We start from the raw sequence: 57,671 nt of genomic DNA, 5'->3' as shown, positions 1-57,671 counted from the left end.
CTTTGATCTTATTCTAACTCTTATCTGCTCATCCTCTTCTACAAAAAATACCCACGTCATAAGCCCTTCCACATCTGAAAAAACGTTAACAAACTGAGAAGATTCATTTGCTGTCACTTGAAAATCTTGTAATGTTTCTTTTGTTATTTTCATGACACCAACACATTCTTCAATAACATGAAAATGTTGAAGGATATAGCCTTCAAGTCGTAGCATACGGATATCCTTCTTATGAAGCTGTGCATAAAATTCGTTGCGATCAAAAGGCTGCTCTAAAAGGACACTCGTTCTTCTTAACGTTTCTGCAGTTGTGTTATCGTAACGGAATCTTCCTGTATCACCAACAATTCCTGCGTAAAACAGACGAGCAATTTCTGGATCAAACTTCCAATTACAATCGATCATCAATTGAACAAGCATTTCACAAGTCGAACTAAACGTAGGATCAACCCAATACACGTCCCCATACGGTTCGTCGTTCGGATGATGATCAATTTTAACTAAACAAGCCCCTTGCTCATATCGTTGATCTGATATTCGTTCTTTATTAGCTGTATCACAGACAATGACAAGGGCACCATCATACATTTGCTCATTTACTTCGTCCATTTCACCTAAAAAACGTAACGAATCCTCTTGTTCACCAACTGCATAGACCTTCTTATTTGTGTATTGCTTTTGAATCGCTTTAAGCAAACCGAGCTGTGACCCTAATGCATCAGGATCAGGACGTACGTGTCGGTGTATGACAATCTTGTCGAACTGTTCTATTTTCCTTATGATTTCATTTATCATTTAAATGAACTCCTCTCTTTACGTTCATGATTCCTTCACTAGCATCTTTTACTCAATGACGGTACAATAGACTGCATAAGTGAACATATTAAAATGTAGGTGAATGATATGGAAAAACTATTTATTATCATCATTATTTTGTCAGCTATCTTTTTTCTTTATAATAGGGTTAAAGCATGGCGCCAAGCTGAGCCTCTTTTAAAACGTATTTATGAGTCGAAATCAACGCTAATGCTCGGTATATTTTTGACTGTTTTTGGAGTAAACTTATTAGTCTCACCTCGACATGCTGTTGATTGGATCGTTGGAATTACCTTCCTCGTATTTGGGGTCGCTAACCTTATCTTTGGCTTTAAGGCACATCGCCATTACTTAGCACAACTGCCATAAAAAATCGGAAAACTTTTTTAGAAGCACTGAGCTGGACCTTACAAAAATAATAGCTAAGCCAGTGCTCCTCCCCAATTTAACATCCATCTACTTTGGTTCTTCCTAATCATTGCACCGGTTAATGTTTCTTTGAATATGTAGAGATATTATGCTTACTTTATATTACCGCCATTGTCGTTCCAACCTGTACTCACATCTATTTTCTAATCAATAAGTTGAGCCATCATTAATGCTTTGCCGACAATCTGTGCATCATGGTAAAGCTCAACATCAATTTTACCGTGCTTTCGACCAATCTCTAATACTTTTGGCTCAATTGTTAGCACACTTTCCATTTGAACAGGCTTAATAAAATATAACGTAATATTTTCTACAACTAAATCACCTTTCTTATAAGTTCTTAACACCTTGCGACCTATTTCTGTAACTAAAATAGTAAATACACCATATGAAATGGATCCTAATTGATTCGTCATCTGAGGGGTAACCTCACAGGTGAATTGAAATTGTTCTTCTGTCGAGCAATCTTGCAAACGACTTGTTACAATTTCTTCAATCGTCTCACCGACATGCGGCTGGCGTTGAACCATTTGCAATGCCTTTAAAACATCCTGCCTACTCACTACCCCTATTAGCTTTTTCACCTGATCAATAACAGGCAATAATTCAATCCCTTCCCATACTAGTAAATGAGCAACTGTAGCGATTGACGTTCGTTCATTTACTGTAATTGGTTCTGTTGTCATCACTTTTTCAATCTTCGTATGAGAGGCAACCCCAACCACATCCTTTGCCGCGATCATCCCTCTTACTTTCATTGATTCATCAATAACAGGATAGCGACTATGTCCCGTTTCTTTATTTAACTGATCCCATCGTTGTACAGTATCCCCTGTTGTTAAATAATACGTATTAGCAAGTGGAATTAAAATATCGTCTACGAGCACAATTTCCTTCTTAATTAATTGATCGTAAATCGCACGGTTAATCATAGCAGCAACCGTAAACGTATCATAGCTCGTTGAAATAATCGGTAATTCTAGTTCATCGGCTAGACGAATCACTTCTTCACTTGTTGAAAAGCCTCCTGTAATTAAAACTGCTGTTCCCGATTGAATACCAACTTTATGAATTTCCTCACGATTGCCTACAATTAAGAGATTCCCAACTTCCATATAACGCATCATTGCATTTAGCTTCATTGCACCGATGACAAACCGATTTAACGTTTTATGTAGACCTCTTCTTCCACCTAGAACTTGGCCTTCAACAATATTAACCACTTCAGCATAAGTTAATTTTTCAATATTTTCTTTACGTTTCTTTTCAATCCTAATTGTTCCAACTCGTTCAATTGTACTTACAAGACCCTGATTCTCGGCTTCCTTTATAGCTCGATACGCTGTCCCTTCACTAACATTTAGTGCTTTTGCGATTGAACGGACAGATATTTTTTCTCCTACTTGTAATCTCGTTATATAGTTTATAATTTGTTCGTGCTTTGTAGCCACTTTTTTCCTCCAACTATGACCGACCTATAACAAATCACTTTAAGTATACGTGTTCCCTTCCTTGCGAGCAAGAAAGGGAAATGATATAAAAAGCAACATATGACCATTTTTAAGAAACCTTGATAAAAAAAGCACCTTGAAAGGAATATTTCTCTTTCAAGACGCCTTTAGCTTCAAAAGGATTGAACTATAATTCAATTGCTTCCCCTATTTGAAGGACAAGTCCTTTCTTACCAGATAACCCTTCTGCATAAGCAACAGGATCCTGCACAATCACTGGGAATGTGTTGTAATGAATCGGAACAACTCGTTTTGCTTGTAGCCATTCAGCTGCTACTGTAGCGTCCTCTGGTCCCATTGTAAAGTTATCTCCAATAGGTAAGAATGCTAAATCAATCGAATTTCGTTCTCCAATCAGCTTCATATCACTAAATAAAGCCGTATCTCCGGCATGAAAAATTGTTTTTTCCTCTGCCGTAAATAGAATTCCTGCAGGCATTCCTGTATAGACAATGTTTTGATTCTCTTCTTCAGTGTATGAGGACCCATGAAAAGCTTGTGTTAATTTTACAGTACCAAATTCAAAGCCATGAGCTCCACCAATATGCATTGGGTGACAACGAACACCTTTCCATTCTAAATAAGTAGCTAATTCAAACGGTGCTACAACGAGGGCGTCATTTCGCTTCGCTAACTCAATCGTATCCCCTACATGATCGTTATGACCATGTGTGAGCAAAATAACATCTAATTCTAATTTGTTTGCATCAAGATCGGTTTGTTCATTCCCTGTTATAAAAGGATCAATGATGATTTTTGTCCCTTTTGTTTCAATGAAAACAACAGAATGTCCATGATAGCTAACGTTCATCTTTACACACTCCTTCTAGTAGTCTTTCATTACAAATTTCAATATTAATCATTACAATTCCTTTTATATTTTAATATAATTTTAATAGCAACTAGCCTTACAGTTCATCCATTTCTACTTTGAAAAAAAGTAGCTTTTTTTACCCCAGCTGTTTCCGTAACAAACGAAGCTTCAAGAACCGCACCTGGATCTACACTTAAAACAAGCTCTTTCAAGCGTGGGTACATAAAACGATTTGTTATACAATAAATAATCAATCGTTCATCACCAGTATAGCCACCTTGTCCGTAAAGGTACGTTATCGAAACATCTAACTCCTTTAATAACTGCTCGCCTACTTTATGTGGATGATCAGAAATAATCATCACTGACTTTGCTTGATTTAATCCATCCATGATAAAATCAATCATTTTCGAAACAATATAAAAAACAGCAACACTAAACATCGCTTGTTCTAATGTAAAAACAAAAGCAGCTCCTGTTAAAATGACGGCGTTAATGGCTAATAAGAACGTGCTGATTGGAATATGGAATTTACGGTTTAGCCATATTGCGATCATCTCAGTACCATCAACAGCTCCTCCTGCCTTGACAACTAAACCTACTCCTAAACCAAGCATTAAGCCACCATAAAGTACAATTAATACTTCTGAAGAGGTGATAGCAGCAAAAGGGGCTAACCACCAAAGGGAAACAGCAGTAATAACATTTGCAAATAATGTGCGAACAACAAACTTTCGACCCATATACCTTCCGGCAAACATTAAAGTCGGGATATTTAAACCGATAAACACGATCCAAATTGGAATTGAAAATATCGTATTGGCCATGATCGCTAGTGCTGTAACGCCACCATCGACCAATCCATTTGGAGCTAATATTAACTCAAGACCAACTGCTACACAAACTGAACCTAAAGTTAGAAAAATATAATCAATCAATGTACGCATAAAACCGCTCCTTTTCCCACTATGATCATTTTACCACAAAATGAAACAGTAGCGGGAAAAGGGACATTTCAATGCCCTTAAAGGGACATACCTTTAAGGGCGATAGTAAATCTATAATCATGGTACTATTCACCTTGTGGCCATACCCATGTGAATAGTTCACCTTCTTTGTTCATATAACGAATATCTAATTTTGACATTTGCGGGAACTTCTCTTTCATTTTTTCAACATACTGCTCAATCGAACGTTTTTCAGTAATTTGCAATTGAGAAACGATGGCTTCGACTTGTTCTTTCGCCTCTTTGCCTTTCATCACAGAAGAACCTTTTTCAAATTCATATTTCCCCGGACTATCATACTCCCATTCGTATTCTTGACCATCAGAAATCATCGTTATTCGAACAGAATAAGCACTCATCAACTCTGTCCCACTAGCAGCAACGTGTGTACTACTAATGAAGCAAAAAAGATTATGAGACATATCACACATTTCTTCATATCATCACCTCATTATTAGGATGAGGCAGTTTTTGGTATATTATACATTAGGTATACGATATAGTCGCCTTATCAATCTCTTCAGTATCACTAGCAACATATTCTCTACCTTTTTCCTTTAGTACCATAATACTATATATTACATATTATATTTAAATTACCACCTGTATACATGTTTAAGTGATTTTTAAGTGGTTTTCAGTACTATAAACCTAATGACATCACGAAATAGGCTATATCTCCCACAAAAAGAAGGTGCAACAAAATGCTCTATATTTGCTTAATGGTAACATGGTGTATTCTCTTCTTCACTATTTCTTTTCGTAAAAAAACACGTACTATAGCAAAGAATAAAAAGAAGCTTAGTACGCGACTGCATGATTCAATTAAACATAATTACTAAAGAAGGGGTTGGGAAACTATTGATCGTTGCCAACATAAGAACTAGCTTAGCATTATTATGCAAGAAGGTTTGCCTTAAGATGCTAATTTAGGACTAAGAAATTTAGACACACCATTAGGTCTAAGTAATCGCTTAATTTCAGGTCAAATATTTCGTTCAATAAAATACTCGTTTCAATAAAAAACTGTATCGAAGCAAAAGCCAGAGTACTCGATACAAAAATATCAGAACAACAACTGAACTTTAACTTAAAAGAATTCAAGGCGAGCATCTTAAACTCACCTTGAATTCTTTTCTACTTCTTCATCTTTTCATATTGGTGCTGCATCTCATCTAGATGTCTTTGCTCATAAGTGCCATTACTATACGAATCAAGCAACAATTGACGTACTTCTTGCTCACCTTGTTGATCGTACGAACCGTTTGTTAATTTATGCTCCTTCTTCATTAGTGCATTAGCCTCCTTATAGACTTTTACATTCAAATCTAGTATGAGGCAAACAATCACTATTTATGTGAGGGTACTAAAAGTTCCTTCGCTTTCTCTAATGACACTCTCACTTGCTCAAATCCAGTTCCGCCAGCACTGTTTCTTCTTTCTACAACGGTCTTTGGATTTAGAACTTCATAAATATCTTCGTCAAACAAATCACTCGCTTCTTGATAATCGGAAAATGGCAAATCAAGGAGGAACACACCTTTTTGAATGGCAACTAAAACAAGCTTTCCAACCACTTCGTGTGCTTGACGGAATGGCATTCCTTTAGTCGCTAAATAATCAGCTAGCTCTGTCGCATTTGAGAAATCATTATGAACTGCTTTTTCCATTCTTTCTACATTAACGGTCATCGTTTCAATCATGCCGGCAAAAATATTTAAAGATCCCTTCACTGTTTCAACTGTATCAAACATACCTTCTTTATCTTCTTGCATATCTTTATTATACGCTAGAGGTAATCCTTTTAATGTCGTTAATAAAGAGAACAAATGACCATATACTCGACCTGTTTTTCCACGAATTAACTCGGCCATATCTGGATTTTTCTTTTGAGGCATTATACTGCTGCCAGTTGCAAATGAATCATCCATTTCTATGAACTGAAACTCTTGTGTTGACCATAAGATAAGCTCTTCACAAAGACGTGATAAATGCATCATGATCATGGAGGATGCACTTAAAAATTCAACAATAAAATCTCGGTCACTTACTGCATCTAAGCTATTATAGTAAATATCATCGAACCCTAACAGCTCAGCAGAATAATGGCGATTAATCGGGAAAGTTGTACCGGCAAGTGCACCAGCACCTAATGGAGAAACATTGACACGCTTAAAGCTATCCTCTAATCGTCCATAATCTCTTTCTAACATCCAAAAATAAGCTAATAAATGGTGAGCAAAAGAAACCGGCTGTGCCCGTTGTAGATGAGTATATCCTGGGATCAGTGTCTCAACATGCTCACTTGCTTGTAATACAAGAGCTTGCTGAAGCTTCTTTAATCCAGCCATTATTTCTTTCGTTTGATTACGCAAATAGAGATGCATATCTGTCGCTACTTGATCATTACGACTTCTGCCCGTATGTAATTTTCCTCCAACGGGGCCTATCTCATCAATTAAATGCTTCTCTAAATTAAGATGGATATCTTCCTGTTGCACAGAAAATTCCAGTTCTCCTTTAGCCGCTTTTTCACGTAGGACGAGTAGACCGTTCTTAATTTGTTCAACCTCATCCTTTGGAAGAACGCCACACTTACCAAGCATTGTTACATGGGCAATACTTCCTTCTATGTCTTCATTCACTAATGCTTGATCGAAGCCGATCGATGCCCCAAAGGCATCGACCCACTCTTCAGCCGTTTTTGTAAAGCGTCCACCCCAAAGCTTTGACACTATTGATTAACCTCCTTCTTTTCCTTGTTGACTTTACTATTGACTTTCGTTGATAATCCCCACAATGAAATAAAGCCAACAGCTGCACTATGATCAAACTCATCATCCGTTGAATACGTTGCAAGCTTTTCATTGTATAGAGAATATGGTGATTTACGTCCTTCTACAATCGCATGCCCTTTAAATAGCTTAACACGTACAACGCCTGTTACTGTTTTTTGTGTTTCTTGTAAAAATGCTTGAAGTGCATCTCGAATTGGCGAGAACCAAAGTCCATTATAAATAACTTCAGATAACTTTTGTGATACGATCGGTTTGAAATGTGCCACTTCTTTCGTTAATGTAATATCTTCAAGCTCTTTATGTGCCTTAATCAATGTCATCGCACCAGGCACTCATACACTTCACGTGATTTAATACCAACTAGACGGTTCTCAACATGATCAATACGTCCGACACCATGCTTACCAGCAATTTGATTCAATTGAAGAATTAAATCATCTAATTCATACTTCTTACCATTAACTGAAACTGGAACTCCTTGTTCAAAAGCAATTTCAATATATTCTGGCTCATCAGGTGTTTGTTCAATTGGAGCAGTCAGCTCGTATGCCCCTTCTGGCGGTGTCGCCCAAGGGTCTTCTAAAATTCCACATTCATTGGCACGACCCCATAAATTTTGGTCAACAGAATATGGATTATCAAGATCAATCGGAATCGGAACATTATTCTTCTTTGCATATTCAATCTCCTCATCACGAGACCAACCCCATTCACGAACTGGAGCCAATACTTTCAAATCAGGATTTAATGCTTGAATCGAAACTTCAAAACGCACTTGGTCGTTTCCTTTCCCAGTACAACCATGAGCAACGGCAGTAGCACCTGCTTTTTCAGCAATTTCTACTAACTTTTTTGAAATAAGTGGACGAGATAAAGCTGATACGAGTGGATACTTATCTTCATACATCGTATGTGCTTGTAAAGCAGGTAAAACAAAATCCTCAGCAAATTCCTTTTTCGCATCAATCGAGTATGATTCAATCGCACCTACATCAAGTGCTTTTTGTTTTACAAAATCTAGATCCTTTCCTTCCCCAACATCTAATCCAACTGCAATAACATCATAGCCTTGATCAGCCAACCATTTAATCGCTACAGATGTATCCAAACCACCAGAATAAGCTAAAACTACTTTTTCCTTACTCATCTTCTCATTCCCCCAATGAATATTAATACTCAATATATTATTTTTATACATTTGTATTCAAAAAAAGGAGCGCTTGAATCAAACGCAAAAGTCATGCATAAACCTATCGATAAATCTTATTAATATTCATTACTTTAACAGGCAACGTTCATTTTGGCAAGTATTTATTGTATCTTTTTTGAATGAATTTATTTGCTATAATAGGATTCAACGCTATCATATACATATGAGGTGATAAAGTTGTCTGTCCAATTTATATACGATCGCCGTTTAGGTATAGAGCTTCCCCTTTTTGAACAAAGCTGGGACGCACTCGATTATAAGATAAAAGATGTTACATTAAAGAAATGGGAAGAAATACGTGGAACCATTCCAGATCGTGTGAAAGAATTTGAGGAAAAAATACGAATTGTCCATCTTCAGCTATCCGACGAAGAGGATTTTGAAACATGTTGTCGATTAAATGAAGAAATGGCTGAGCTAGCATCGATTATTAATGATTTGTGGATATGGTTTAGACAGTCTCCTGCCATATGAAAGCTACATTATATAATCAATATGAAATTTGAAAGAGCACTGGCCTTGCTTTATTTTCATTCGAAAAATAACCGCTCCGCATAGTGCTCCTAAATTTCACTCTCATTCTAGAAGTCTTCTTTTTGTATAAAAATGTTTCGCCACTTCAATTACTTGCTTTGTAAAAAGATAATTCGAACCAGCTCCTATTACAATCCCTAACAAAGGAACGCTTTGAACCGTCTTTTTTCTCATAAATGCAATAAGAAATCCCTTCGCTAATTGAGTTGTAAGCTGCTGTAACCACCCTTCATGGAAAATTGCATCATCCCCCTCATAAAAGATTGCTTGCTGATGTAGCTGACAATCTTCAATAAGCTTGTCCCATTCTGCTCGTTGATAATGTTTCGGCACAGTTGCAACATGTAGTAACTTCAACATAAGCATTTGTTCCATCGGATGACGAGGGTCATAACCGTAGATAAAAGCTAATTGCTGCAGTGAACGAAGCTGGATCGCCATTAACGCAGGTAAATCAGCAGCTAGTAGGACGAATCCACCTAGTCCAGTAACACCTCCTTGTCCTAAAGACAGAAGGCGCTGCTTTGCCATAGCTTGCTCAGCCAAATAGTTTGTTTGTTCAAGGGACAGTTGTTTCATTTCTTCTGCAGTTGAGAGAGTAGGTTTGAAAATACGAGCTTGCGTAATAATACGTTGCACCACATCTTCAAACGAACGATTATGCAAAAGTGCAGAATGTAAATGAACGATACCGCTTTCTACTAATACAAGAAATTGACGTTTTCTTTTGTCATTCAATTTACTCAACCAGTTTTCTTGCCAAACGTCATATAACATAACTAGTTCAGATTGGTTTCCTTCAAAAAAGCACTGTTCCCAACGCTCTAGCTCATCCCATTGCTGTTTCAATGTTCATCTACTCCTTTTCCTTTTTCGTAAACAATCTCCTTTTTAACATTGGCGAATACACCCATCTCTCAGAAGATTGCTCTTGGGTCATTGACACATTATTTAGCTGTGTATTCATTTGTTTTAAAGACGAAAAGAAAATCGCTTCTGCTGTTTTTGGTGAAGCTGTACTTCCATATCCTTGACTGACTTCACCAAATTGACTAGCAATACAATGCTTTACAGCCATAAGTTCGAAAATATTTAGATCAAGATTAGCACGGCAAGCAGCCTCTGTTATCATTTCTAGACTAAGTGATACATAACCAAAGAATTCACCCTCATCTGTTAATTCCGGAGCTGTCGCATCTAAAAATGCTTTCGTCTTACCTATATCATGTAACAAACATGTCGTAATAACAATATCTTTATTGAGATGAGGATAAACCTGCAATAATTGCCAAGCACTTCTCGCTAATTGAACAACTTGTTCAAGCAAACCCGCATAATAAGCATGATGGTACATCTTTGCAGCTGGAATTGTTGTAAACCGGTCTCTAAATGATTTATGTCCAAAAATTTCTTTAATTATTTTCCTTAAAACGTCTGATTCAATCTCTTCCATATATAATCTTAACTCATGCCATAACTCTTCTCGATCAACACCATCACGAGACAATAAATCGGCAACTCTGATTTGGTCTTCTTTCGTAGCTAAACGCATCCGCTGAATCGAAAGCTGTTTCTGACCACGATAAAAACCAACCGTTGCTTCTACTTTTACGACCGCATGGCGTTCAAACTGCTTTGCCTGCTCATTTGTTAAATCCCATAAAATTGCAGGAATACGTTGTAAGTTACGCTCTAATTGAAAAGTAGCATAATCACTCCCATTAGATGCTTGCTTGATTTCACGTTCGCGGATATAAAAGAAATCAACAATGATCTCTCCTTCACTCCATGCTGACATCATTCCTTACTCCCCCTCAAATGTGATTTGAGTACTATGTTCTATTGTATGTAAAAATGAGCAAAGAAAGAAGAGGTTATATGAAGAGCGTGAATTGACTCTTCATATAACCTCTCCTATACAAAAGATTATTTTGCTAACCGTACTGTATCACGTGCAATCATAACCTCTTCATTAGTTGGAATAATTAACACTTTTACAGGTGAATGTGGGTAATTAATGAAAGCTTCTTGACCTCTAACTTGATTTAAGGCAGGATCCCAATATACTCCCATAAATTCTAGGCCTTTTAATACTTGAGCTCGAATAACGTCACTATTTTCACCAATACCTGCTGTAAAAATAATTGCATCAACTCCGCTCATTCGTGCTGCATATGAACCAATATATTTATGAATACGTGACGTAAAAACGTCTAAGGCCAATTGTGCACGTGCATTACCTTCCTCAGCTTTATTAACAATATCACGTAAATCACTTGAAAAACCCGATACTCCTAACAAGCCACTACGTTTATTTAATGTTTCTAATACTTGATTGGCATCTTGATTCGTCTTATCCATAATGTAAGGAATGAGTGCCGGATCAATATTTCCTGATCGTGTCCCCATCGTTACCCCAGCAAGTGGGGTAAAACCCATTGACGTATCAATTGACTTTCCGCCTTCTATCGCAGCAATACTAGCCCCATTACCTAAGTGACATGATAATAATCTCAATTGTTCAATAGGTCGCCCTAAAAGCTCAGCTGCTCTCTCTGATACATATTTATGAGAAGTGCCGTGGAATCCATATTTCCGTATTCCATACTTTTTGTAATAGTCATAAGGCAAGCTATATAAGTAAGAGGATTCAGGCATTGTTTGATGAAATGCTGTATCAAATACGGCTACCGCTGGGACATTTGGCAGCACCTCTTTAAAAGCATTAATTCCTACAATATTTGCTGGATTATGAAGAGGTGCAAGTTCTGAGACATCTTCAATCCCTTGCAGACTTCATCAGTAATTAGTACTGAATCGTTAAACTTTTCTCCACCGTGAACGACACGATGTCCAATTCCGTCTATTTCATCTAAGGATTCAATAATTCCAAGTGACGTTAATTTATCAAGTAAAATTTTGACCGCCTCAGCATGGTCAGGAATATTTAATGTGTCCGAATGCTTTTTTCCATTCACTTCAATCGTAAAGACACCTTGATCAAGTCCAATACGCTCGACTAACCCTTTTGTTACAACTTCCTCTTCAGGCATCGTTAAAAGTTGAAATTTTAAAGAAGAGCTTCCTGCATTAATTGCTAAAATATTTGACATTCTTATTAACCGCTCCTTTGTAAATAGGTCATATTCATTTAAGCACCGAGTAAGGCTTATTTCAAGTAAAAACGGCCATTCTCTCTCATATTCGAACAATTCAGAAATGAATACTCTTACAAATTAATATTTCTTTACATTGTATCCCTTTTCATTTATTACAAAAAACCTAGCTTAAAAAAAGCTAGGCTTTAACAATTATATAATTCCCAATTCTTCTGCAAACCATTTATTGATTCTTTGAACCATATCGGCTAACGCCTCTTGTTTCGAAAAAGAAGGCAATTCAGCTAGTAAAGCTTGACGAGGCGAAGTCGTTTTCTCACCTATTTTTTGAATAATAAAGATACTCTTCGCAAATTGTTCTGACGAAAACATTGATTGTGGCAACTGAAGTAAGGCTAAAATATGGGCTTGTTTCTTTAAATAATCATGTAATGATTTTGACTGATCATTTTCAAATAAGAAATTCGGTACTAAAAATAGAAGGTATCCTCCTTCTTTTACATGCTTCAATCCTTGTTCAATCATCAAATGATGAATATAAGAATGTCCTTCCTCAGCACGCAACGAATATGTTTTCGCGATATCATCCTTTGGATAATAACCAATTGGTAAATCTGTTATAACAATATCCACTTTAGGTATTGATAGAGGTTCAACACTGTCTTGATGGAAAAGACTTACTTCATTCTTTTGCAAATTAGCTCCAACATAGGCGAGTTTTAATAACGTTTCATCAACTTCAAATGCATGAGCATTTATTTGTATTTTCGAATGGTTGATAACTGTATAAAGCAGGTTTCCAGATCCGGTAGCTAAATCAAGTATTGATGCTTGTTTTTTTCCACCGAGTAACTTATTAAACAAATAGTGAATGAACAAGCTGACTGCTTCGGGAGTCATTGAATGGTGCGGTTGTACTGCACCTTTCATTCCTTTGAGTATAACTAATTGTAACGCTTTTCTCATATCTTCAGAATTATATACAAGCTCATTTACACCTTTTAATAACCGTTGCAATTCAAATTTATCCTCATCGGAAAGCTCTTGCACTATTTGATTCTGAAACAAATTTTCTCCAGCTTCTGCTATACCTTCTAAATATGTAAAAGAGGATTTTTCTGTTAAATGTTGTGCACTTTTGTCGAAATAACTATATAATTGTTCAATTATCATATCATTCATATATATTCTTTCCCTTTCAAACTAGAAGGATGCCTCTAATGAGACACCCTTCTTTGCTTTTTAAATCTTTTTACTTAGCTGATTTAGCTGCTTCGATAGCCGCTTCATAATTCGGATGGTTCGTAGCTTCTGAAACATATTCTACGTACACAATTGTATCGGATGAATCAATTACGAACACCGCTCTTGCTAACAGGCGAAGCTCTTCAATTGCTACACCGTATGCATGTCCAAAAGAAAGATCGCGATGATCAGATAACGTTTGTACATTTTCAATTCCTGCTGCTGCACACCAACGCTTTTGGGCAAATGGAAGGTCAACACTTACCGTTAATACTTGTACATTATCTAATGATGCTGCGTCTTCATTAAACGTCCGTGTTTGCTGATCACACACACCCGTATCAATTGATGGGATTACACTTATTAATCGTACAGATCCTTTTGAATCAGCTAACGTGATTTCAGATAGGTCGTTTGCCAATACTTTGAAATCCGGAGCCTTCTCCCCAACCTTCACTTCCGTACCAAGCAGTGTGACCGGATTATTTTTAAACGTAATTTCTGCCATCCTTCATCCTCCTCATCGTTTATGTATCTTCAATGCTATTGTACATGACCACCCTTAATATGGCAACGTATAAGACAGCCTCTTTCTCTGATTCACAGAAAAGACTATTCCCGTGAAAAATAAAAAGTTGTTATAAAAAGTCTAATTTTGACCTTTTATAACAACCGTTAGCCTATCCGTTTACATAGTTGTATTCGGGGGAGGTGTAGTTGTCGTACTTGTAGTCGTACTCATAGTTGAAGTACCTGAAGATTGATTAGACTGTCCCATCATTTCTTGAATTTTTTCAACTACCTGTGGAGCAAAATCAAGGAGCTTCTCATATAAATGTGTATTGCTATCAAGATGAACCATCTTAACCCCTTTACCATTTACAACGAGGAAAGCGATTGGTGTAATGGATACACCACCACCACTACCTCCTCCAAACGGATGTTATATTCTTCATCATTCTTATGATCAAGAATAAACTCACTACCGCCTGCAGCAAATCCAAAGCCCACTTTTGAAATAGGCATGATGACACTCCCATCTGGAGTTTCAACAGGATCTCCTACAATCGTGTTGACATCAACCATTTCTTTCAAATTTTCCATTGCCGTTTTCATTAAACCTTGAATCGGATGATCTCCCAACATCATAACCTCCCTGTTTAAATATTTTCCTCAACCGACGGTGCCTGATGTACTGTCGGCTTTTTTCGCCAATGCTTAATTACCATTAGGCCTGCAAAAATAGCTTGCCCGAGCCGAAACGAAATCATGCACGAAAATTTAGAATAAGAATAAAGCATTTGATAGCGTGGCTCAACAGATACTTTTGGGACATCTTGAAGGCGCGTGTAATGAGAGATGAGTCCAATGATCACACTTTTTAATGACCAAACGACTCCTGCTAATTGAGCTGTATGTGCTGCATCTTCAATGCCCACGGATGAATGCCAATTCAATTGTTTAATACGGACTTTTTTAAGAAACCGTTGAACAATAGTATGTAAACCGATTACATGCTGTATGAAATCTCTAATCGTCCGCAAAGCATCGATGAGATCTTGTGGAGTAATAATTCCTTTTTTCTTTGATTTTTTTAACGCTGTTTTTTGCTTTTCTTCTACTTCTAATGAGAGTGTCTCTTTGTTAAATTTAATAAGAGGAGCCGACATCTTATATACCTTCATTGCCCAAATGTAAACAGTTAATTCAAATAGATCGTCATCCATCTCATGACGGTATTGAATACTAATATTTATTTTCAAAACGAATAAAAGTAAACATAAAACAATTAATCCTCCTATAACATACAACCAAATCATTTCATGCCCTCTTCCTTTCCTTATTTTGTAAACTAGTGTCCCCTTAAAGTAGGATTTGTAAACATTTGTGATTCATAAGTTAATCCTTTAAACTAAAGACATGAAAAACAAATAAGGAGAAATATTCATGACTAATATTTATCTTTTTTACAAAAGAACAGCTGAAATGGATACATATGCGGAGATGTTTCGTTCTAAAGCAAAACAATATGGGATTACGATTGTAGACAATGTTCATGAAACGAATGTCATTGCTAGTATTGGTGGTGATAACGCTTTTCTACAAGCAGTTCAAAAAACAAACTTCAGCCTAATCATACCTATATTGGCGTAACACCTGACACGGAAACTGGATTTTATACAGATTTCACAATGAATGAATTGGACAAGGTATTTAAAATGCTTGTCACCCAGCAGCATTCCGTTCGAAAAAACCCAATTTTACAAGTCGTGATTGATCATGAAACACCATTTTACTGTTTAAATGAATGTACGATTCGTTCTAATGTGATTAAATCGTTTGTAGTTGATCTATATATTGACCAATTTCACTTCGAAACATTTCGAGGTGACGGAATTATCATTTCTACTCCGTCTGGAAGTACGGGCTATAATAAATCCGTAAGAGGGGCCATTATTGATCCTACCTTGCCGTCAATTCAAGTTAGTGAAATTGCCTCATTAAATAACAATCATTATCGTACCCTCGGTACATCGTTTGTCCTGCATCCTGATCGAACGTTAGTATTAAAGGTCATCCAAGATGGAAACGATCATCCAATCATTGGCGTCGATAATGAAGCACTAAGCATACGGAATGCGAAGGAAGTCACCCTTTCCTTAGCTGAAAATGAGATACAAATTATGCAAAAGGAAGGTTATCACTTTTGGAGAAACGTTCAAAAAACGTTTTTCTAATCATAAGTGCTAATTATCTCTTTAAATAATAAAGGACTAAAACGGCTAAAGTTCCTACCGTTTTAGTCCTATTCAATCTTTTTGTTCACTATAGCGATACATGACTGTATTATCAACGACAGTCATAAGCACCTTTGTTGCTAATAGCTCATCTGGTTCAATTTGGCATAGATCTTGATCAAAAATAGTAAAATCCGCTATGTATCCCTGATCGATAAATCCTCTACTTTGCTCCTTACTGATTGCAAAGGCACTACCCTTAGTAAAAAGTTGTATTGCTTCAAACGGTGTAAGCTTCTCATTAGGAAGGTATCCTTCATGATCTTCACCCTTTTTTCGTCTAGTTACTGCTGCGTGAATACCGAGCAATGGATCTACAGGCTCAATCGGTGCATCAGATCCACCAGCACAAATTAGTCCAGCATCCAGCAATGTATTCCATGCAAACGAATAATCCATTCTTTCTTCTCCAAGCCGTTCCATTACCCATGGAAAATCGGAAACAACGAAACGAGGCTGAATATCTAATATAACGGGTAATGATTTCATTCGTTCAATTAATTGTTTATTGGCGACTTGAACATGGATAAGTCGATCTCTCCCTTTTTCCAACGGATACTGCTCAAGTGCATCTAATGCCATTTTTAATGCACCATCACCAATTGTATGAATGGCTACAGGTTGCGAATATTCCCTTGCCCTCTGTATGATGCTCTTTAATGATTGTTCAGAATGAATAGCTACTCCAGACGTTGATGGATCGTCGGAATACGGCTCGCTTAACAATGCTGTACGCCCACCTAATGCTCCATCTGCAAATAATTTTATCGCCCCTAATTCAATAAAAGGGGTAAGCTCTCCAAATGAATATCCCTGCTCTTGCATTTCATCTAATGCCTCATGATGAACGAGCAAATGGGCACGAAACTTCTTTTTGTGACCATCAATCACATGCGTAAATTGTTTTAATGTCCTGACAAAGCCACCGTAATAGGCTAAATCCTCTGTATGTGCACCTACTATCCCTTTCTGCAATAAATCATTTACTGCTAGCTCTAATGCTTGATGTATGTATGATTCACTTACATTAGGGATAACATTCTTAACGATGTCTGTCGCTGAGTCTAATAAATATCCTGTAGGTTCACCTTGATGATCACGAACAATAACACCTCCTTTTGGATTAGGTGTATGGCGATCAATCCCAGATAATTTAAGGGCCTGACTATTTACTAATGCAGCATGACGACAAATCCTTGTTAAATATAGAGGGTGATGTGGACATATTTCATCTAGCTCAGCTCGATTTAATATTGTACGCTCTGCAAAATGATTTTCATTCCACCCTTCAGCTAATAACCAATCTCCTTTTGCTAAAGTCTTTACTTTTTCCTTGAGCTTTCTCTTCAATTCCTCTACAGATGTTACATTAGATAAATCTAAGCGTACCATCGTTTCACCATGTCCTATCATATGTAAATGGCTATCCACAAAGCCTGGATAAACATAACCACCTTCAACATCCTCCACATTTTCTATTTGATTTTTATATTTATGAAGAAGCGTTTCTCTCCTACCTAGAGCTACTATTTCTCCATTTTCTACATAGACCGATTCAACCGCTTCGCCTTCTTTTCTCATCGTAAAAAATGTCCCGTTGCACCACAAAGTACCCATGCTATCACTCCTTTACCCCTTTATCTTGACAGAGGATGTAATGAAATTCAATAACTATGATTTTAGCTATTATCAATGCCTCATCACAAACAAAAGAGGCGCCCTTTAAGACTAGTCTTAAAGTAGCAACCTCTTAATCCATTATTTATTTAATTATTGTTGAGTACCACCCATTTGTTGTTCAGCCATTTGAACAAGACGCTTAGTGATCTCTCCACCTACAGAACCGTTCGCACGAGAAGTCGCATCTGGTCCAAGTTGAACACCAAATTCAGAAGCGATTTCTACTTTCATTTGATCTAGTGCTTGTTGCACACCAGGTACTAACAGTTGGTTTGAGTTGTTGCTGTTGTTGTTTGCCATGTCTCTCACCTCCTTTGTACTATATAGAATGAGTCGAAAGAGAGAAAAACATGCAAAAACATTATTGGTAATTGTTGTGAGTGTTCCTACTACTCACTTAAAAGAGTGATTGATACTCCTTGTGATTTGTTTTTTCGCTAATAACTATTTTCTCGGTTCGTTTTACTGCATCATCAACGTAAAAATCTATATCAACATATTGCTCAAACTTATGAGCTTGATCTCGTCTCGGCTTAGTTTTAGGATCAGCAGGCAAAAAAATGGTACAGCAATCCTCATAAGGTAATATTGAAATCTCATATGACCCAATCTCTTTTGCAATATCCATTACTTCAAGCTTATCCATTGTGATTAATGGTCTTAATACAGGAAGATTTGTTACTTCGTTAATCGTATGAATACTATGAAGCGTTTGACTAGCCACTTGACCTAAACTCTCACCTGTTGCAATGGCTAATATTTGTTCTTGATTAGCAATTTGTTCACTAATACGAAGCATCATCCGCCGCATAATCGTCATTTGAAAATTACTTGGTACTTCAGCACGAATATGCTTTTGTACATCAGTAAAAGGGACCAAATGAACGGTAATGTCACCACCGTATTTTGTTAAAACCCGAGCAAGATCTAATACCTTTTGTTTTGCACGTTCATTCGTAAAAGGAGGACTATGAAAATGAATGGCTTCAAGCTTCGCACCACGCTTCATCGCTAAGTATCCGGCAACAGGACTATCAATTCCGCCAGATAACATCATTAATACTTTTCCACTTGTTCCAACAGGCAATCCACCGACTCCGGGGTATGAACCTGCTGTAATATACGTCCCATGTTCTCGTACTTCAACACGAATATTCAAATCAGGATGATGAACATCTACCTTTACGTTTTCAGTTTGAGAAAGAACGTATCCACCAATTTTGTGATTTAACTCTTGAGAAGAGACAGGAAACGACTTGTATGCACGTCTCGCAGAAATTTTAAATGTTTTCGTTTTCTGTTGATGCTCGGACAATACACGGAGAGCACCTTCCTGCATCGCTTTAAGCTCATTTTCAACCTTTAATGCTAAACTAAATGAATGAATGCCAAATATTCCTTTTAATTTTTCCATAATCGGCTCATGTGGCTGATCATTTAATTGAACGATGATTCGTCCAAATGTTCGTTTTACTTTTACTTCCTTAAATTCAGAAATACTTGAGCGAATATTTTGAAGTAACTGTTTTTCAAACGATGAACGGTTTTTCCCTCTTAAAGCTAATTCACCAAACCTTACTAAAATATGATCATAAATCATGACTTTGCAACCTCCATCAAACTGGGAATTAACTTGCGAAATTCCTCTAAAAAGATTTTCATTTCCTCTTTAGTCGTTTCATACGATAAGCTTACGCGAATCGCACTTATTGTTCTTTCTCTTGATAGCCCCATGGATCGTAAGACGTGACTCGGTTCACTTTCTTTTGAAGAGCATGCCGATTTTGTTGATACATATATTTCTTTTTCGGCTAATGCTTGAACGATGACCTCTGGTTTTATTGTTGGTACAGAAAAATTTATAATATGCGGTGCGCCACCTTTTGGACTATTAATAATAACGCCATCTATTCTTTCTAGCTCAGCTAGAGCATACTCTTTTATTTCATCAAGACTTTTCACGTTAAACTGCTCTTCACTAAGACGTAGTGCTTTTGCAAAAGCAACTGCTCCTGCGACGTTTTCTGTCCCCGTTCTAAGATTAAATTCTTGGCTTCCTCCGTGTTGAAGAGCCGAAAGCTTCGTACCTTGCCGGATATAAAGAAAGCCAGTTCCTTTTAAACCGTGAACTTTGTGAGCTGATCCTGTACAAAGGTCAATATGTGCTGCATGTAAATCAAGGGGAACCTTTGAAAGACCTTGAACATGGTCAACATGAAACGTGACATTTGGATGTCTGACTAGTTGTTTTCCAATTTCTTCAATAGGTTGAATAGCACCAGTTTCATTATTAACATGATGTATAGATACAAGGATTGTATCTGAACGAATGGCTGATAAAACATCATCAACTACAACATGCCCGCTTGAATTTAAATCAATATACGTAACATCAAATCCATTTTCCCCTAACTGCTGACATGTTGCCAGAACAGAAGCATGCTCAGCTGAAGTCGTCACAATATGCTTACCACGTTTTTTTCTTGCATCAGCGACACCTTTAATAGCTAAATTATTCCCCTCTGTTCCACCTGAGGTAAAGATGACCTCATTAGCTTTTACCTGTAAGGAAGTTGCTACACGCTTTCTCGCCTCAGTTAATAAGCGTTCAGCCTCAAGTCCTAATGTGTGAAGCGAAGAAGGATTGCCAAAAAGCTTAACGCTGACTTCATGTATGTCTCAACAACAGCCGGATTAGGCCTAGTTGTTGCACTATTATCTAAATAAATCATTTTTACCACCTCATTAAAGCTGTCGACATCTCATAATATTAGCATACGTTACAATCATTAGACTAGAATAATTCCCTCCTACATTCTAAGAAGCACTTTATTGGTTAGTATTAGAAAGGGGTGAAACTAGGTCTTCCTCTCGAATCACCTCATAAATCACATGCCATTTCATCAATTTCTAAGAAAAATCCCTTTATATAAAAAATGCCCACCAACAAATGTGGGCATTTTATCATATTAATTAAGCTGAAATATATTCTTCAACAATCGCAACAACATTCGGTTCAAAGCTTTCGACTGCTTTAACAGCACAGTCTAACGCTTCCTTATATAGATACTGCCTAAACAAATCCTCTGCTTCATTTAGTTGTTCATTGATTTCCGTTGAACGGTTCCTAAAGCGATTACCATATTGGATAACACGTTCACTTAACTGAGCAAGATGCACGATCTCTTCAATGTCGTTATGTGTTTCGTTGATTAATTCATTTGCTTCGGACACAAGCTGATTCACATTTTCCAGTTCAAGTGGAACTGACGCTAATAAAGAAAACGATTCTTTCAGTTTATGTTCAGCTAACGTTAGTTTTTCTAAATAAACTGTAGGCAACCCAGGGAGATTACTTCTTTGAACTATTTGTTTTGTATTAAAAAGGATGCCACGTAGCGTCGTTAAATCTTGCTTTGCTTGTCGCTCCTCTTCTCTCATCGAGAACATCGCTTCTTTCTCTGCAATAATCTTAGACAACACTTCTTCCATATCCTTTAACCAATCTGTAATGAGTTCTCGTATAGAAGTAAAATTTTGCTTTTTATGCTCAATATAATCAACAATCACGGCAAGCTGATTAGATAAGCTCTCAACCTTCCTTTTCATGTCCTTTTGCTGGTCCAGTCTGTCAGACGTAATCAAATAGCTTTCCTGAATGGCAAGCGTTTCATCTAACAATGCACCAACTTCTTTTTCTCCTTTATGAAGAAACTCCTCTAATTCAGACATCTTTTTAAACACAATCGTCTTCGATTCCACTTCGTGTTCCAAAATAGAATAAAGATCCTCCAACTTTTTAGCTTCTTTAGTCACTTCCTCTTCAACACCATCAAAGTGTAATGTGACAACCTGTTCCCTTAATGTTTTTATTCTCTCTTCAATTGCTGTTAATTGTTCATGTAGAGCAAAGGACTCTAATTGATAGCCATCCTTAGTCATATCTTCAATTCCCTTGCGAATTTCTTTTACTTCACCTGGTAATACGACATCAACCTGAACAAATTTCTCAGGGAACACTTCTAATAATCCTTCAAATGTTTTGCTAGCATCTTTTGCCTTCTTTAAATGTTCCCGAGCTTCTAAATAGCTTCCATTTTCAGTAGCTTCTTCAAATGTGTTAAGCTCGACTTTTATTTCCTCTAAACGCTTTTGAAAAAGGGGATAGCTTCTGCTAACGTACCTCGTTTTTCAATTAGCATTTCTTCTAATGAGGTATACTTTTCTAGAATCTCCGAAATTTCTGAACGATTTTTTTCTTCACTTTCAACCAATTTCTTAATATCATCTAACATGATTTTCAATTGCTCTTCAATTCCATTTAATCGGCTTTCTGTCATCGTTAACAATTGCTTAGCTTTCGTATAGCGGTTTTTCGCCGCATATTCTTCAATATCAAATAATTTCTCTTCAATATCCGGCAAGATAACCCCGACAATATCATCCCACTCTGTTCGCCACGTTTCAAATTTTTCTTCCGTTTGACCGGCCATTGTCAGCTTTTTTATTTTACCTATTTCCTCAGGGATTGTCCGATTAAGAATGTCATTTTTCCATTCTTCCATCCTGTCCACTTGGTTATAAATTCGCCTTTTCATATATGAACTGAGAGCAAATAAAAGAGCTAAAATAATAAGAGCCAAATAAACAAATCTCATAAAAGACTCCCTTCCGTTATGTATGGCGACATTCGTGTAATTTATAAATATCGCTCTATTTTTTAATATTTAAAAATTCACTAAAGAATTCTCCTCATTTTACTTCCATTATGATACCATGAAATTGTTAGATTTGTCCTACTATTTTAAACGTTTACTTTTAAGAGAGGTTGAAATTGATGAACATACATGACGGACATGTCCATACACCATATTGTCCTCACGGCACGTTAGACTCACTAGCAGCCTATTGCGAAAAAGCGATTCAACTTGGTCGTTCTGGAATAACGTTTACAGAGCATGCACCATTACCAGCAAATTTTAACGATCCTACCCCAAAACAGGATAGTGCCATGAAACACACAGAGCTTACTTCCTATATTGATGATATTAACGTATTAAAAAAGGAATATAGTCAACAATTAACGATCTTTACTGGCTTAGAAATCGATTTTATTGTGGGATATGAAGAAGAAACGGAGGCTTTGTTAGCAGAGTTCGGACCTTTTTTAGATGATAGTATCTTATCCGTTCATTTTCTAAAAATAAAAGATAACTACCTCTGTCTAGATTATAGTCCTGAAGTTTTTGCAGAGGCAGTTAATCGAGTTGGGTCTGTTGATAGACTACATCAACTTTATTATGAGACTGTCCTAAAATCGGTTACTTCTCATTTAGGAACGTACAAACCAAAACGTATCGGTCATATGACTTTAGTTCAAAAATTCTCTAAACGATTTCCTACAGAAATGTCACATTTACAAATCATCAAGTCGATATTAAATGAAATGAAAACAAGAGGTTACTCGTTAGATTACAACGGTGCTGGTGTGATAAAGCCGTTATGTAAGGAGCCGTATCCATTTTACGAAGTCATTGAGCTTGCTCAAAACATGAATATACCTCTCGTCTATGGATCTGACGCTCATCAGGTTAAAGAATTAAGCAACGGCTTTGAACAAATATTGTATACGAATCTTCTCCTAACGTCAGACAACCTTTATAGGAAACAGTGAATGGCTATGTGTACATTAGCTTATCCATATTCTAAAAGCTATCGGAACTTTAAACGAACGTTTTTTGTTCAGCTCGACAAAGCCAATGTTGAATCATACTCAAAATATGCACCATATATCGATCAACAAATGACTTTTCGTTAGGATTTAACTGATACACCTCTTGAAAATAATGGGGAGACGTATAAGGCATCGTCATAAATGAACGGATTTGAATAACAACATAATGAACCGGTTGCTTACGAAACTCCCCTTTCTCCATACCGAGTTTAACAAGTTGCTCAAAATAGTACATTTCTTTTCGTAAATAGGTAGACATAATTTCTCGTACAAACGTCGTATCATGAGTTAACTCTCGATGCACCATTCTTGCAACAAGAATATGCTCGGTTTGATAAACTAATACATCACGAATAAGCTGAATTAATCTCTGTTCGACTGTTTCACAATTTTGGCGTAGTGATGTTTCAATTATACTTAAGTATCCTTCAAAGAAAGGAACACTAAGTTGCTCAAATAATTCTTTTTTTCCACCGAAATGATAAGAAATTAGTGCTCCATTTACATTTGCTCTCTTCGCAATCTCTCTAACCGTCGTTCCATTAAAACCATTCATATGAAATAACCATGCCGCCGCTTCAATAATTTTATTTTTAGCCAACCCTCTTTGCACGTCTCTCACCTCACAAGCCAATTGTTATACTAATTATCTTTTCTCGCTAATTTACTAAACTCCTTTGCCTTCCCTTCGACAATCATGCCTTTTCCTTTGACAAATTTCTTGCATAAAGAAGCATATCCTGATACACTTTTTCCGAATAAACTGGAGGTAATGAATATGTTTCAAACTATGACATACACAGGTTCGCTTAGTGAGAAGTACGATCTCGTTATAAAACAATTAAAAAGCTTTAATCGAGGATGAAACGAACATCATTGCGAACTTAGCAAATGCAAGTGCACTCCTTTATCAATTTTTGCCTAATGTGAACTGGGTTGGGTTTTACCTTGTTGAAGAAGGAAGCCTTGTACTCGGTCCTTTCCAAGGAATGCCTGCATGCGTACGAATTCCAAATGGGAGAGGTGTGTGTGGCACGGCTTTAGAACAGGCAGAAACAATTCGCGTGGCCAATGTTCATCAATTTCCTGGTCATATTGCCTGTGATGCGGCCTCTCAATCGGAAATCGTTATCCCGATTATCATTAACGGTACAGTATTCGGTGTCCTCGATATCGATAGTCCTGAGGTAGATCGTTTCACAAAAGATGAACAGGTTCTACTTGAACAGTTTGTAAAAGAGTTAGAAAAAGGGTTAGCTCACTCCTAGTTACAAATCTTCTTAGTCAAATCTTTTTGCAATATAAAAAGCCCTTAAAGGAAGAAATCCTCCTTTAAGGGCGATTTATGATTGAATTGACAATTAAGTTTCCCTCTTCCGTGATTTAAACAATCAATGACTCATCCATGACAAACCGATCCTTGCCACTTTCTTTTGCGTCATATAATGACTGATCAGCTTGATGAAATAATTGATTCAAGGATGGAGAATGTTCAGCATCTGAATTCCAATATGAAATACCAACTGAAATCGTAACAGTAGGATCTGATTCAATTTTGACCCGTCGAAGTATAATATCAGCAAGCTTTTTCCCCTTCTTATGATGGGTATCCGGTAAATATAATGCTAGCTCTTCCCCTCCCCATCTAGCTGCAATCCCCTGGTTAGTTACCACGTCTTTTAAAATGGTAGCTACCTGTATAATCACTTGATCCCCTACTTGGTGACCATACGTATCATTAATCTTTTTAAAATCGTCAATATCTATTAACAAAAATGTGCCTTGTTTTCCTTCCTCCATTGACTTTTGAATTTGTTCATCTAAATAATTACGTGAATATAATTCAGTTAGATGGTCTGTGATTACCAACCGTTCTAATTCTTCATGTAACATTGAATTCGTCATCGCTAACGTTGAATGGTGAATCAATGATTGCAATAATTTAAAATGTGCAAATGTAAAGTGATAAGAATAGTGATGCAAAGCAATCACTATTCCTTTAAGCTCTTGATTATGAATCATCGGTACAGCAAGAACCGACTGATACCCAGGTATTCTTCCCACGTCATATAGCTCTAATTCGCCAATATAAATAGGATCCTTATCGACTCTTACTTTGTCCAATAAAGGTGCGATTTGCTCGCATATTCCGTCAGTATGAAATAAGCTTGTACTCTCTTCTAATACTCTCACCGTATCGTCATCTTGAATTAGAATAAAACCAACTTCTTCCGCACCGAATGATTCAATTATTTGACTAGTCATATAATGAACCGTATCAGATAAACGACGATGCTCATTTAATTGATGAGTTGTTTCATTAATTAAACGCAGATCCTGTATTAAGTGTCTCGACTGTTGGTATAGTTCAGCATTTTCCAACGCATTCCCACCCGTATCAGCCAACATTTGAATAAATTCAACTTCTTCTTTTGGAAGTTGCTGTATATTAGGGGCTTTAATTTCCATTACCCCGTAAACTCCTTGTTTTCCACGCAATGGTACAAACAAAGCTAATTTTTCTTTTCCTTTAACGATTTGAATTTCACCAGTGACATAGGCATGCTCAACTACTTTACTCCCCACTTCATTTCCATAAAGCAGCGGCTTAATCGGGATATCGTCCTTCCCTTTCCACTCCTGTGAAAGCAGTAAATAGACTAGATATTCAGGAAATGCCTCATGGATGGCATCTACAATTTCGTGAAGGACATCCTCGCTTTTCATTGTCGAATGGAATTTTTTCATAACTTGTAATAGCAGTTCTCTATGCTTACTTTTAAGTTGCTCGCTTTCGTAAACATATGCTTTTTGAAAAAGTGGAACAAAACGGCTTAAACCAGCTTTCAAAATGCTCCATTTCAATATGAATCTCTCCGTATATAGTCGCTTCAAAGAAAAAAACTAGTGTTACTTCCTTATCTATGGATATTGGAAACAATATATAAGTAACATCCGAATTTGCTGTAAATGCTTCTCCATTAACGAAGCAACATGATCGTTCTTTCGGTAGTTGAATCAATGAATTCATTTCGTGTAATTCTAACTGTGTAGGGAAATTCAAATTGGGATTTAGCGGATAAAAGAGTTCGTCCTGACGCTTATAAACCATTACTTGTCTCTTGCAACAGTGTTGATATCGTACAGTGAAGGTATCTACTAAAGGTTGTAATGTCATATTGAAGGAGGAGTCTTGCAATAAGTCAAGTACGGAAAATGGAATATCCATCCTCTCTCTATGAAACATTGTCACTAATCCTTTCAAAAAAATGTCAATTTTCAAATAACTTGTTTTATGATGTGGTAAAATCATTCCTAAGAAAACTTTATCATTTGGCTCTGCTACCTCAATCATATACTTTTGGAAATACTCACTAGAACTGTGTTGCCGACTTGGATCTATTAATGACTTTGCCTCTTCTATTTCTGATTCCGACATTTCACCAATTAACTGTGTCAGTATAAATGACTGGTTCGATGTGGTTATAAACAACATAACTGGTTGATAGATTTCAACTTGCTCATTAACTAAAGTTGCAATCTCCGCTAGTATATTCCCGTATTTGCCCAAGAGATTGTTGTCAAACATAATATTCTTCATTTTTATCACCACACAGCTTTCATCCCTAGTAGTATATTCGACTTATACACATGCTGGATAAGGAACTTTCTCATACATTATATATAATGAAATCCAAAAAATAGAATTTAAATAGTTAAATTGACATCTAAAAACTTTTACATCTATCATTATAAAGCAATTTTAAAACGAAAACTATCCTATTTTTATATAATTTTTTTTAATTTTCTATTCCACTGGAACGCTAAATATTGACATGAAGCCTTAAAATGAATATAATGTACTTTGTGTGAAATAAGACAGCCAACGTAAACATACTTTGTTTTCATTTTGTTCCTCCAGCGGCTGATGAGTGAGAGGTGCATTGCGTAACTTCTAGCTGTCGAAGTGAAGATGCATGAAGACAAAATGAACATTGAATGAGATTACGAATGCGGTTGTTATTTTGCAACATCAAAATAACAAGGAGGAGTCACATTATGGCTCGTTACACAGGTCCATCTTGGAAATTATCTCGTCGTTTAGGGATTTCTCTAAGCGGTACAGGAAAAGAATTAGCAAAACGTCCGTATGCTCCAGGGCAACACGGTCCAAACCAACGTAAGAAACTTTCTGAATATGGTTTACAACTACAAGAAAAGCAAAAGCTTCGTCACATGTATGGAATGAATGAACGCCAATTCCGTAACACTTTTGATTCTGCTGCTAAAATGACAGGAATTCACGGTGAGAACTTCATGATTCTTCTTGAATCTCGCTTAGATAACTTAGTATACCGTATGGGTCTTGCTCGCACTCGTCGTGCAGCTCGTCAATTAGTTAACCACGGTCATATTACAGTTGATGGTCAACGCGTAGATATTCCATCTTACCGCGTGAAGCCAGGTCAAGAAATTGGTGTACGTGAAAAGTCTCGTAACTTAGGCATCATTAAAGAATCACTAGAAGCAACTGATTTCGTTCCTTCTTATGTAACGTTTGATGCAGAAGCTTTAACAGGTACGTATACTCGTTATCCAGAACGTTCAGAGCTACCTGCTGAAATTACAGAAGCTCTTATCGTTGAGTTCTACTCTCGTTAATGAGATTAACTCTGCATTAAGTAACATTAAAAGTCCTACAAACATTGATTTATCAGTGTTTTGGGGCTTTTTTTATTACAAATTTATAACTGCAAAATAGTGACAAAAGCGAATGATTTTGGGGCTAATTGGGGCTGATTTGGGGCTAATTATTATTGCGTGGTCAGGCGCAGATGAAGGAGAAATTTATAACAGTCATTACTTATGGCTACTTTATGAGGGGTGTCGTCATTTTGAAGTATGGTTAATAAGGTCTCAAAGTTAGATGATTCAATACATCACAATAAACACCATACGACGAACTTTTCAACGTGAGTAATTCTAAAAAGTTTTACAAAAACAGAAGTGCCAAAAGGAGATTTTTATAATTTTTCCTATTATTACCCTTTATTTACTTGCACACACGCAAGTATAATTAATAAAGCAAAGGGAGGTGAGAACATGTGGAATACTTACTAACAACAATAGCCGTTCTTACTAGCTTAGTTACGATTCGCAAATTCTGGCATGAAGGCACGAAATCGAAACTAGAAGCTGCTAAGATACGGCTAGAGAACAGAAGAAAGAGACGAGGGGGTTAATCCTCCTCCCTCTTCTTCAATAATAAGTATACCACATGTGTTATGAAAATTCTTATTTCATTACTTGTCGTATCGTTGATCGTGTTAATAGCGGTATACCTTAGAAAAGTATATTGGGATAGCAAGTTGATAAGGCTAAACGGGGTGAGTAAATTGAAAGAAGACATCCAAAAGTTAATTCAGTCCAATATAACTGGTTATAAAATTCACAAAGAGACTGGTATATCTGAAAGTACTATATCAAGGATTAGAAGTGGGAAAATTGAATTAGGAAGTATATCTTTAGATAACGCTATGAAATTGCATGGCTTTTATAAGCAGCATAAAGATGATTTAAAGTCCTCTGATTAATGAGGACTTCTTTTTAACTTGAAACAAGAACACTTGTTTGCATATAATACGAATGAGGTGATCACATGGAAAAGCTAGATCGTGGTAACAAACTGTAGAAGATGAAATTTGTACTTCCTGAACAAAGCGAATTACTTAAGAAATGGTACGATGAATAAGAGTTGCCAGAGATTGTCTACGTTGTTATGGACAGATTAAAACATGAGCTAGAAGTTATTGAAAGGATGTGTGCTTACACCTCTTAGTTCTTGGATTTTTATTAATTATACATAGTGTGGGTAGGTATATAAACTAATAAAGGATATAGTAACACTCAAATAAGCAACAAACAAATAAAACTATTAAAATTAGATTTACAATTAATGCCATTTATGTTATTAATATATCATACTACTAATTAGGAGGTATGTTAATTTATGAAAAGTCTAGTAATGAAATTTTCAAAACCCCTTGTAACTCTATTGTGCGTACTTTTAATTTCTTCACTGATTATTTCTCCTGTCTCTGCAAGCTCACAATTAAATGCAGAAAACGAAAAAATTGAGGAATTAGCTGAAACATTAGAATTTATTTTTGAAGAGGCTATTGTCACTGATTTAAACGGAAATTTTGTTGATATTAATATTAGTAAAATTGAAGAAGAATTTGGTGATCTGTCTGTAATACAAGACAATCTAAACAATTTAGAAAAAACTCGAATACTACTACAGTTACTTTTAAAACAAATTCATTTTCAACTAGTAATGACTGTCCTCCTAGAAACATAAGATGCGAGATACGAACTCCAAGAGCCGACGCTGTTGATAGATGTATTGAACAAAAATTATCAAGTAGTTTCAGAGAAACTCTAATTACTAGTGTTATTGCTGGAGTTGTAGAAGATATTAGGTCAGGTAAATATCAATCAGCCGCTAAACGACTTCTTAATGCAGGAATAAAAGGCTCGGCAGCTGGTATAGCTATGACAGTTGCAGGTATTTGGGCTTCATGTGCTATGGACCCATATCAATAATATCAAACTGCAAAGAAAACATAACTCAACTTAAAACATTTTTTATGGTTTAAGTTGAGTTATTTAATGTTCGATTACCTATCGTTTTTTTTATTCGAGGAATTATCCCAAAATCCTAATATTAAGGTATAAAGAGTTGCACATATTATTGTTTCTAAGGTTAACGCGCCCCATGAAATTTCATTTACTTTACCATCTATAAAAGCAAAAAAACACGTACTCCACCATAAATAAGTATTCCTATAAGAAACCTCGTTAAAAATACAAATTTAGATTCCACAATTGCCTCCTCTTAATTTTCAAAATATATAAATTTTATAAATTTATCAATCTATATAAACTATAACAAAACCTAAAACGAAAATATATAAAATTCATAAATTTGGTATAAATTACTTATTATACATCTAAATTATCTTATTACCCCTTTTATCCCATTATCTAAATACCCTGCCCAAAGTCTGCGGACCAACAACCCTATCCACAGTGATACCTTGAGAGCGTTGGAAATCATGTACAGCTCCATTCGTCCCATCTCCAAAAATAGGTAAAAATATTGCTAAATTGAAGTTTACCCCAAAGAAATATAGATAATGGGAGAAAGAAGGAATTAAATGGAACAAGGTCTTAAGCGTGGTAACAAGCTATAGCACATGCAATATGTTCTTCCTGAGCACAGTGAAGCTCTTCAAAAATGGCATGCAGCACAAGATAAAATATCAAAACCGACACTGGACGAACAGGAGCTAATAGAAATTGGACAAGTAGTCATGGATAGTCTTAAACACGAACTAAATGTTAAGATTATTTATTGGGTTAATGGTAGCTTTGACGAGGTTATTGGTGTTGTGGATCGAGTGGATCAGTACGAAAAGTATATAAAAGTTAGGACAGACGACGATGTATTAAAGATTATGGTTGATTGTCTGATTACGGTAAAGCGAATTTAATCCTATGAGGACATGTCTCTACATTAATTAAAATGATAACAAATACCCATTTCTCATTAATTTGAGATATTTCCTTCAATAAGGTTTGACATACGTGTAAAAACAAGATATATTAAATACAATAAATTAAAGGGCCATCTTTCGGCTAGGGAAAAACCTCTATTTTTTATAAATGGAGGTTTTTTTCTGTTTATTTTTAAATTACAATAAAGTAAACAAATGAAATGAGGGGGAAATATTGTTAGTTCTGGAAAAGCCCTTTATAGATATTGATAAACAAATAGATAAACTAATAGGACGAGGCTTAATCATAAATGATCGTAATAAGGCAAAGAAACAATTATTGAAGACTACATACTATGACTTAATTAATGGTTATAAGGATATTTTTCTAGTAAATAAAAAAGGTGAAGAAGATGCTTACAGAGAAGGTACGACTATTGATCAAATTATTGAATTATATGATTTAGACAGGCATTTACGATATTCTACTTTAGAACTTTTGCTGGATATTGAATGTAAGTTTTACTCAAGTTTATCTTATTCTATTTCTGAAATCTATGGGGAAAAAGAAGATGACTATTTAAAGATTGAGAATTTTAAAAAGGGCGCCATCCAGCGGCACAATGGAGATTATGAAAGAAATAACCTCCTAAAAAAAATAAATAAAAAAATTAAATACCCAAACGTACAACCCCTTAAATATTACAAAGAAAAATATAACAATATTCCGCCTTGGATTTTTGTAAAAGATTTAACTTTCGGCGAACTGGTAATGTTATACAAATTATCATCTAACGACGTTAAAAAAAATGTAATTAAAAACATTCTTTCAATAGACGATATTAACGATAGCATAAAAGAATTACAGCAATTAGATAAAACGACTTACAAGCGTGTATTTATCAATCCGTTGCTTAAAAAATACAATGTTAATACTGTTAAATTGTATCATCGTTTATTTAAAATTGCTATTAATGCAGCTGTTGATGATGAGATACTTACTCGTAATCGATTTAACAAAATATCTATTAAAGATCCAACATCTAATGAAATAGAATCAGTAGAAGAGAACTTTCTAACTGCTGGTGAATTGAACAAACTACTTAAAACAACACAAGAACATGCTAATATCACAACTTATACAATTATTTTACTATTAGCTTACACTGGCTTAAGACGCGGTGAAGCATATGGTTTAAAATGGAGTGATATTGACTTAAAAAACAAAACTGTCAGTGTTAACCGTACTCGAGACAACAAAGGAACTAGAACACCTAAAACTGCTAACAGCTATCGAACAATCCTAATTGATGATATTGTCGTTAATCAATTAAAAGCATATAAAAAATGGTCTAAGGAAACTCTCTTTACTTTCGGTAAAAAACTAATTAATGATTCCTTTGTATTCATCTCTTATCAAACCGGTGAACCGGTCACAACTAATTTAATATTGTATGCACTGCGTAAGATGATACAAAAAGCCAATATTAAATCCATTACACCACACGGCTTAAGACACACACATGCAACATTATTGATTAGTAAAGGTGTTAATGTCAAAGTGATTGCAGATCGACTAGGAAACACACCAGGAATGATTTTAGATATTTACGGCCACTCGTTTAAACAACTAGAAGAAGAGAGCGTTAATTTATTCAGTAAGAGCTTAGAAGAAAGTGGGGCTGATATTGGGGCTAATTCGTGAAATACCCCTTTCAACCCTTGATAAATAAAGGACTTTTAAAATTGTTGAGTTCTACTCTCGTTAATTTCAGAGCTTATTTTTTAACAGTTTTCAGAACCCTAGAAACCTTGGTATATCAAGTGTTCTAGGGTTTTTCGTTTGTTTTCAGCTTTGTAAAATAGTGTTATCTCCCGCAATGAATTGCGGTAACTTTGCGGGAACCTGCGGGAGCTTATAAACTTACTAATTACGTGGCTGGACGGATATAAGGGATTATATCCTTTTTATTTGGACAACAAAAAAGACGTACCATTGATACGACTTGTTTAGTGGTTTATAACAAATTTGTGAAGATTTCTGCCAAGTATGGCAGAATGGTCTATTTACATTTCTTTATTCTTGTCCATCCGAACAAATCTAGAAAATCACGCTACTCCACAAGTGGAGAAAGCTCTTTTTGACATGTCACCATCCGCAAACTATAATGCTCCCATAGGCTGAGACACGGGAGAGTGATAAATAAGTTAATGATTCAATGGAGAAACGGAATCGATATACCTCAGAATTTAGACGTAGGTTGTGATGGAAGTTATACAAGAGCAACAGACGGTTAATGAAAACGCAGCGAAGTATGAAGTGAGCCCGTCATGGTCAGTCGATGGAAAGCGGAATTTCTAGAGCGTGCTTCCACGGTATTGATAAGAAGACCAGCAAGACGGAAAAAATGAAAAAGGAGTACGAGCGTAAGCAAGAAAACCTCAAAAAAATGGTCGGCCAACTCACGGTGCCTCAAATGAATCTTTCAAGGCTCGTAAGACCATGATTGAACGGCATGATTCCGAAAATCCACGATCAAGCGTCAAGCGGAGCTGTTAAGTGTGAACCATTCCAGCATCTACCATCCTAAAACAGAGCATCCGTAGACATTGGGTTCTTGGCCCGAGGACGTCAACGTCGAAGATTGTTGTGAAGCCGTAAAACGATATGATTCATTGGGCTGGAGAAGTCATATGAACAGCCGGAAACAACACGTAATTGCGAAATTCTGTAAAGGTTGTGCGGTTCGGTAAGGCAAACAAGTGTTGCAAATTCTCGTCTGTGAAGGTATGAGCCATAGAGGGTTGAAGCTTAAACGGCTTTAACCTATCGGGTGCCGCCAGTCCTTCTCCATAGAGAAACTTGGAAATTTCCTTCTAAATGCACAGATTGCCATTTACTGTCCGGAGCGAGAGCCCCTCTTCCAGCATACTTGGTATGATGTGATGGGTAAGGAGTACAGGGGCCAGACCATTGAAGTTTTTGAGTGACCAGGTGTTGACGGAGCTTTTCCAGACCGTTGCGGTAGCGGCGAATGCTCTCCTTGGTTAAGTTTCGAGATTTGCAATCCTTGGAGAAAAAGCCGTACGGCATCGTGCCATTTTACATTCGGTGAGAAGTGATTTTGGTTTTGCACTTCGCATATCCTCCCTATGGAGAGTTATGAGAACCAAAACGGATATACGAAGTAGGATGGAGGGTTTCGTATAACTATCACGAAATACGGGATATTGCAGTCGATTGGGATTATTTCACAAACACCATAATCCCTTGATCCATAAGGGTTTTCGGCATTTTGGAAGGCTGATCTCACCTCCTTCCGGCTCGTCTAACACCATAATTCACGCATCGGGGCGTTGCCCCTCGGCCCAGGCGATGTTGAAGAGTTCGACTGGAGCTGATTTCAGATACAAAGAAGCGGAATCAGCCGGACACATCCACCTTCGGTGGACGTCGTGAATGCGGGAACGTTAGGCGAAATTTCTTAATTTATGGAGTTGATTCTATGAAGTTAGATGAAAATGTCCACCTAAGTTCCTACCGGGCGGATTGGATAGAGATATATGATGAAGCGAAACAACAGTTGTTTCATGTTTTCTCAGATAAAGCGATTGAAATTGAACATATTGGAAGTACATCAATTAGAGGTATGGTCGCCAAACCAATAATCGATATTATGATTGGTCTAATAATTCTAGAGATCGATGAATTACTAGAGAAGAATCTTGCTAAATTAGGTTATGAGGGATTCGGAGAAGCTGGGGTCCCAGGTCGATTATATTACCGTAAACGGAATAACAAAGATATTAACTTGCAAATAACTTTGTGGGGCTCTCAGCTCTGGAATGATAATTTGTTATTTCGGGATTACTTGCGAAGCCACCCGGATGAGGCTATCCATTATTCAAGATTTAAGCAATTAACAATTAATAAGGGAATTAATACTCTTTTGAAGTATTCTGATGAGAAGTCTAAAGTAATGGATGAAATAATGAATAATGCTCGTGAGTGGAATCGAAGAGGAAGAAACTTCGCCTAACACCGCATTCACGCTGCGGGTCACTATCGCACCCCTTGGTCCGTACCGAGGAATTTCGGGGAGGCTAGCATCCTGAATGACTAGAACACGAGAATGGAGGACATTGTCCTAATGGTTAAACTTTATTCGGCATTTCCCTATTAATATTAATATTTTGTATGTCTTTGATTGGAATCAGTAGATCGATCATTAACAGAGAAAGCATTGGTTCACTTAGGCCCATTTAGATGGTTTTATTATTGTTGATTATGTCTATACTCGCAAATCAAAGAAAATTTGGTCCTTTTTACCATGTTGACCCGCATTTGGGACAATGTGAAGGTGGTGGAGTAGTAGACTCCACTAGGAATCTATCATCATATTCACTTTCTTTCATGTCTACAACCTTAAAGTTTAATCGATTAATCATATTGGTTAACATTTATATTTCACTTTCGAAATTCTTCAATTTAATAACCTATTTGATAGAAAAAATATAAAAAAGAGCTGTCGAGCAGCCCTTGGTTTACATGAATATTGTAACTTAGATTAAACAATAGTAATGCCAACCAAACTCGGCATTAGACAGAACATATTAAGTCACAATAACATCACCCTAATACCCTTTTAATGCTTGATTAACAATGTTTACAAGTTCGCTACTATACGTATTCAAGTCAACTTTTTTGTTATATCAGTATTAAACATATACTCTCCAATTGCTCCTTGAATCATATTGGCCATGACATCTATGTTAAATTTCCCAAATTCCCCTTTTGCTTGTCCATCATGCAAGATTAACCGAAGCTCATTCATGATTGGGTCTTCATCTTCATCGTTACCTAACTTATAATACGGAATATTATCAGGTGTTCTGGCATTAAAGATAATTTCTATCAGAGCCGTATTACGTGCAGGGTGCGTACCTTGATAAGCTAGGCTTGCCATAATAAAGGCCTTTATCTTCCCATGATTCGTACCTTCCCGATGTACTCTCTCTAAAATATATGTTGTTGAGCTTTCTAGCAGATTTGTCAGCAGATGATTCATCAAATCGCTTTTATCTGCAAAGTGATAAGAAATCAGTGCTGTGCTAACCCCTGCCTTTTTTGCAATTTGTGCAAGGCTTGCTTTAAGGTAACCAATTTCATCAAGTGTTTTGATCGCCGCCATTATAATTTGTTCACGTCTTGCTTCAGCGATAAATGACTGTTTACCTTCCTTTTTTTGATCTTCTTTCATTTATCCTCACCTCTAACTATTCTTACATACTGCCGGCTATCTTCATCACGAAGAACAACTCCATTATTAACCAAATCTTTTCGAAGAGCTTTAGCTTCTTCTTTTTCTTCATTCTTTAAAGCTTGTTCCCTTGCTGACAGCAGGGCATTGACATGCGGAGGAAAGTCCGGATGGTCAGCTACCCAACGCTGATATTGATTCTCGAAAGGGTCTTTATCTTTCCACGGATACCTATGTTGTCTAAAAGCCTCCGATACTAATACCTTCTTCAATTCAGGCTGTCCTCGGAACAATTCATTTCCTTCGGTGCTTAAGAAGACAAGATCTTTTCCCTCCATGTAAATAGCTGAGGTTTCTGTTTTATGAATATTATTTACTTTTTCCTTGAAATTCAAATTCACTTCCTCATCTGTAATAGTTATTCTAAGAGTTTCGCTAAAGGCATAGAATACAAAGAATACTCCAGCAATCACACCTAAAATGACTCCTATAACCGAAACCCATTGGCTTTCCAATGTAGCAATCCATTCAAGCACTCCTTCAAAAGGAATAAAAGGTATCTTTATTGCCCATTCGGCAATAGTTGGTATAAACCAACCGAGCAATGCTCCAAGAATCGGTGGCACAATGATAAGTATAGCTTTATCAACATTTGATAAACCTAGGACTGTTTCGTTATTCATTACTCTTCTCCTCCATTTCAAAATATACAACTCAACAAATTTATTGACAATCTGATTGATTTCTTAGTTTACTTTGATTGTTTTTTTGCGTATGACATATATACCAAAAAGGATTAGCACAATTGCACCTAATAAGAAAATCGTGTTTCCTATTAGTTTATCAGATGACGGTACATTTCCGAGAGGCTGGATTAGAAAAGCAATCCAAGTTCTCGTCAAAATGGCACCACCCGCTAAAGCAAGATGGTGCATGGAATTCCACCCTTTTTGCTTTGACCAAACTAAAATCAAATAACCAAGCAATGATAATGACATCAATCTTAATATGACACCTGGCCACTCCATCATAAAATTCGCGGAATCCCCCAGTAAAACTGCTAATAATTCAATGATAGTGTGCATACTTAGCAGGAAGAGCGTCACCGCTCCAACAAAAAAAGGCTTAGGAGCTGGTTTATCAATGCGTGTCAAGTTGTGTTTTCCAACAGTAAACGAAGCAATTATCAAAGCGATAACAATGATTCCAGTAACAAAGAATTGCGTTACTGATGGAAGAAATTGGTCCATTGTCACTTGGTCTTGAAAAATGAATACAGAAGCAAATAAATATAGAATGGTGATAATGGTCAAACTTACATTACTTAACCACGGGTCTCTTTTACGATTTGGATAGAATATCTCCATGATCACGATGGGAACAGTAATACTCCAAATGACGTGTCCACTTATAAAATCAACAGCCTGGTATGCACTAATACCTAGAACGGAAATATAAGTTGGATCACGCAAATCTTGCCAATAATCAATGTCCCGAAATACCGGGTTGAATAAACCATGATCGATCAAGCCTGCTTGAAATAAACTAAATGCAAAAGCAAGAATAGTCATTGTTAGCCAGCCAAGACCAGCACGGCGTGTAACTTCCCGTATAATTAATGCTGCTCCACCGTACAATGGTCCAAAAAATATTAAATATAAGAACATTAACCCAAAATTCCCTGTTACATCGAGATATCCTATAATGTACTCTGCAGTAAATGGTGCAAATAATAGTAATCCGAGTACTGGTAGGAACTGTGTCTTGTATTTACCACATCCAGACTCATTTTTTACCTGTGTAAGCGTTTCAGAGTTTTTATTCTTCATTGTTTCCTCCAAATTATTAAAAAGATGATATACTTTTTGACTGGTTAACTATTTTACTGATTGATTGATCAATCAAATATTATCATGAGAGAACTTTGCAGTCAATACAACAATTACTATTCGGTAGTAAAAGGCATTTTACAAAATATTACTTTCATTCTAAATGTATCGGTTTTCATTGATACATCTGAAATAAAAATTCCACACAATTATCCGATTTATGTTTTATGAACATTAATATAATTATTTGAGTTTTCCACACGATAATCCTAATACCCCAAATAAAAAACCTTTCTAAACAATTATGTACGTGTTTAGAAAGGTTATATGATAACGGTTAGATCATCCTAGATTTCTTGGCATTATACATCTCGAATAGTCATTGAACAAGATTTCTAAACAAAATTATAAAGGGATTTTATAAGTATAATACATCTAGAAGGTACTTAACCTGTCTCTTCAAAAGTGCTTTGTATCGCTTGGCAGGACTTGAGTATTTTAGAGTTAAATCAGTATTTTTGAAATCAGTGGCAGGGCTGGAGAGTAGGGGAATCCTTAAGGGAAAGCAATTTGACAAGTCTTTATTCGATTAAACAAGGGTGCTTTAATAGCTAACCTAGGGGTCCTCTCACTTTTATACTCCAGGAAACCAGCCTGGAGTACTGATAATTTGTTTCCATAATGGATCTGGTACAACTAACTCTTTTTGCTTACCCTTATCAAGTTTTGTCACAATTTCATCTTCGCGTCCATCAGCAACTTTTTGTACCCAGTCTGGATCAATGATGAGCTCTCTGCCTAATGCAAGAAGAGGGACTCCGGTCTCAAATGCTTTACGAGCATCTTCAGCTGTATAAATTGAGCCTACTCCAATTAACGGAACACGATCATTGATTGTTTCGAGTAAATAGTCTATTCGTGTTTTATTTAGATCGTCTACCCCTCTCCTTGCTTTTTGGAAAAAGTCGAATAATGAAACATGTAAGTAATCTAAACCTTTATCGGCTAACGTATCAACTAATGTTAGAGTATCTGCATTGTGATACCTGGTGTCTCAGGTTCCTCTGGGGAAAACCGATACCCTACGATAAATGGAGATTTAGCATGTTCCTTTACGATACTTCTTACTTTATCTACAACGGCAAGCGGGAAGGTCATACGTTTTTCCAAGCTTCCCCCAAACCGATCTTCACGGCGATTAGAATGAGGTGAGAAGAATTGTTGGATTAAATAACCGTTTGCTCCATGGATCTCAACCCCATCATAGCCAGCTTCAATTGCACGTCGTGTTGTTTCACCAAAAGCATCAATGATTTCTTCCACCTCTAACTCACTCAAAGCATGCGGCGTCGGAGCATCCTCTCCTTCAGCAGGAATCGCACTAGCACTTACAACATCACCGTTAGGTACTAACTCTGGCGGACACATTCTTCCTCCATGGAAAATTTGTAAGATCGCTTTAGCCCCTTGTTCTTGGATTGCTTGTGCTAATTGTGTTAGGCTTGGTATCATTTCATCTCGATCACCGGCAAATTCGTTATGAAATCCTTTTCCGTTTGGCGTAACATATGTACAAGCAGTTATCACCATGCTAACCCCTTTAGATCGACGAGCATAATAGCTCACCTCTTCATCTGTTACCGTTCCATCTGGATTTGAAGAATAATTTGTCATCGGTGCCATCACCAATCGGTTCTTCAGTTCAATACCGTTGCCAAAGGTTAAGGGGGAAAATAGCTTTTGATATTTTGCGTTCATGTTCTCGCTCTCCTTTTTTAGATCATTTAAGAAATACAGCTAAAAATAGTATGTACTAAAAAACACCGGACATTCCTTTCCTTACCTTCTCATATAATATTTACATCATACGCCAATAGGAGGGAAAAAATGTATCAAGTAGAGATGATCCAATCTCATTTAAACGCACAAGGCTACCTTATCTTAGAAACGGAACTTCCCTACATTCAATCTGTTCTATGTGCGATAACGAATGCACAAACATCACTCAATTATTTTCCACATTTAAATGCAGTTGTCCCTATAACTGTTTTCGATAAGGAGGTTATAAATGGTTGATCTCCACTTCTTAACGACAAAACAACTATCACCTTATATAAAGAATAAACAATTATCCCCTGTAGAATTAACGAAGCATTTTCTCACAAGAATTGATCAGGTAAACCCAATTGTTCACGCATACATTACACCACTTCATGAAATCGCTCTTCAACAAGCAAAAAAAGCTGAAATTGAAATCATGAATAGTCATTATAAAGGTCCATTACATGGGATCCCGATCGGTATAAAAGACAATTATTTTACTAAGGGGATTCGTACAACTGCCGGTTCAAAACGATTAGCTGATTTTATTCCAGAATTTACAGCACGATCTGTTGATAACTTATTGTCAAAAGGGGCAATCATGCTCGGTAAACTGAACATGCATGAGTTTGGTGGTGGTTTAACAAATACGAACCCTTTCTATGGCCATACTCGCAATCCATGGAATATTCAGTACACTCCAGGAGGGTCTAGCGGAGGAAGTGGGGCTGCTTTGGCCTCTGGCCTAGCTACACTCGCAACAGGAACAGACACATTTGGATCGATTCGAGTACCTGCTGCTATGTGTGGCGTATACGGACTTAAACCGACCTATGATCTTATTAGCACTGATGGTGTTATGCCATTAGCTTGGTCATTGGATCACCCTGGACCGATGGCACGATCTGTTAGCGACCTAGCACTCATGCTTCCACCTATGGCGGGATCTGACGCCATTGAACATCCTGATTTAACAAGAAGTATCGAAGGCTTAAAGATTGGTGTGCCGTCCTTTTTTCTAGAAGACTTGGATCATGACGTAGAATACTTATTTTTAAAGGCGATCCAAACACTAAAAAGTCTAGGGGCAGAGTTAACGGAAATTACGATTCCAGAACTATCAATGGCATCATTTGCAGGTTATGTTATTACTACAGGGGAGGCCACTGCCTTCCATTCTCATTGGCTAATGAATCCAGAATTTTATGCTATTGATGTGCGAGTTTTTTTCCAAGCTGGTCTTTTAACGACCACACTACAATATATTAGGTCGCAGCAAATTCGGCGTCAATTAACATTGGCATTTAAAGGGGCATTTGGAAAAGTCGACGTCATTTTAGGACCAACCGTGCCAATTACTACTCCACCGTTTCTTTCTAACTGGGTTGATCAAAACTTAGACATCATTCAACGCTGTATGCCCTTTACATCACCAGCAACCCTAACAGGTTTACCAAGCCTTTCTGTACCTATTGGACTATCGTCAGAAGGACTTCCAATTGGTATGCAACTAATCGGAAATCACTTTACGGAATCAATGTTACTTCAAGCAGGTCATGTATGGGAAAGTACAGACCCTTTACGTGTAACCGTACAATCTAGTTAAATAATAATAAAGGGGAAAGTCTGGCAACCTGATTAGCTAACAGATGTCGGTATATTCGGTCCACTTACATAGTCATTACTTTGACAAAGGCGAAAAAGTCTTCGATTCGTTATCTAGTGGAAGAACCGGAAAACAACAAGCCAATCAACTGTTTAATAACGTAATAGTTGATTGGCTTTTTTAATCTTAAGAAATAAACAATCTTATTAACCTGTCCCAGAAACCTTCTTCCTCTTCTACTTCGTCTATTGTTGACACGTCTTCCTCAATTGAAATCGATTCAGTTTGAATAACAAATTGGACCGTATTGACATGCTCATTTTTATCCGAAACGAATGAGTGAACCTCTAAATCGGATTTATCATATTCAGCAATCATTTGATCAATTTCTTCTTGCATTTGTTCAGGCAAATCACTAGTTGCATCATATAATTCCTGTGTCCCATCTTCTAGCTCGCTAACCCCTTCAGCAAATTCTGATGTTCCATCTGTTAATTCTGACATACCACTATGCAAATCGCCATATGAATTGGATAATTGCCCGATTCCATCAACATAACTAACAAGTCCGTTGTGAAATTCACTATAATGTGTAGCTATTTCATTAATACCTTCAATTAATTCGTCAAATCCATCACCTTGGTCAACCTCTGCTAAAGAAGTTGACAACTCATTAGCAGTCGTTGCTAATGTATTACCCATCTTTGCGATTGAACTAGTAATAACAGATAAATTGTCTTCAATTGCCTCCAAGCCTTCCTTCATCTCAGCATATGTTCCTTTAACGGTTAACGATGCTGTGTAGCTCTCGATTAATTGATTAATAATGTCTATATCTGCACCACTTGCATATAGACTATTAATATCTTGATCGGAGATTTGATGTGCAGGAATGTCTGTTATCACTTCATCCAACACTGATAAAGCCGTACTATAGCTTTGCTCTAATTGGGTTAAGCCATTTGCTGCCTCTTTTAACCCTTCACTCATTTGGCTTAAACCTGTTGACAGCTCCGAAAAATCTCCTAAATCAAATTCGATTGGCTGCTCTTGTAAAGCCTGATTAATTGTACGTAAAGATGCCTGAATCGTTTCTGATCCTTTAATGAGATCAGCTGATGAGCTAGATAGCTCACCTATTCCGTCTTTAAATTGTACAGAACCATCTCTTAAGCTGCTAGCTCCGCTATTTAACTCATTTGCTCCATCTTTTAATTCACCGACACCATCATTTAATTCCTCAATCGCATCACTTAACGTTCTCATATCTTCTGTTAATTCATTATCTGGCACATCTAGGGCCATAGAAGGAGGGATAGCAGCAATTTCAATTCCATCCATTTCAAAGTCATTCACTTGAGCCTTTATTTGTATATCAGCATCTTGTTCGGGCATCACTGTGAACGATAATTGCTTATTTTTTCCGGCATTGGCGATTGTGGCTTCACTAACCTCAATCTCGCTAGCGACATCTGAATCAAGCGTGACCAATATTTGTAATAAATAGTTTTCATAAAAAAGCGAATCAACATCTTCATTTGCTTTAGTTTCAATATTAATCTCTAATTCTCCATCTACACCTGGTAGATTTTCAGGCGAATCGACTCCCCATTTAGCAAATATGAGACGTTTACCTCCCAAGGTAAGGGCTGATCTTGTAAATACCCTTGATAATAAAATTTCCCCTCTGTTGCTACAAAACGAACAGTATCTTCGCTAAGCTCTAATTCCGCTAAATCCGTTAAATTTTTGACCTGTTCATAGTATCCGTAATCTAGAAAACTGCCTTCTTCAATTACATCAAAGATGTTTACTACATAAAGATCTTTTAAACTCCCTGAAGCACTTAAATTGGCATAAATTACTTCATCTTTCCCATCTATTGAGCCGTTTGCTTGTATGAAATCTTTATCTTCCGCTTGTGTTTGCTCATCATTCACAGTTGTTGCATAGACAAGCAAAGGAGACATTATGACTACTAAAATAATTGCTATTATTACCCATTTTCTTTTTCGCATCACTCATTCTCCCTTATAATAATTTGCTTTCCAAGTTGTTTTTTCAATAATTTTATCGAATGTATATAAAATAGCTGGCAAAAAGACGATTACTAAAATAAAGGCTAGTAAAGCTCCACGCCCTAATAATAATCCAATCGATCCAACGATCGGATCAGAAGACGTAATCCACAAGATAAAACCAACACTCGATAAAATCGATGCTGAAATCGAGATTGAAAATGTCTTTTCATTTAATGTTTTCTTAATAGATTCCATAGCAGGATAATACTTTCGATTTTCTTTATATCCTTCCGTAAACAATATCGCGTAATCAACCGTTGCTGCAAGCTGAACGGTACTAACTATTAAATAGCCTATATATCTAACGTCATATTTGAGAAATATGGAATAGACAAGTTAATCCATACAGCTGCTTGGATCGTTAAAATGAGCACAACTGGAAACGATATTGATCGAAATGTAACTAACAGGACTAAGGCGATCGCTGCAACTGTCATAACGTTAACGACTATGTTGTCTTGTGATGTAATGTTTTCATATCATATAACGTGACGCTTTCTCCAAGAAGCAATATATCATCTCCGTAATATTCACTCGCTTTTTCCTGAACGGCTTCCACTACGGCAAAAGCGACATCACCCTCTGCAGCGGTCTCTTTATTTATAATAATCCGACTATAATTCTCCGAGAAAAATTCGTCGGTAATCGATTCATCTAAATATTCAGGTGGGATGACCGAACTCACTGCCTCAGAATAAGCAATAACACTTTTAATTTCATTTAATTGCTTCAATTCCTGTATTAGTTCTACCTCTTTCACAATTTCAGACCCAGGAGTGAGTAGAACCATTTGTGTTAACTCTCCAAAAGTCTCTTTAATCTCACGAGAATCACTACCAACTCTTGTCGTTTCAGGCTGCTCTCCTAACCCGTAGGTGAACACCGTATTATTTTGTGCTAGAAATGCCGGTACAATCATAACTAATACGATTATGAGTACTGGAATTCGTCCTTTCAATACATTTGAACCAATATTACGGAAAGGACGAATGAGTGGTTTATGCTCGGTTTTGTCAATCCATTTATAAAAACATAAAGTTAGTGCTGGTAAAAACACGATTACACTAATAAAACTTAGGACAATTCCTTTTAGTAAATTTAAGCCAAGATCTGCCCCAATTTCAAAGCTCATTAATGTTAATGCCATAAAACCAAAAAAGGTGGTTGCAGCACTTGCTGCTATCGCTGGAAAGGCTTTTTTAATAGCTAACTTCATCGCCTCTTCAGGACGGTAGTTTTGTTCGCGGTAATCTGAAAATCTGTGCAAAAGGAAGATCGCATAATCTAACGAAACAGCCAGCTGCAAAATTGGACTAACTGATTGTGTAATAAACGAAACTTCACCAATAAAAAGATTTGTACCTAAATTAATTAATACAGAAACCCCTATTGCCGTTAAAAAGAACACCGGCTCAACCCATGAATTAGTCGATATAACAAGAATCAAAATAATCATCGGGACTAACAGCATGGCGGCATATAACGATTCAGAACCTGTCATTTGTTGAGAGAATGCTGTATCGACCGCTTCTCCTTCAATCGCATTATCTTCACCAATCAAGTCATAAATCTCATTTGTAATCCGTACTTCATCACCTTCACGAATGGAAAGTGATAGTAACGCATTTTCATTCAAATAATACGATTCAATCAAATCTTGTTCAATAATTTCTAGCGGTACTTTCAAATCGATGACATCATCTAACCACATCACATCTGAAACACCGTCTATCGCTTCTAAATTCTCCTTATATCGTAACGCCTCTTGAACAGATACATTATTAATTAACACCCGTGCATTCGGAACAGTACCGTCAAATTCCTCTTCCATTACATTCATTGCAATCGTTGATGGGGCATCACTCGGTAAATAATCTGCCATATTGTAATTAACTGTGACAAAAAACTGGGCAATCGCACTAATAATTGTAATAACAAAAAAGCTTATAACAATTCGTTTTTTGTATGTAATAATGTGATTTGCTATTCGATCCAATGTCATTCCCCCTTGCTTTCGCTTCACCACCAAATTATAATAACACTGTGTTGATTAATCAACATACAGTTTAATATTTAACGTCCAATATCCAACATGAAAGCATTTTCTTGTTGTGTATCATGAAAGAAGGAGTAAAAATGAACGAAAAACTTGACCGCCGAAAACAATATACACGAAAGGTACTTAAAAATAGCCTCATCGAATTATTACAAAATAAACCGATAAACGCGATATCTGTCAAAGAAATTTGTCAGCTCGCCGACATTAACCGCTCTACTTTTTATGCACATTACACGGATCTTTATGACTTACTTCAACAAATAGAAGAAGAAATTATTCAAGACATTGACAATACATTATCAACCTTCACTTACGATGATAAAGACAATAGTTTAAAAGTAACAATTAAACTATTGGAATATATCGCCGCAAATAAAGATAGCTGTCAAACGTTATTTAGTGAGAACGGGAGCACAACCTTTCAAAAAAAGGTTATCTTACTCGCCCAGGATTGTACGATTGGTCAATGGTTTAGTTACAATAAGATTGCACCACATATTGCTGAGTATATTAGTCTTTTCTTAGTAAACGGAAGTATATGCACCATTCAACAATGGCTTAAAAATGGAATGGATCAAACACCTGAGGAAATGGCAAAGTTAATATGTGATTTTTCGGAAAGAGGGTTAAGTGCGTTTACCGAATAATCATTTTTCTTTCGACCTACTTTATAAATATTAATCGTTTAATAGTCTAAGTTATTAAGTATTATAGAATGTTTGGGTTTCCTTATGAGAATTAAGTCTTATTTGGGCAACGAATTCATTAATCACACAAATGAAACTTGGTGAAAAAAGGGAGCGTAGCTTTGTTTACACACTAGTCGCTCTAATCAATCTTAATATGACAATACAAAAAAAGCGATCGAAAGATATAATTCCTTCGAACGCTTTTTTCTTAATTATAATGTAATTTTAGCAAATTTCCTTTTCCCTACTTGAATGACCATTCCATCTTCAAGATCGACTTGCTGTTGAACATCGTCAACTTTTTCTTCGTTAATTTTTACCCCACCATTTTGAATCATTCTTCGTGCCTCACCTTTTGACGGCATCATCTTTAGTTCAACTAACAACTCTACTATCCAAACAGGTGAGGTGCCTTCCCATTTCACTTCTGGGATATCCGTCGGCAGTGAACGCTTTTGGAAAACCGTTTGGAAATATTCTTTAGCTTGCTTGGCTTCTTCTTTCCCATGGTACATTTCCACGAATTTTGCACCAAGGTTCATCTTTGCATCTCGTGGATGAACAGACCCATCTGCTAACCCTTTCTCTAATGCCTTGATTTCTTCCATTGGTAAGTCTGTTGCTAGCTTATAATATTTGATCATAAGCTCATCTGGAATCGACATCGACTTACCAAACATTTCATTCGGACTCTCATCAATACCAATGTAATTCCCTAACGACTTAGACATCTTTCGTTCGCCATCTAACCCTTCAATTAATGGTAATGTTAAGGCAACTTGTTTTTCTTTACCGTAAGCATCCTGTAAATGCCGCCCCATTAAAAGGTTAAACTTTTGATCGGTTCCACCAACCTCAATATCGGATTCCAACGCTACTGAGTCATAGCCTTGCATTAATGGATAGAAAAATTCATGTACAGAAATCGCTTGCCCTGATTTGTAGCGTTTCTCAAAGTCATCACGCTCAAGCATACGAGCCACCGTCATATTACCCGCAAGCCGAACAACCTCTTCAAACGTCAATGGTTTTAACCATTCCGAATTGTAGTACAACTTCGTCTTAGACATATCTAAAATTTTCCCGTATTGCTCAACGTAGGTTTCGGCATTTCTTTTGACTTCTTCATCAGTTAGCTGCTTTCGCGTTTCAGATTTTCCGGTTGGGTCACCTATCCGACCTGTAAAATCACCAATGACCATTTGAATCTCATGACCAAGCTCTTGAAAATGACGTAACTTATGAAGTACGACTGTATGACCAATATGAACATCTGGTGCAGACGGATCCATTCCTAGTTTTACTTTTAACGGTTTACTTGTTAGAACGGACTTTTCAATTTTTTTACGTAAGTCCTCTTCTGGGACAATTTCAACAGCTCCACGCCGTAAAATCTCTAATTGACGCTCTACCTCGCATTCTGTTCTGCAGATAATACAACTTCCTTTTCCATAAAATCATCTCCTTTATTAGTTAAGTCGGACAACGCCGACGCTCTTACTCAAAAAGATTCACTTCTTCTGTCATTCTGCTATGATTGGATAAAAAAAAGACCTCTCCCTAAGAAGGGACGAGATCCTCGCGTTACCACCCTTGTTGCTAGACAAAACATGTCTAACCACTTCATTTTCATAACGGCAAAAAACCGTTCTTTGTTCACAAAGAAAGCTCCAGGCTGTAATTCATCCAAGACCTTTGCACTGATTTCCACCAACCATCAGCTCTCTATATACAGGGAAGTTTGGATTACTTTGACCATTCAACGCTATTAACCTTATATTTTTGAATGATCCATTTTTAACATAAATTCCACCTTTTTGTCAAGAAAAACAAGACAAAATCAAACATATCATATCCCCAGTCGACTGCTTGTGCTATAATATATCATGAATTTAGGAGGTAAATAAATATGGAAAAGGAAAACTCGACTTTCATAGAAAAAGTAAGAGGTTTCTCCAAGAATCTACATCAACGAACTCTATTCCGGATGATCGGCATTACGTATCAAGTCTTTTGGAATTTATTTCTTATTTTTCTTGTCTTACTTTGTATGGTTATTTTCTTTGTTGGTGGAGCTGGAGCCGGTTACTTTGTTTCCTTAGTCAAAGATGAGCCTCTTCTTTCTGAAGAAGAAATGCGAACAGCGATTTATGATTATGAAGAAACGAGCCAAGTTTTTTTCGCCAACGATGTCTATTTAGGTGAATTGCCATCGGACATTGATCGACATGAAGTTACACTAGATGAAATTTCTGATTATGTTATACAGGCTATTATCGCAACAGAAGATGAATATTTTTATGAGCATGACGGAATTGTGCCAAAAGCGATTATGCGTGCAATCATGCAAGAAGTAGCAAATTCTTCCCTGCAAACAGGAGGAAGTACATTAACACAACAATTAATTAAAAATCAAATTTTAACGAATGAAGTGTCCTTTGATCGTAAAGCAACCGAAATCCTCTTTGCTATGCGCTTGGAAACGTATTTAGACAAAGATGAAATACTAGAAGCGTACTTAAATATTGTTCCCTTTGGTCGTAACGCCTCTGGGCGTCAAATTGCAGGAATCCAAGCGGCAGCTCAAGGCATCTTTGGAGTAGACGCTTCAGAGTTAACAATTCCACAAGCTGCCTATATTGCTGGTTTACCACAAAGTCCATTTGGATATACGCCGTTTCGCAATGACGGCTCAGTTAAAGAAAACATTGAGCCTAGCTTAAACAGAATGAGCATTGTTCTGTCAAGAATGTATGAAGCTGGTTATATTACAGAAGAAGAGCGAAATGAAGCTTTAAAATATGATATTAAAGCCAATTTTGCCAGTTCGACACCAGCACCAATAGAGGAATATCCTTATTTAACTTACGAAGTTCTTCGAAGAGCGGTTGATGAGTTATCTAAGCAACGTATGAAAGAAGACGGTATTGATTTCTCGGAAATGGACCGTGAAGAAGAGCTAGAAATTAGACAACGTTATAATGAGTTGATTTCAAGAGAGCTACGTGTGAATGGTTATCGTATCCATACGACAATTGATAAGGATATTTATCTAGCGATGCAGGATTCAATTCAAAATGAGGGATTATTTGGACCTTATAAAGATGGGAAACCTGAACAGTTAGGAGCCGTATTATTAGAGAACCATACTGGAGCTATTAAAGGCTTTGTTGGTGGACGGACAGAAGGTAGTGACGATCATTTTAATCGTGCAACACAAGCTTACCGACATAATGCTTCCACAATGAAACCATTAATTGCGTTTGCTCCAGCATTAGATATTGGTGCTGTCCAACCAGGGATTGTCATTCCTGATACAGAAGAATTTTATTCAGATGGTCAACCAATTCGTAACTTTGACCACCAGCATTTAGGTCTACTTTCGGTTAGAGAATCGTTAGCACGTTCACGAAACGTACCAGCATTTCGTGTCTATAAAATGGTTGGTTTTGAACGAGCAAGACAAGTGTTATTTGATTTAGGGTTTGTTATACCTGATGATGCACCTTATGAATCTTCTATTTTAGGTACACATGAAGTATCAGTTGAACAAAATACGAATGCCTTTGCTACGTTTGCAAACGGCGGGACATATGTTGAATCATATATGATTGAACGGATTGAAACAGCTAATGGGGATATCGTCTATGAACACGAACCCGAAACGAGAGATGTATTCACACCGCAAACCTCATATTTAATGATTGATATGATGAGAGATGTTCTGCGGGGGGTGGGTACAGCTTCATCATTACCAAGTCGCTTATCTTTTTCAGCTGATTGGGCTGGGAAAACAGGTACGTCAAATGAAGATCGTGATTCATGGTTTGTTGCATTAAATCCGAACGTTACAATGGGTGTCTGGGTTGGTTACGATGACCAACACGTTATCGAAGGACGATCAGGGCCGAAAACGCAACAAATTTGGGCAACTTTAGCAAATGCCGCTTACTCAGTTAATCCTGATTTAATAGCACCAAACGAACGTTTTGAAATGCCAAACGGAATCGTTAGTCGTTCAATTTGTAGCTTAACAGGCTTGCTTCCTTCAAAGGCTTGCCAAGAAGCAGGATTTGTTACAACTGATTTATTCAACGCACAATTTTTACCATCAAAAGAAGATAGCAGTCTTGAGAGCACACGTTATGTAACGATAAATGGGAAAAATTATATCGCATTAGATTCTACCCCTTCTGAATTTACAAAAGAAGGCGTTAAGCTAGCTGATAGCACTTGGAACGTCAATATTAGTCAATATTTACCTGATTCCATGCGTAACATCGTATTAGGAGATAAGGCTCCAAATAATGGTCGTGTGCCACGAGATGTTGATAATGTAAGAATTAATGGCAATGAGCTCCGATGGTCGATCCATTCTGATAATGATATCATCGGGTACCGTATTTATCGTGCTAAAAATGGAACTACGAACTTCGAGCCTATTGCACATATCATCGGAAATGAATCAACCAGTTATTCTATCAGCGGAAACTCAAACTCTTATTATGTGACAGCAATTGATACTGCTGGACGTGAATCGTCCCGTTCGAAGATTGCCGAAGGTGATGACTACGTTCCTGAAGACATAGAAGAAGAGGAAGAAGAAGAAGAAAAAGAGGAAGTAGAGGAAGAAGAGGAAATAGCTGATGAAGAAATTGAAGAGGAGCAAGAGATAAACGAAAGCTCTCCAAATGAACAACAGCGTGATAATGCTAGAGATAACGCTAATGAAAATCGAAACAATGAAAACGCAAGTGATAATAGAGAAAATAGAGAAAATAGAGAAAATAATCGCCGAAGTGAAGAAGACGAGCAAAGCGAAGACTAACAAATGAATTGCCCCGTAAATGTTAGACATGAAGCTAACATTTACGGGGTGTTTTTTATGGCGAAATTTCTAATGCCGAATAAAAACTAGAAATCTAAGTGATCCTGTAAGCTATTGTGATCTCCAGAAAGAATATTTCTCCTTCATTTATATTGGGATGGGTAAATCTATACGATTGTCACGGAGGAATCATTCTTCTTTGGCATGATAAATTCCGAACTACTTTATATCTACAAGAATTTGAGAGACTTGAATACCTTGAAAGAGAATTAGTAGATTATATCTATTATTATAATTACAAACGAATATGAAGACAAAATTAAAAGACCTAAGTCCGATAGAGTATCGAACTCAAGTCCTCTCTAACTTTATTGGGTCAGATCAATCTTGTTAGGCTTTGCTATAAGGCGATAACAATTAATCTTCCATCGTCGACAAATCTCCTGTAGGTAAGTCTAATTCCCATGCTTTTAATACACGTCTCATGATTTTGCCGCTTCGCGTTTTCGGTAGCTTTGCTCTAAACTCAATTTCGCGAGGAGCAGCATGAGCAGCTAACCCTGTTTTCACAAATGTACGAATGTCCTCTTCTAACTCCTTCGTCACTTCATATCCATCCCTTAATGCTACAAACGCTTTAATAATTTCTCCTCGAACCGGATCTGGTTTCCCAATGACACCAGCCTCTGCTACTGCTGGATGTTCAACAAGCTTACTTTCTACTTCAAATGGTCCAACACGTTCCCCTGCTGTCATGATGACATCATCAATACGTCCTTGAAACCAAAAATAGCCATCTTCATCCATATAAGCTGAATCCCCGGAAATATACCAGCCATCTATTCGAAAATAACTATCATATTTAGGCTCGTTATTCCAAATGGCTCTCATCATCGACGGCCATCCAGTCTTTAATGCTAAATTCCCCATCCGATTCGGTGGTAATACATTACCTTGATCATCAATAATTGCTGCTTCAACTCCTGGAATTGGTTTCCCCATTGAGCCCGGACGAATTTCCATAGATGGATAATTACAAATCATCTGAGCCCCTGTCTCTGTCATCCACCACGTATCATGAATTCGTAAATCAAATACCTTTTTTCCCCATTTAATAACTTCTGGATTCAATGGTTCTCCAACACTCAAAATATGACGAAGTGATGAGAGGTTATACTTTTTTACGACCTGTTCACCGGCACTCATTAACATACGAAATGCAGTCGGTGCACTATACCATACTGTCACTTGATATCGCTCTAATGTTTCATACCAATCTTGTGGACTAAAGCGGCCTCCACGAATCACATTCGTCACACCTGCTAGCCAAGGTCCAAAAATACCATAGGATGTTCCTGTCACCCAGCCTGGATCAGCTGTACACCAATAAACATCATCATCTGTTAAATCTAATACCCATTTAGCGGTTTGATAGTGTTGAAGCATTGCATTATGTACATGCAAAACTCCTTTCGGTTTTCCAGTTGAACCTGACGTGTAATGTAAGATAAGACCGTCCTCGCGATCTACCCATTCTATATTAAATTCTGAACTAGCCTCATTTATTCGCTTATTAAAATTTAAGTAAGAGTCCTGTTCTATAAATTGATCATCAACAATAAAGATGGTTTCTAAATGCGGAAGATCAGCAACTGGCACACGCTCTAATAATGTCGCGTCGTAACAAGTACTTTTGCCTCACTATCCTCTAAACGATCTCTAACTGCACCTTCCATAAACGCTTCAAATAACGGTCCAACAATTGCTCCAATTTTTAAAGTACCTAAAAAAGCAAAATAAAGCTCAGGTGAACGTGGCATAAAAATGAAAACACGATCTCCTTTTTTAACACCGACATCTTTTAATACGTTTGCCGCTTTATTCGAATATTGCTTTAATTGCTTAAACGTATAAGATTCATCACGTTTTGCATCACTATAGTAAAGTGCTATTTGATCTGCTTTACCGTTTTCAGCATGCCGATCAATGGCTTCATAAGCCATGTTAACTTTTCCTGATTTAGACCAACTGAACGTTCTCTCAACATCTTTCCAATTAAATGATTGATTTACATTTTCATAATGTGAAAGATTATATGTTCCTTTTTCAGACGGAAGCGCTTGCATTTTCATCACACATCTTCCCCTCTATTGATAAGTTTTCAATTTACATTATAATAGTAACTGAAAACGCATCCAAATTCAAACAGCAGACGTTAACTTTTTATGAGAAAAATTACTTAAACATTATGATGAATAGATTTTAATCCCTCTACATTTAAAGGTGGTAGCCAAAATGAAGCATATAAAAACCTACTTTTCTATGAAAATTCCCTTCAATGAAAATGAACTTCTTATTGAAGGTCCTGTATCTCCTAATCGTTTAAGCGACTTAGACTTCCATGAAGATTTAACATCCTTTCGACCGCCATTGGAACAAAAAGAAGCATTGATTGAAATTGCCGAACTTCCTGAGGGTCGAATTAATATCATTTGTGATGGTCAAACCGTTGTTGGCTATGTCACATTTGTGTATCCTGACCCTTTAGAACGATGGTCAGAGGGGCAGATGGATAATCTCATTGAACTTGGAGCGATAGAAATCGCCCCTCTATACCGCGGGGCAAAATTAGGTAAAACATTATTGGAATTTTCCATGAAAGATGACTCAATGGAAGATTATATTATTATCACGACAGAATATTACTGGCACTGGGATCTAAAGGGAAGTGGGTTAGACGTTTGGGAATATCGCAATATGATGGAGAAAATGATGAATGCGGGTGGGCTTTATTGGATTGCTACTGATGATCCAGAGATTTGTTCACATCCAGCTAATTGTTTAATGGCTCGCATCGGCAGACGTGTAAGTCAAGAATCAATTCAAAAATTCGATCAAATTCGTTTTCATAATCGCTTTATGTATTAAGATAAATGAGAAAGGTTGTTAACTATGCTAATTAAGCAAATTATGAAGAAAAACGTTTTTACATTAAAAGAAAATAATACGATTAAAGACGCCATGCAGTTAATTGAATTAAAACAAATTAGACATATTCCGATTGTCGATGAAGCGAATCGACTTGTCGGAATCATTTCAGATCGTGATATACGTGATGCAAGTCCTTCTATATTCCATTCAACTGATCATTTAGACGATTTCCTTAAACCGTTATCAACAATTATGGTTCGAACTATTATTACTGCCCATCCATTAGACTTTGTAGCTGAAGCTTCCATTTTGTTCTATGAACACCACATTGGCTGCTTACCAATCGTTCAAGACAATCAGTTAGTTGGTATTATTACAGAAACAGATATCCTGCATACACTTGTTCAATTAATGGGAGCCCATCAGCCGAGTTCACATATTGAAGTAAAGGTAGAAAATATTACAGGGAAGCTAGCTGATATCGCAACAATTTTTAAAGATCTAAATATTACGATTACGAGTGTACTCGTCTATCCATATCCAGACCAAAAGTATAAAGTTTTAGCATTTCGCGTTCAAACGATTGATCCGAGGCGAATAGTGAAAACGATTGAAAATAATGGCTATCATGTTATTTGGCCAAAGGAACCAGAGTGATGAAAATGAAAAAGGATAGTGTGTATATTTACTCAAAGAAGCAACTTGATTATCGCTTTAACGATCATCATCCTTTTAATCATGTTCGCCTGGAATCTACATATGATTTGCTACAATCACTACAAGCGATTACAGAACAAGATGTCATTGCTCCTCGATTAGCTTCGGATGATGAAATTGCTCTAGTGCATCAGGAAGACTATATTGAAGCAGTGAAAAATGCTAGTAATGGAAAAATAGCACAAGGATATGGTCTAGGAACAGAGGATACACCTATTTTCCCCAACATGCACCATGCTGCAGCTTTAATTGTTGGTGGAACATTACAAGCCGTAGATGAAGTAATGGAAGGGAGATTCAAACACGCTCTCCATTTAGGCGGGGGTTTACATCATGGTTTTAAGGCTAAAGCTTCCGGATTTTGTATTTATAATGATAGTTCCATTGCAATAGAGTATATACGCCGCAAATATGATGCACGTGTATTATACGTAGATACAGATGCTCACCATGGAGATGGTGTACAATGGACATTTTACGATGACCCTGACGTTTGTACGTTAAGTTTACATGAAACAGGAAGATATTTATTTCCTGGTACTGGTCAAGTTTACGAGAAGGGGAATGGTCAAGGATACGGCTTTTCTATCAATATTCCATTAGATGCCTTTACAGAAGACGAATCGTTTCTCCAATTGTATGAGACTGCATTTAGGGAAGTAGCGGAATTTTTTAAACCAGATGTGATCATTACACAAAATGGAGCTGATGCTCACTTTTTAGATCCGCTCACCCATCTTTGCTCATCAATGAAAACATATAAAAAAATACCCAAAATCGCCCATGAAATTGCACATCATTGTTGTAATGGAAAATGGATCGCTGTCGGTGGAGGTGGTTATGACATTTGGAATGTTGTACCCCGAGCTTGGTCTCTAATTTGGTTAGAAATGACTAAGCAGACATCAAGTCTATCAGATACATTGCCCGAGGCATGGATAAAAAAATGGCAGCCGTATACGAGTACACCACTTATTCAGACTTGGGAGGATGAGATTAACTCTATCCCTCATATCCCGCGAAAAGCTATTATTTCAGAAAAAAATGCAACGACGCTGGAGAAGGCTCTTTTCCATATTCGTAATGAAATGCGTCAGTCTTCTTCTAATGACTAGTATCTATAGTGTGGAGGTGGCACCTCCACTTTTTCCAATAGATCGTTCAATATTTCTAACTATATAAAAACAACAATCTAATTCCCTTTGCATAAATCAAATGTTCTCGATCATTTTAGAAACAATTAAACGTGACTGCTCACTTGCTAGTGCAGTAAATTGTGAGAAACTCATTGATGCTTCTCCATTTGCTTTATCTGAAATAGATCGAATAATGACAAATGGGATCGCATTTAATGATGCTACTTGTGCAACTGCAGCTCCTTCCATTTCAACACAAACAGCAGAAAAGGTTTCTCTTAACTCGCTCACTCTTATTGGATCTGCTATAAATTGATCTCCACTAACAATCCGACCTTTTACAATGGTACGACCTCTACATACCGTTGAACATTCTTCTGCTAATGCAGTAAGATAACCGTCTGCCTGAAAGTCAGAAGAACCAGCAAACATTGGAATCTGACCTTTTTTGAACCCTAATGGACGTGCATCAATATCATGTTGCATAGCATGTGTTGAAATGGCGATATCACCTACATCCAATTGCTCATCTACTGCTCCTGCAACTCCAGTAAAAATAATATGAGTCACTCCAAAGCGATCAATTAATATTTGTGTCGTTAATGCCGCATTTACTTTACCTACACCTGACTTGCAAAGAACGATCTCCCTATTAAACATTGACCCTACATAAAATTCAACATGAGCGATCTCAACTGATTTGTGAATCGACATTTCTTGTTTTAAAGCCGTAATTTCTTCTGTCATCGCTCCTATAATCGCTATTTTCACTAATTACAACCCCCTCATAGCTAAAAGTGCCTCTAGGTTTGAAACAACCTAAAAGGCACCTTATTGTTAGTATAGATTGTTCTCTTCATTTTCTGGATCTGAAATAACAATCACAACTCTACGGTTTTGACTCATATTTCTTCAGTTGTATTCTCTACTAGAGTCTGGTATCTCCATAGCCTGTAGATATAAAACGACTAGTTTCTAAGTCATACTCCTCTATTAAATAGCGAATCACACTACTACTTCGTGCTCCGGATAACTCCCAATTTGATGGGTAACGATACGTGGAAATTGGTCTACTATCCGTATGCCCCTCGACTTTAACGATATTAGGAATAACTTCTAATAAGCTCCCTACTTTATCTAATATTAATTGAGCATCATCTAATAAGTCTGCTTCTCCAGATTCAAACAATGATTGCTCTTGCAAAACTAATACGACTCCACGATCATCTCTTGTAGCAGAAATTAAATCATTTAAGTCATTTTCATTGAGAAATTCCGTAACCTCTTCCAACAATTCATCCATCTGTACTTCATTCAAATTCTCAACAGGCTCTTCTGTATCATCTTCATCATTTTCCTTAAGTTCCGTATCCTCAGGATCATTTAATTCACTGTCCCTAATTTCGTTCGGATCCTCAAATTCTATTGCAGATGGCATAAAATCGAAAATTTGTCGTTG

The 57,671-nt window shown here is 36.8% G+C and carries 45 protein-coding genes, 11 pseudogenes and 1 other annotated feature (2 of these 57 only partly in view); of the genes and pseudogenes, 20 read left to right on the top strand and 36 right to left on the bottom strand.

Annotation, left to right across the window (positions count from 1 at the left end; all coding sequences use genetic code 11):
* On the bottom strand, positions 1-795 hold the 5' portion of the coding sequence (locus JCM19034_RS04925; protein ID WP_062047770.1) for a bifunctional oligoribonuclease/PAP phosphatase NrnA. Its footprint begins 144 nt before the window's first position; 795 of the gene's 939 nt are visible here — the first part of the coding sequence; its start codon is at positions 793-795; its stop codon lies beyond the left edge, outside the window.
* 108 nt (positions 796-903) lie between these two features.
* On the opposite strand from JCM19034_RS04925, the gene JCM19034_RS04920 reads away from it, so the two are divergent.
* Entirely contained in the window at positions 904-1,185 is a 282-nt protein-coding gene (locus JCM19034_RS04920; protein WP_062047768.1) for a YtpI family protein, read from the top strand.
* A gap of 203 nt (positions 1,186-1,388) precedes the next feature.
* Here JCM19034_RS04920 and JCM19034_RS04915 read toward each other — a convergent pair whose 3' ends face one another.
* The 7 genes and pseudogenes from JCM19034_RS04915 to JCM19034_RS04890 all read right to left on the bottom strand — a co-directional run bounded on the left by JCM19034_RS04915 (position 1,389) and on the right by JCM19034_RS04890 (position 8,522).
* Entirely contained in the window at positions 1,389-2,696 is a 1,308-nt protein-coding gene (locus JCM19034_RS04915; protein WP_062047766.1) for a DRTGG domain-containing protein, read from the bottom strand.
* Positions 2,697-2,883: 187 nt separating this feature from the next.
* Positions 2,884-3,567, bottom strand: coding sequence for a metal-dependent hydrolase (locus JCM19034_RS04910; RefSeq protein ID WP_062047764.1), 684 nt, complete (start codon positions 3,565-3,567; stop codon positions 2,884-2,886).
* Positions 3,568-3,671: 104 nt separating this feature from the next.
* A complete protein-coding gene (locus JCM19034_RS04905) occupies positions 3,672-4,517 on the bottom strand; it encodes a YitT family protein (RefSeq protein WP_062047762.1) in 846 nt (281 codons plus the stop codon).
* Between the two features lie 125 nt (positions 4,518-4,642).
* On the bottom strand, positions 4,643-4,999 hold the full coding sequence (locus JCM19034_RS04900; protein ID WP_156323885.1) for a hypothetical protein: 357 nt from the start codon (positions 4,997-4,999) through the stop codon (positions 4,643-4,645).
* 715 nt (positions 5,000-5,714) lie between these two features.
* Positions 5,715-5,867: a hypothetical protein gene (locus tag JCM19034_RS21575; RefSeq protein WP_156323884.1), complete on the bottom strand. Its 153-nt coding sequence runs from the start codon at positions 5,865-5,867 to the stop codon at positions 5,715-5,717.
* A gap of 59 nt (positions 5,868-5,926) precedes the next feature.
* Positions 5,927-7,312 (bottom strand): argininosuccinate lyase, encoded by a 1,386-nt coding sequence (gene argH, locus JCM19034_RS04895; protein ID WP_062047758.1) that lies wholly within the window; start codon positions 7,310-7,312, stop codon positions 5,927-5,929.
* A pseudogene (locus tag JCM19034_RS04890) lies at positions 7,312-8,522 on the bottom strand (argininosuccinate synthase). Before JCM19034_RS04890 ends, argH begins: the two are co-directional and overlap by 1 nt.
* Before the next feature lie 240 nt (positions 8,523-8,762).
* On the opposite strand from JCM19034_RS04890, the gene JCM19034_RS04885 reads away from it, so the two are divergent.
* Positions 8,763-9,059 (top strand): hypothetical protein, encoded by a 297-nt coding sequence (locus JCM19034_RS04885; protein ID WP_062047756.1) that lies wholly within the window; start codon positions 8,763-8,765, stop codon positions 9,057-9,059.
* 102 nt (positions 9,060-9,161) lie between these two features.
* On the opposite strand, the gene JCM19034_RS04880 is transcribed toward JCM19034_RS04885, so the two are convergent.
* From JCM19034_RS04880 to JCM19034_RS04850, 7 genes and pseudogenes are all read right to left on the bottom strand, one after another.
* Positions 9,162-9,968: an EcsC family protein gene (locus tag JCM19034_RS04880; protein ID WP_062047754.1), complete on the bottom strand. Its 807-nt coding sequence runs from the start codon at positions 9,966-9,968 to the stop codon at positions 9,162-9,164.
* 7 nt (positions 9,969-9,975) lie between these two features.
* Complete coding sequence (locus tag JCM19034_RS04875; protein ID WP_062047752.1) at positions 9,976-10,920, bottom strand: hypothetical protein; 945 nt, start codon at positions 10,918-10,920, stop codon at positions 9,976-9,978.
* A gap of 125 nt (positions 10,921-11,045) precedes the next feature.
* Positions 11,046-12,232 (bottom strand): annotated as a pseudogene (locus JCM19034_RS04870) (acetate kinase).
* Between the two features lie 198 nt (positions 12,233-12,430).
* On the bottom strand, positions 12,431-13,420 hold the full coding sequence (locus tag JCM19034_RS04865; protein WP_082393751.1) for a class I SAM-dependent methyltransferase: 990 nt from the start codon (positions 13,418-13,420) through the stop codon (positions 12,431-12,433).
* Positions 13,421-13,490: 70 nt separating this feature from the next.
* Entirely contained in the window at positions 13,491-13,991 is a 501-nt protein-coding gene (gene tpx, locus JCM19034_RS04860) for a thiol peroxidase (RefSeq protein WP_062047750.1), read from the bottom strand.
* Positions 13,992-14,171: 180 nt separating this feature from the next.
* Positions 14,172-14,626: pseudogene (ytfJ, locus tag JCM19034_RS04855) on the bottom strand (GerW family sporulation protein).
* A gap of 17 nt (positions 14,627-14,643) precedes the next feature.
* Positions 14,644-15,303 carry a DUF2953 domain-containing protein gene (locus JCM19034_RS04850; protein ID WP_062047748.1) on the bottom strand — a complete coding sequence of 220 codons (660 nt, stop codon included), beginning with the start codon at positions 15,301-15,303 and terminating at the stop codon, positions 14,644-14,646.
* 127 nt (positions 15,304-15,430) lie between these two features.
* Here JCM19034_RS04850 and JCM19034_RS04845 point away from each other — a divergent pair.
* A pseudogene (locus JCM19034_RS04845) lies at positions 15,431-16,221 on the top strand (NAD kinase).
* A 72-nt stretch (positions 16,222-16,293) separates the two neighbouring features.
* On the opposite strand, the gene JCM19034_RS04840 reads toward JCM19034_RS04845, so the two are convergent.
* The 5 genes and pseudogenes from JCM19034_RS04840 to JCM19034_RS04820 form a co-directional block, all read right to left on the bottom strand.
* Positions 16,294-17,898: an amidohydrolase gene (locus tag JCM19034_RS04840; protein ID WP_062047746.1), complete on the bottom strand. Its 1,605-nt coding sequence runs from the start codon at positions 17,896-17,898 to the stop codon at positions 16,294-16,296.
* A 153-nt stretch (positions 17,899-18,051) separates the two neighbouring features.
* Positions 18,052-18,261 carry an alpha/beta-type small acid-soluble spore protein gene (locus JCM19034_RS04835; RefSeq protein ID WP_062047744.1) on the bottom strand — a complete coding sequence of 70 codons (210 nt, stop codon included), beginning with the start codon at positions 18,259-18,261 and terminating at the stop codon, positions 18,052-18,054.
* A gap of 97 nt (positions 18,262-18,358) precedes the next feature.
* Positions 18,359-19,561: a tRNA uracil 4-sulfurtransferase ThiI gene (thiI, locus tag JCM19034_RS04830; protein ID WP_062047742.1), complete on the bottom strand. Its 1,203-nt coding sequence runs from the start codon at positions 19,559-19,561 to the stop codon at positions 18,359-18,361.
* Positions 19,558-20,565 (bottom strand): annotated as a pseudogene (locus JCM19034_RS04825) (cysteine desulfurase family protein); the annotation flags it as partial. The gene thiI and the pseudogene JCM19034_RS04825, both read right to left, overlap by 4 nt.
* Before the next feature lie 369 nt (positions 20,566-20,934).
* A pseudogene (locus tag JCM19034_RS04820) lies at positions 20,935-22,559 on the bottom strand (septation ring formation regulator EzrA).
* A gap of 239 nt (positions 22,560-22,798) precedes the next feature.
* Between JCM19034_RS04820 and hisJ the strand changes: the two are divergent.
* Positions 22,799-23,635, top strand: coding sequence for a histidinol-phosphatase HisJ (gene hisJ / locus JCM19034_RS04810; RefSeq protein WP_197276344.1), 837 nt, complete (start codon positions 22,799-22,801; stop codon positions 23,633-23,635).
* Between the two features lie 49 nt (positions 23,636-23,684).
* Here the strand turns inward: hisJ and refZ are convergent, their stop codons facing one another.
* A complete protein-coding gene (gene refZ / locus JCM19034_RS04805; protein ID WP_156323883.1) occupies positions 23,685-24,296 on the bottom strand; it encodes a forespore capture DNA-binding protein RefZ in 612 nt (203 codons plus the stop codon).
* Between the two features lie 177 nt (positions 24,297-24,473).
* Between refZ and JCM19034_RS04800 the strand changes: the two are divergent.
* Positions 24,474-24,963 (top strand): annotated as a pseudogene (locus tag JCM19034_RS04800) (GAF domain-containing protein).
* 115 nt (positions 24,964-25,078) lie between these two features.
* Here JCM19034_RS04800 and JCM19034_RS04795 read toward each other — a convergent pair.
* Both JCM19034_RS04795 and JCM19034_RS04790 read right to left on the bottom strand, forming a co-directional pair.
* Complete coding sequence (locus JCM19034_RS04795) at positions 25,079-26,560, bottom strand: diguanylate cyclase domain-containing protein (protein WP_156323882.1); 1,482 nt, start codon at positions 26,558-26,560, stop codon at positions 25,079-25,081.
* The gene (locus JCM19034_RS04790) at positions 26,475-27,296 is read right to left on the bottom strand and encodes a hypothetical protein (RefSeq protein WP_156323881.1); all 822 of its coding nucleotides are present in this window, start codon (positions 27,294-27,296) and stop codon (positions 26,475-26,477) included. Before JCM19034_RS04790 ends, JCM19034_RS04795 begins: the two co-directional genes overlap by 86 nt.
* A 458-nt stretch (positions 27,297-27,754) precedes the next feature.
* Here JCM19034_RS04790 and rpsD point away from each other — a divergent pair, with 458 nt between their 5' ends.
* The 4 genes from rpsD (at position 27,755) to JCM19034_RS04775 (ending at position 30,056) form a co-directional block, all read left to right on the top strand.
* Positions 27,755-28,357 (top strand): 30S ribosomal protein S4, encoded by a 603-nt coding sequence (gene rpsD / locus JCM19034_RS04785; RefSeq protein WP_062047734.1) that lies wholly within the window; start codon positions 27,755-27,757, stop codon positions 28,355-28,357.
* Positions 28,358-28,800: 443 nt separating this feature from the next.
* Positions 28,801-28,938: a hypothetical protein gene (locus JCM19034_RS21570; RefSeq protein ID WP_156323880.1), complete on the top strand. Its 138-nt coding sequence runs from the start codon at positions 28,801-28,803 to the stop codon at positions 28,936-28,938.
* 144 nt (positions 28,939-29,082) lie between these two features.
* Positions 29,083-29,289 (top strand): helix-turn-helix domain-containing protein, encoded by a 207-nt coding sequence (locus tag JCM19034_RS22180; RefSeq protein WP_062048119.1) that lies wholly within the window; start codon positions 29,083-29,085, stop codon positions 29,287-29,289.
* A 416-nt stretch (positions 29,290-29,705) separates the two neighbouring features.
* Positions 29,706-30,056: a hypothetical protein gene (locus JCM19034_RS04775; RefSeq protein ID WP_062047732.1), complete on the top strand. Its 351-nt coding sequence runs from the start codon at positions 29,706-29,708 to the stop codon at positions 30,054-30,056.
* A 682-nt stretch (positions 30,057-30,738) separates the two neighbouring features.
* Here JCM19034_RS04775 and JCM19034_RS20855 read toward each other — a convergent pair.
* Positions 30,739-30,924: a peptidoglycan-binding protein gene (locus JCM19034_RS20855; protein WP_082393745.1), complete on the bottom strand. Its 186-nt coding sequence runs from the start codon at positions 30,922-30,924 to the stop codon at positions 30,739-30,741.
* Between the two features lie 30 nt (positions 30,925-30,954).
* Here JCM19034_RS20855 and JCM19034_RS04770 point away from each other — a divergent pair, with 30 nt between their 5' ends.
* The 3 genes from JCM19034_RS04770 (at position 30,955) to JCM19034_RS04760 (ending at position 35,294) form a co-directional block, all read left to right on the top strand.
* Positions 30,955-31,251, top strand: coding sequence for a YolD-like family protein (locus JCM19034_RS04770; protein ID WP_062047730.1), 297 nt, complete (start codon positions 30,955-30,957; stop codon positions 31,249-31,251).
* Between the two features lie 238 nt (positions 31,252-31,489).
* A complete protein-coding gene (locus JCM19034_RS22865) occupies positions 31,490-32,959 on the top strand; it encodes a tyrosine-type recombinase/integrase (RefSeq protein ID WP_062047728.1) in 1,470 nt (489 codons plus the stop codon).
* A 1,801-nt stretch (positions 32,960-34,760) separates the two neighbouring features.
* Positions 34,761-35,294 (top strand): GrpB family protein, encoded by a 534-nt coding sequence (locus JCM19034_RS04760; protein WP_062047726.1) that lies wholly within the window; start codon positions 34,761-34,763, stop codon positions 35,292-35,294.
* 651 nt (positions 35,295-35,945) lie between these two features.
* Here the strand turns inward: JCM19034_RS04760 and JCM19034_RS04755 are convergent.
* From JCM19034_RS04755 to JCM19034_RS04740, 4 genes and pseudogenes are all read right to left on the bottom strand, one after another.
* Entirely contained in the window at positions 35,946-36,515 is a 570-nt protein-coding gene (locus tag JCM19034_RS04755) for a TetR/AcrR family transcriptional regulator (RefSeq protein WP_370621818.1), read from the bottom strand.
* Positions 36,512-37,198, bottom strand: coding sequence for an AtpZ/AtpI family protein (locus JCM19034_RS04750; protein ID WP_062047723.1), 687 nt, complete (start codon positions 37,196-37,198; stop codon positions 36,512-36,514). Before JCM19034_RS04750 ends, JCM19034_RS04755 begins: the two co-directional genes overlap by 4 nt.
* Positions 37,199-37,261: 63 nt before the next feature.
* Positions 37,262-38,344, bottom strand: a complete 1,083-nt coding sequence (locus JCM19034_RS04745; protein WP_062047721.1) for a hypothetical protein — start codon at positions 38,342-38,344, stop codon at positions 37,262-37,264.
* A 634-nt stretch (positions 38,345-38,978) separates the two neighbouring features.
* Positions 38,979-40,102, bottom strand: a pseudogene (locus tag JCM19034_RS04740) (NADH-dependent flavin oxidoreductase).
* Positions 40,103-40,231: 129 nt separating this feature from the next.
* Between JCM19034_RS04740 and JCM19034_RS04735 the strand changes: the two are divergent.
* The gene (locus tag JCM19034_RS04735; RefSeq protein WP_062047719.1) at positions 40,232-40,420 is read left to right on the top strand and encodes a hypothetical protein; all 189 of its coding nucleotides are present in this window, start codon (positions 40,232-40,234) and stop codon (positions 40,418-40,420) included.
* Entirely contained in the window at positions 40,413-41,771 is a 1,359-nt protein-coding gene (locus JCM19034_RS04730) for an Asp-tRNA(Asn)/Glu-tRNA(Gln) amidotransferase GatCAB subunit A (RefSeq protein ID WP_062047718.1), read from the top strand. Before JCM19034_RS04735 ends, JCM19034_RS04730 begins: the two co-directional genes overlap by 8 nt.
* 186 nt (positions 41,772-41,957) lie before the next feature.
* Here JCM19034_RS04730 and JCM19034_RS04725 read toward each other — a convergent pair whose 3' ends face one another.
* The 3 genes and pseudogenes from JCM19034_RS04725 to JCM19034_RS04715 form a co-directional block, all read right to left on the bottom strand.
* The gene (locus tag JCM19034_RS04725) at positions 41,958-43,412 is read right to left on the bottom strand and encodes a hypothetical protein (RefSeq protein WP_062047716.1); all 1,455 of its coding nucleotides are present in this window, start codon (positions 43,410-43,412) and stop codon (positions 41,958-41,960) included.
* Complete coding sequence (locus JCM19034_RS04720; protein WP_062047714.1) at positions 43,346-43,789, bottom strand: hypothetical protein; 444 nt, start codon at positions 43,787-43,789, stop codon at positions 43,346-43,348. The genes JCM19034_RS04725 and JCM19034_RS04720 overlap by 67 nt, the downstream gene beginning before the upstream one ends.
* A 3-nt stretch (positions 43,790-43,792) precedes the next feature.
* Positions 43,793-45,854: pseudogene (locus tag JCM19034_RS04715) on the bottom strand (RND family transporter).
* A 134-nt stretch (positions 45,855-45,988) separates the two neighbouring features.
* Between JCM19034_RS04715 and JCM19034_RS04710 the strand changes: the two are divergent.
* Positions 45,989-46,558 (top strand): TetR/AcrR family transcriptional regulator, encoded by a 570-nt coding sequence (locus JCM19034_RS04710; protein ID WP_062047713.1) that lies wholly within the window; start codon positions 45,989-45,991, stop codon positions 46,556-46,558.
* A 254-nt stretch (positions 46,559-46,812) separates the two neighbouring features.
* Here the strand turns inward: JCM19034_RS04710 and tyrS are convergent, their stop codons facing one another.
* Entirely contained in the window at positions 46,813-48,036 is a 1,224-nt protein-coding gene (tyrS, locus tag JCM19034_RS04705; protein WP_062047711.1) for a tyrosine--tRNA ligase, read from the bottom strand.
* A 127-nt stretch (positions 48,037-48,163) separates the two neighbouring features.
* Positions 48,164-48,372 (bottom strand) — a binding site (T-box leader).
* A gap of 137 nt (positions 48,373-48,509) precedes the next feature.
* Here tyrS and JCM19034_RS04695 point away from each other — a divergent pair.
* Together JCM19034_RS04695 and JCM19034_RS22855 are read left to right on the top strand one after the other, a co-directional pair.
* On the top strand, positions 48,510-51,428 hold the full coding sequence (locus JCM19034_RS04695; RefSeq protein WP_062047707.1) for a transglycosylase domain-containing protein: 2,919 nt from the start codon (positions 48,510-48,512) through the stop codon (positions 51,426-51,428).
* A gap of 195 nt (positions 51,429-51,623) precedes the next feature.
* Positions 51,624-51,822 (top strand): annotated as a pseudogene (locus JCM19034_RS22855) (IS3 family transposase); the annotation flags it as partial.
* Positions 51,823-51,845: 23 nt separating this feature from the next.
* Here the strand turns inward: JCM19034_RS22855 and acsA are convergent.
* Complete coding sequence (gene acsA, locus JCM19034_RS04690) at positions 51,846-53,087, bottom strand: acetate--CoA ligase (protein ID WP_370621817.1); 1,242 nt, start codon at positions 53,085-53,087, stop codon at positions 51,846-51,848.
* A 5-nt stretch (positions 53,088-53,092) separates the two neighbouring features.
* Positions 53,093-53,560 (bottom strand): AMP-binding protein, encoded by a 468-nt coding sequence (locus JCM19034_RS24635; protein ID WP_370621816.1) that lies wholly within the window; start codon positions 53,558-53,560, stop codon positions 53,093-53,095.
* Positions 53,561-53,723: 163 nt separating this feature from the next.
* On the opposite strand from JCM19034_RS24635, the gene JCM19034_RS04685 reads away from it, so the two are divergent.
* From JCM19034_RS04685 to JCM19034_RS04675, 3 genes are read left to right on the top strand one after another with little or no spacing between them, the layout of a single operon-like run.
* Positions 53,724-54,356, top strand: a complete 633-nt coding sequence (locus JCM19034_RS04685) for a GNAT family N-acetyltransferase (protein ID WP_062047705.1) — start codon at positions 53,724-53,726, stop codon at positions 54,354-54,356.
* A 24-nt stretch (positions 54,357-54,380) separates the two neighbouring features.
* Positions 54,381-55,016: an acetoin utilization AcuB family protein gene (locus JCM19034_RS04680; protein WP_062047703.1), complete on the top strand. Its 636-nt coding sequence runs from the start codon at positions 54,381-54,383 to the stop codon at positions 55,014-55,016.
* A 5-nt stretch (positions 55,017-55,021) separates the two neighbouring features.
* A complete protein-coding gene (locus tag JCM19034_RS04675) occupies positions 55,022-56,191 on the top strand; it encodes an acetoin utilization protein AcuC (protein WP_062048118.1) in 1,170 nt (389 codons plus the stop codon).
* 96 nt (positions 56,192-56,287) lie between these two features.
* On the opposite strand, the gene JCM19034_RS04670 is transcribed toward JCM19034_RS04675, so the two are convergent.
* Both JCM19034_RS04670 and motS read right to left on the bottom strand, forming a co-directional pair.
* On the bottom strand, positions 56,288-56,983 hold the full coding sequence (locus JCM19034_RS04670) for a 5'-methylthioadenosine/adenosylhomocysteine nucleosidase (RefSeq protein ID WP_062047701.1): 696 nt from the start codon (positions 56,981-56,983) through the stop codon (positions 56,288-56,290).
* Between the two features lie 66 nt (positions 56,984-57,049).
* Positions 57,050-57,671 (bottom strand): annotated as a pseudogene (gene motS / locus JCM19034_RS04665) (flagellar motor protein MotS) (it continues 159 nt past the right edge of the window).

Origin of the sequence: Bacillus sp. JCM 19034 (assembly GCF_001310635.1) — a bacterium.
GTDB lineage: Bacteria > Bacillota > Bacilli > Bacillales > Bacillaceae_D > Halalkalibacter.
This window is presented reverse-complemented; position numbering and strand designations above follow the sequence as displayed.

What these genes read in the sequence shown, in the direction of transcription:
- JCM19034_RS04840 (WP_062047746.1), bottom strand. Translation starts at nt 17,898, where the DNA reads ATGGGTACTTTGTGGTGCAACGGGACATTTTTTACGATGAGAAAAGAA.
- JCM19034_RS04750 (WP_062047723.1), bottom strand. Translation starts at nt 37,198, where the DNA reads ATGAATAACGAAACAGTCCTAGGTTTATCAAATGTTGATAAAGCTATA.
- JCM19034_RS04875 (WP_062047752.1), bottom strand. Translation starts at nt 10,920, where the DNA reads ATGATGTCAGCATGGAGTGAAGGAGAGATCATTGTTGATTTCTTTTAT.
- JCM19034_RS04760 (WP_062047726.1), top strand. Translation starts at nt 34,761, where the DNA reads ATGAAGTTAGATGAAAATGTCCACCTAAGTTCCTACCGGGCGGATTGG.
- JCM19034_RS04730 (WP_062047718.1), top strand. Translation starts at nt 40,413, where the DNA reads ATGGTTGATCTCCACTTCTTAACGACAAAACAACTATCACCTTATATA.
- JCM19034_RS04905 (WP_062047762.1), bottom strand. Translation starts at nt 4,517, where the DNA reads ATGCGTACATTGATTGATTATATTTTTCTAACTTTAGGTTCAGTTTGT.
- JCM19034_RS04900 (WP_156323885.1), bottom strand. Translation starts at nt 4,999, where the DNA reads ATGTCTCATAATCTTTTTTGCTTCATTAGTAGTACACACGTTGCTGCT.
- thiI (WP_062047742.1), bottom strand. Translation starts at nt 19,561, where the DNA reads ATGATTTATGATCATATTTTAGTAAGGTTTGGTGAATTAGCTTTAAGA.
- JCM19034_RS04910 (WP_062047764.1), bottom strand. Translation starts at nt 3,567, where the DNA reads ATGAACGTTAGCTATCATGGACATTCTGTTGTTTTCATTGAAACAAAA.
- JCM19034_RS04695 (WP_062047707.1), top strand. Translation starts at nt 48,510, where the DNA reads ATGGAAAAGGAAAACTCGACTTTCATAGAAAAAGTAAGAGGTTTCTCC.
- rpsD (WP_062047734.1), top strand. Translation starts at nt 27,755, where the DNA reads ATGGCTCGTTACACAGGTCCATCTTGGAAATTATCTCGTCGTTTAGGG.
- JCM19034_RS04685 (WP_062047705.1), top strand. Translation starts at nt 53,724, where the DNA reads ATGAAGCATATAAAAACCTACTTTTCTATGAAAATTCCCTTCAATGAA.
- JCM19034_RS04850 (WP_062047748.1), bottom strand. Translation starts at nt 15,303, where the DNA reads ATGATTTGGTTGTATGTTATAGGAGGATTAATTGTTTTATGTTTACTT.
- JCM19034_RS04790 (WP_156323881.1), bottom strand. Translation starts at nt 27,296, where the DNA reads ATGAAGAATATTATGTTTGACAACAATCTCTTGGGCAAATACGGGAAT.
- JCM19034_RS04775 (WP_062047732.1), top strand. Translation starts at nt 29,706, where the DNA reads ATGAAAAGTCTAGTAATGAAATTTTCAAAACCCCTTGTAACTCTATTG.
- JCM19034_RS04920 (WP_062047768.1), top strand. Translation starts at nt 904, where the DNA reads ATGGAAAAACTATTTATTATCATCATTATTTTGTCAGCTATCTTTTTT.
- JCM19034_RS04745 (WP_062047721.1), bottom strand. Translation starts at nt 38,344, where the DNA reads ATGAAGAATAAAAACTCTGAAACGCTTACACAGGTAAAAAATGAGTCT.
- JCM19034_RS04835 (WP_062047744.1), bottom strand. Translation starts at nt 18,261, where the DNA reads ATGGCAAACAACAACAGCAACAACTCAAACCAACTGTTAGTACCTGGT.
- JCM19034_RS04865 (WP_082393751.1), bottom strand. Translation starts at nt 13,420, where the DNA reads ATGAATGATATGATAATTGAACAATTATATAGTTATTTCGACAAAAGT.
- JCM19034_RS21575 (WP_156323884.1), bottom strand. Translation starts at nt 5,867, where the DNA reads ATGAAGAAGGAGCATAAATTAACAAACGGTTCGTACGATCAACAAGGT.
- hisJ (WP_197276344.1), top strand. Translation starts at nt 22,799, where the DNA reads ATGAACATACATGACGGACATGTCCATACACCATATTGTCCTCACGGC.
- JCM19034_RS04755 (WP_370621818.1), bottom strand. Translation starts at nt 36,515, where the DNA reads ATGAAAGAAGATCAAAAAAAGGAAGGTAAACAGTCATTTATCGCTGAA.
- JCM19034_RS04720 (WP_062047714.1), bottom strand. Translation starts at nt 43,789, where the DNA reads ATGCGAAAAAGAAAATGGGTAATAATAGCAATTATTTTAGTAGTCATA.
- JCM19034_RS04675 (WP_062048118.1), top strand. Translation starts at nt 55,022, where the DNA reads ATGAAAAAGGATAGTGTGTATATTTACTCAAAGAAGCAACTTGATTAT.
- JCM19034_RS04710 (WP_062047713.1), top strand. Translation starts at nt 45,989, where the DNA reads ATGAACGAAAAACTTGACCGCCGAAAACAATATACACGAAAGGTACTT.
- JCM19034_RS04735 (WP_062047719.1), top strand. Translation starts at nt 40,232, where the DNA reads ATGTATCAAGTAGAGATGATCCAATCTCATTTAAACGCACAAGGCTAC.
- JCM19034_RS24635 (WP_370621816.1), bottom strand. Translation starts at nt 53,560, where the DNA reads ATGAAAATGCAAGCGCTTCCGTCTGAAAAAGGAACATATAATCTTTCA.
- JCM19034_RS04770 (WP_062047730.1), top strand. Translation starts at nt 30,955, where the DNA reads ATGCAATATGTTCTTCCTGAGCACAGTGAAGCTCTTCAAAAATGGCAT.
- JCM19034_RS04680 (WP_062047703.1), top strand. Translation starts at nt 54,381, where the DNA reads ATGCTAATTAAGCAAATTATGAAGAAAAACGTTTTTACATTAAAAGAA.
- tpx (WP_062047750.1), bottom strand. Translation starts at nt 13,991, where the DNA reads ATGGCAGAAATTACGTTTAAAAATAATCCGGTCACACTGCTTGGTACG.